A 56,322-nucleotide genomic window follows, 5' to 3' on the forward strand; every position below is an offset into this window, starting at 1 on the left:
GAATATCTGGGACACCAGAAGACCCTTTCTGCTCCCACCAATATAACAAAGGAAATTTTTGAAGCTTCCTGCCAGATCTTTGATGAAATGTGGGATAAGGTCCCCATACGCCACTTAGGCATTCACACCAGCCGGGTAACCAGCGAATCCAACCGTCAGCTAAACATATTTGATACAACGGATTATGAAAAGCTGGAACGGCTGGACAAAGCCATTGACGAGATCAGAAAACGTTTCGGCTCAGACAGCATCAAAAGAGCCAGTTTCGTACAAACCAGGTCTATTGACCACATGAGCGGAGGAATCAGCCGGGAGAAAAGAACCGTGAATTATAACAATGAAATCATTATGTAAGAGGTCAGATATATGGGTAAATTCGGGATCGGAACCAATGTAAAAAATATTGACAGCGGTGCAGTTCGGGGAAAGCTGTATCACATCGCCTGCAAAGCATGGTTTACTTCTACCTGCAGCCCTATCCCCTTAAGCTTTAAATTCGAAGGTGAGGACGGAATGATACAGACAGTCTCTTCTTTAAATATCAAGTGTACCGAAGATAAAAATTATTCCGGCATCCCGTCAAAGGAATACGATTGCGAAGCCGTAATCGGGGGCATCTTATGCAGATTTAAACTGATTTTTTATATGGAAGCCTGCAAATGGGTCATGGTGATTTAGCCCCTGTAGGAAAACAGCCCCTTGAACCTGAAATCTTTCCAGGTCCAGAGGGCTGTTCTTTTAAATACTATACTTTTAACTCCGGTAGTCCCGCAATGGATGTGAGCAGGGACATAATACCGGCAAGGGCGGCTGTGGAGCCCACCAGAGCCCAGTCAACACCTGACATCAACGCGGTTGTTCCAATAGCGGCTACGGCTGTCTGAGCCATTGTCTTAATCGCCCGGATTCCCGCAGCCCTGATCCATTTCTTCCAATATTCCTTGTCCATTTACTTGTCCTCCTTCTCTCTCTATATTTTATGCTCTAATATAAAATATGCCATAGATCAGTCGACTAGCACCTAGGAATGATTAAAATGTCTGATTATTTATGCTCTTTCCATTGACATTCTGTAAAAGCAATTTCAGTAAAGACGGCTTTAAAGGTGGAATGCTCCGGACTGCATGCGTAGATACCAAGCTGGATCTCATTATCACCTTCAAACAGATGGGCGATGCGCATCTGCTTATAATTCACTCCATCGTAGGAATTCTCAATGCAAAAATCCTGTTTTCTCCTGCTCAGCCGGTAATACATATACTTCTGAGATGCAGGAATATCTGTGGTTGCCCAATCGGAATATCCCAGATTTGTAACAACGCTTCCCAATCGCTGAAATGTTTCATTTTCATATTCAATGGAAGCCTTAATCCAGTTCTCGCTGTTTTGATATACAATGACACCACATTGGTCAAACCGATACTGACTGTCAAATTCAGTTCTCACTAAAAATGAAAAATACTGCTCATTGGTTTTTATCAATAAACCAGGTGCATTATCATTTTGAAAACCATAATACGTTCTTTGCCAGAAATCAGTTCCTGGCTCCGTATCAATTACAATTTCAGTCTCCTTAATTGTGTAGTTCTTTGGCTCGTTAATCCAAAAAAGAGCTTCTTTTTCAAATTTCAAATCCATATGTACGCCCCCCCTAAAATCGTAGTTTCTTTATTCACACAGATTTTATTATATTATTAAACTATATCTTCTAAAGCTCCAGGGATAATTCCATTCCAGGCCCCCGTTTCTCATTCGGCCGGGTGGAAAATCCCAGTTTTTGATAGAACGCCTCTTTTCCTTTGGCTGCAAAGAGTCCCAGGGTCAGATGTGTTTCTGGAATTCCGTGCTCTTTTGCATAAGCAATCAATCGTTCCATAATGGCTTTTCCAATGCCTTTTCCCTGATATGAGGGAAGAATGACAAGATCCTGGACATAACAGATACATACTCCATCGCCTACAAGTCGTCCCATACCAATCACCTGGCCTTCATCCATCACTGCAATTGTAAGCAGAGAGTTTTTCAATGCCTCTTCTCCCTGTTTCTCAGACAGTTTTCCCCAGCCAGCTGATACCCTTAGTCTGTTAAAATCTTTTTCCGTCAGAGTATTTTCCTTTATTTCGTATGTCATCGTCAGCTCCTTTATAAATTCTTTCTCATTTTATCACAAGTTAATATCATCCCATTTTCCTCAATATCAAAAGTTTCTAATTTATGAAAGCCATGAGAAAGATAAAATTTGATTGCCCGGCTATTGGATGATAAAACTTCCAGAATACAATATTTACACCCCATCATGATCATCTCTCTTTCAATCTTTTCAAAAAACCAGTGGCCAATGCCAAGACCAATGTATTGGGGCAGCAAGTAAAACGCATGCCATTGTGCAAAGCGATCATTTCCATCATAAGCAGTGCCAAACACAGTACTTCCAATAATTAATCCAGCGGATTCTGCAATAAGACAGGTGTCACCCGCCTTCACACTCTCCTGCAAAATCGGCACCCAGTGATCCGTTTTTAATGAAGATAGATAGTTTTCATCCATAAGCCCCCTGTAAGCGGAAACATAACTAACTGCAATCTGCGCGCTGACCTTTTCTATATCCTCCAAAGCAGGCATCCGGTATTTTATGTCCATTTTCTCCCTCCAAAAATGCAATTATTCCCTAGACCTTTTCTCTAACATTTGTTTAAGAATCATTATAACAACATTTCCGTCAATTTGTAATACAGCCTGTACCCACAAGAAAGATAGAGATTCATAGCCGGACTGTTGCTTTCCAGCATAAACAAAGTGGCTGCAAGTCCAATGAGTCTGCCATTGTCAAATTCATTTTCTCTCAATCAGCCATTCTTTCGCCTTTTCCAAGTCATCCATGCAGGTCATGGCAAATCTGGTATCAGTCTGTCTTTTTTTCACATAGCTCTTCATTTTTGATGTTAATCCCACAAATACCACTTTACGGAGTGGCTTCTCTAAATCAGCCAGGCTCCCAACAATCATATCTAATAGTTCGTTGTCAACCTCTGACTCATCTAATATAACAACAATAAAAGAGCTGGTAGATGGCCTTCCGATTACCAATAAATCCTGATGAAACTTTTGCTTTAACAGCTCCTTTTCGCCATAGAGCGCATCCAGATGCTCACACCAAATTTCTCCGCCACGATAAAAAAGAGAGAATGATTTCTTCTTTAAACCAAGTTCGTATTTTTCCATTGATTCATCTCCTGACTCTCTTTTTCTACTGGTCTCTTTTCTTTCTCCAGCTCTGCAGTTCAATAATATTGCCTTCCGGATCTCTTGCATAAACAAGAACTGCTTCCACACCGTCAGGATAATCTGCTGTAATTACCTCTCCCAGAGTTCCTCCCCCTGCGCGGATAATTTCGGACAAGGTCATTTCCACATCATCCACTTCAAATGCAAGATGGCCAAACCCGGGACGATTGATTTCTGGAGCCACAGACTCCTTGAGTGTATCATAAGAAAATATCTCAAGGGTAGGGTGGTCATCCCCATAACCAGGTAACAGCAGATGTTCTCCCTTGATATGGGAATCCTTCAAATTAGTGAGCCGGTCCACCCAATCCCCTTTTAAGTCTCTTTTCTCGTCAATGCTCCGGCAATGGAGAACTTCTTTATAAAATGCAATCAGTTTGTCCGTGTCTTTTGCTATTAAATTAGTATGTACATATCGAAACATATTCCGTTCCTTTCACTATGGTATTTAAGTCTCTCGTAACCGAAACATGGAGAACTCATTTAATGATGGCTTATGCCCCCCATCAAAGGAAAACTCGTCAAGTCCGCTCTGGCTGAAAAACCCTATTTCAAGTTTTCCCTCAAAATACTCTCCGTCTATTTCCTGTGATAAATGCCAGGCTATCTGTCTGGAAAAGCTATCCGGACCAACGCCCTTGCCGCCTATCGACAAATTCCCCTTTAGATTCGGATTTTCCTTAGCGACTAATACGGCAAGCTGGTACGCAGTAATAAAGCATCGTTCCCCATTATACTTTCCACTGCTGGAATTCCTTTCATTTTCCAGCAACGCCTTAACAATTGGTCGGATTTGAGTCCAATCTGACATAGTTTGACTCCTCTTCTATATTAAATTTTTGTTTATAGCCTTCATTGAGTGAGGTACTGAGATGATATTTTATATAATCAAGGAAATTTCGGACTTATTGAACAAGTTGAAGAGAGGTTGTTCCAAAGATATCTGGAATACAATCGTCATTTTGTGGGCATTTGTTATTAAATGGTTGTCTTAGGACCATTTTATCAACAAATATAGCAACTATCAATATTATATTTTAAATATATGATACTATGATAGATTCATCATTAATTCTTCGTTCCACCAAAGAGCGATAATTATATTAAAAAAGCGCCGGGCCGAAGCCAAGCGCTTAGTTATACAGTACTAACACTGTCCTTTTTTGTCAATGGAGCAGGAAAAAGCAGGAACTTCTGTGTCTTCCGTTTCATCAGGCAAATCTATATACTCACCAATATCAAATGTCTTTTCTCCATTATCCAGTATAAAAAATGGAATTCCAATCCTTCCAGAATCCTTGATTTCCTGAAAAATGGCATCATGATCGCGGTAAGCTAAAAATTCTTTCAAAGTAGCCGTGTCGCCTATGATATTCTTATATTCTAAATCAATATGATTAAGCGCAGTTAAACTCTTCTTGGCTTTCACGCAATCAGGACAAATCTCTGCTCCGTACATGGTTATCTTCATAGTTACCTCACATTCTGCATGTAGTAATATGCCAGTCTTTGTTAATGTTACCAATTTCATTATAAGCTTACTTATTTATTACGTCAATGTACTATATCAAATGTTTAATGATATTACATTGACTCTTTGCTTATTATGGCCGCTTCCGCTTATTATCATTAACTTTACATATTTTTAACTGCGCTTGATGACTCAAAAGAATCAATCATAGAATCCATCATATAGAGACTATGCATTTTTTCGGGCATATCATCTGGCAGGCACCACAATCCACACATTCAGTTTCATTAACTTTTCTTTTTCTTCCTGTCTCCTGGTAAATACAGTCAACAAGACAAACTCTCTGGCATTGTCCGCAGCCGATACATTGCTCACCATCAATTCTTCTGGACATGAAATACTCCCCAATTATATGGTTTGCTTACAGGACTCAACGGTAACTTCCAGTACCCTTGTTAAGAATGGGAACTTTTTGTACATCAAATCATAGTTCTCCCCTTCTTTTAAGAATCTGGCTGTTCCCTCTAAGACAAATCCAGTTCCCATGTGACGATATCCCATTACTTCTTTACTTCCAAGAGTAAGTGTAACCTTAGAATTCAGCTTAGTGTTCTCTTCTGTTTTAATCATTGCAGCAGCCGGTATTAAAACCTTATTGGAATCTACCAATTCTAAATAAGAATTCCATGTATTCGCCACGTGAGCTTCGTTATTTGCGCAGCTTACAATTGAAACTACACCTTCATGTTTTACTACCTCTAATAATTTTTCTGGAAACATCTGTTATATCCTCCTTTTATAGACTCATATTATCGTCGATATATATTATCTTTAATTATAATAATTCTATTACAGGAAAATGTCAACTCTTTTAATTAAAAAATATAAACCTTGAATTCACGGGACTCTTCCATTATGATATTACTAATACTTGTAAGGAGAATGAAAGAATGAAATTTTCAGTCGGAGTTGAATATGCATTGCATTGTTTGCTTTATATGATAAATGTGGATAAAGATAAATCGGTAGGTATCAGAGATTTGGCGACCTTTCAGGGAATATCCGAAAGTTATTTATCAAAGGTCTATGCGAGATTAAGCAAAAACGGCCTAATCAAATCGGTACCAGGCGTAAAAGGCGGCTATGCCTTGGCCCGGGATCCAAAAGAGATTTCTTTCTGGGATGTGGTTGAGGCTGTAGAAGGAAATGAGTCATTCTTTCAATGTGCAGAAATCAGACAGAACAGTATACTTGTAGATAAAAATAATCTCCCGGATTCATACACCAAATGTCCTTGCCTGATCAAAGTCGTAATGAATGAAGCGGAAAACGAAATGAAAAAATACCTGGAGCAAAAAACGTTGGCATGGCTGCATGAAGAGGTTTATTCAAATATTTTAACGAAAGAAGCAAAAGAAGCTACTAATTTGTGGTTCAATAAAGAATAGCTCCAAATCGGGTATCGCCAACCTGCAAAAAATGCGCCAGCCCAAAGACTGGCGCATTTACATATTCTTTTTACCAATGCCGTATTACCATATAATAAGTGAATAAAAATAAACTTTAATTACTACATAATTAATACCTTAATCTATAATTTTTTCAAATAGTAAGCTATCAGTCCAACCTTCTGCAGTCATAATATACTGAGTAAACTTACCCACAAATTGAAAACCATTTTTAATCAAAACTATCTGAGAACCTATATTTTGAGGAGAAGTTCCTGCCTCAATTCTATGCAAATTGTGTACCTTTTTGGCATTACTAATAATTATTTTTGCAGCTGCAGTTGCATATCCTTTTCCTTGATGTTTTTCACCAATACGATATCCTAACTCAGCTTTATTTAAAGGCCCTTTTATAACATCCGTAAGATTTATTCTGCCAACAACTTCAGCCCGTTCATTCGTTATTAAATACATAAAATGAACACCCAATTCTTGTTCTTTAACTAAATCTTTTACAATCTCTTCAAACGATACGTAATTGTAATAAGCTTCACTACGGGATAAACCAATAGCTTCAAAGTAAAGACGATTTTCTACCTCGAAATCAAATAATTTATTTGCATCATCTAAAGATAATAGTTTAACTGAAATATTTTCCAATGGGTACCTCCAATAATCTTTTCAATATTGCTCTATTGACCACAAGTAACATTATAATCCACCAGCTTTTATATATCGCAAATAAAGCGAGTAGATGGTGTTAACTAGAATAAAATAATATTAAACATTTTCCCTTACAGTATGTATATCAATTTTTATCTACTCTATTATATAATATAGTAAACCCTAATAACTATCAATATTAAGTTTTTATATATTCTAGTAGATAGAATCTCAGTTTTATAGATTTGCCACAATAAAAAACTAACATCATAAACTGATAGTTATTATAATTTTTACATATTCAATTTAATAGACTTCGCATTATGGTCATAATAAGAAAATCATTACATTAAATATTATAGAGGTCTAAATCATATTCCATTCTTTTAGCTGTCGTAATCGCAATTTCTTTTCCAACAAGTCTATGAAGAAGATAAAAAGACATATCGATTCCAGCTGAAATACCGCCAGATGTGATTATATTATTTTCATCAACATATTTAACTCCTCGCTGAACCTTTATTTCTTTGTACTCACTTTCTAGTCTATCTATATCCATCCAGTGTGTGGTTGCTCTTTTCCCATCTAATAATCCAGCCTCAGCCAATAAAAATGATCCTGTACACACTGATGCGAGAATATCACATTCCCCCGCTCTGGTCTTAATCCATTTTATAAGGATTTCATTATGAATTTCTATTTCCTCTGCTCCATACCCACCGGGTACAATTAAAATATCAAAATGAGGGCTATTATTAAAATCAAAATCGGGCTGAACTTTCAGACCATTTCGCGCGCTGATTAAATCTGTTGTTTGGGCAACGGTCTTTACTGTAAAAGGCTTCTGTTGATAATTTGCATATGAAGCAATTGAAAAAACTTCAAATGGACCGGCAAAATCCAGAACTTCAACTTCATTAAAAAGAAGTATACCAACGTTCCAATGCTTTTTCATATTTATTCCTCCAATCTCAATAGCTAGTAGTTTTCATTTGATTTATTGGATTCGCATTATGCTCATAATCTATCGTTCCATAGCTCATATGACGGGTGATACAATTCAGTTGGTTCATAATAATTATCTCCAATATATTGAAACCCCAACTTTGACAAAAGCATTTTCGATCCTTCATTTTGTGGATGGTGTCCCGCATACAACTTAACTGCTTTTAAAGTATCAAAACTGTAGTCAATGACGGCTCTCGCTGCTTCGGAAGCATATCCCATTCCCCAGAATTTCTTGCGCAGATGAAATCCAATTTCATAGCAACGTGGCTCAGAATCGAAAGGCCGAATACCGCAGCAACCAATCAGTTCATCTGTTGAAAGCTCGAAAATAGGCCAGTATTGTATCTGAAACAGTTTATCATTATTAATTTCTGTTTCCAAGCGGTGAAGGATATCTTGGTTTGAAAATATACCGGTAGCACAAATAAATCTTGTAACTTCTTTATCTCCCCATAACAGAGTCGCCAAATTCAAATCGGAATCATCCCATTTTGAGAAAGCAATCCGTTTTGTTTTCATAAATACTTCTCTCATTTTAAATGCCCCTTTATATAAATAATCTTAATGAGTAGAATACCAGAATACTTACTAAGTATCAATATTAAGTTTTCAAGGTACTGTAGTCCGTTAATTTCTGACCATATCACAAGAGCTGATGCATATCTCCGCTATCAGTGCTTATAAAATTCCACCATTTTCCATTCACATATTCTTCACAGGTCGTACAAAGTTTATTTACAACTTCTACAAACTTTTTTCATATCTCTCCTCTATACTTAAAACATAAACAAGAGCAACCCCAAAACTTGTTTGAACAAAAAACTTTTTTTCATAACTCGCCGGTGAAACCCACATTTCACCGGCTCCTCCCTTTTTATGGGGCATTTCTTACTACTTCCTCCATTTCCCATCCTTCCAAAATCAATAGTACTTACAGCTTTTACGCCTCTCAGACCGAAAAAGGGGTAAAATATAGGGAAATGACCGTTGCAAAGATACTCGTTCTATTATAGAATAGGAGACGTGCCTAAAGCATACGCAAATCTGGAGGATATATTACATGAAGAAAAACGCAATCGTAGGACAGTCCGGCGGCCCTACCGCTGTGATCAATGCAAGTCTTTACGGGATAATTAAAGAAGGAATGGCTCACGATGAAATCGACAGAGTTTACGGCATGATTAACGGCATTGAAGGCTTTATGTCCGGGAATTATATGGATTTATCAAATGACTTGACCGCAGAGGAACTAGAGCTGCTTAAATTAACACCTGCTGCTTATTTGGGCTCATGCCGCTATAAGCTTCCGGATGATCTCTCTTCTCCATTTTATCCGGCTCTGTTTGAAAAGTTCCGGGTTATGGACATCGGATATTTCTTTTATATCGGCGGAAATGATTCCATGGATACGGTGAGCAAACTTTCCCGCTATGCAGCCCATCACCAAAGCGACATCCGCTTTATCGGAATCCCAAAAACCATTGATAACGACCTGGTTCTCACAGACCACACTCCTGGATACGGCAGTGCGGCCAAATATGTGGCAGATACCGTTCGTGAAATTGTTTTGGACGCTTCCGTTTACCAGCAGAAGTCCGTTACCATCATAGAACTGATGGGGCGCCATGCTGGATGGCTTACTGCAGCCAGTGCCATGGCAAGAAAGTTTGAAGGTGACAACCCTGTACTTATCTACCTCCCTGAATCAGATTTTGATTTTGAACAGTTTACATCTGACGTAGATTCTGCTCTACAAAAGAAAAATTCAATTATTATCTGTGTATCAGAAGGGCTCTCCGATTCCAACGGCAAATTCATTTGTGAATACGCAGATGAAGCCCGTTTGGATACCTTCGGCCACAAAATGCTCACAGGAAGCGGTAAGATGCTGGAAAACTATGTTAGGGACCGTTTTGGGGTAAAGGTACGTTCCATAGAGCTGAATGTCAGCCAAAGATGCAGCGGAATGCTGGCTTCTGCTGTTGATATAGAAGAATCTGTTGAGGCAGGTGTCAAAGGAGTAAAAACTGCATTAGACGGCATAACAGGAATGATGATCGCTTTTAAGCGCACTGCTGATTCCCCTTATACCATGGAATGCGTTACCGTAGACGTAAACGAAGTATGTAACAAGGAAAAACTATTTCCAAATGAATGGATTAGTAAAAATGGTACTGATGTTACAGACGATTTTTTAACCTATGCACTCCCTCTTATTCAGGGTGAGCCTGAGAGAAAGATGGAAGGCGGCCGTCCGGTCTATCTATATAGAAAATAAAATAGTAACGTATTTAAAAAAGGATAGCTTTCGGGCTATCCTTTTTTCGGTTTCACTCCCAGCGGGAAATAAAACAATTTTTGTTTATTTGTAATATATTATTGCATTTTTTTACAACATGTCTCATATATTTTATATAAGACCAATTCTATATTAAAAAGCACTTATGGGAGAAAGTGAACGATGAACGAAGAATATTTTTTAGACCGCATTCCCTGCGGCTTACTGAAGCTAAAAGCCCAGGAGCCTTTTTCAATTTTCTATTGTAACCAGACGGTCAGGGACTGGTTCTGTCTGCACGCATGTTTAAAAGATCTTGTCTGCGAAGCGGATTACGAAGCAATTGTAAAAGAAATACAAAGCCACCTTAAAACTACGATTAATCGGTTTGTTTTGGAATTCAGAGCCAGAAATACAGAGACATGCATCTGGCTTTCCATGGATGCCAATTACATCTCAGAGGATGGATTTTTATACTGTTGTGTTACCGACATAACAGACATTAAAAAGTCCCAGGAGCGGCTGCGGCTCAGAGAAGAACAATATCGCCTTGCAACTCAGCATTCCAGTTGTCTTGTCAGCATCTACGATATTTCTTCCAGAAGCATTTCTCCCACCCCGGAATTTTCCAGGAATTTTCCATTCCCTTATACCCAGTCTCTATCTCCTGAATCTCTTATTGAAAATGACATCGTACATAAAGAAAGCATTGAGGATTTTCTACAGTTCTTTCAAACGATGGAAGACGGAGCTGCGGAAGGAAAATGCATTGTACGCTTAAAAACAGGAGGGGATTACCGCTGGTTCTCCACCCGCTATTCACTTGTGTATGGGGAATCAAAGTCTCCTATTCGCAGCATTATATCCTATCAGGATATCACGGATGAATATGAGAAAGAACTGGCCTATCAACGATGGATGGAATACATGGAGGAGCAGAAAAGAAACTGTATCGGCTACTATGAATACAATATAAAGTTTGACCTGTTTGAGGAAATTATCGGAGAGTTGAAATGCAATATGCCGGATTACGCCTCCAATACGTTTTCTGAGATCATGGGATACGTAGCGGAACATTTTATTTACGAAGAGGACAAGGAAGCGTATCTGAAATTTTTCAACAAAGACCAGCTGCTTCATCATTATTATAGAGGGAACCGCTCTCTCCAAATGGAGCACCGGAGAGTAAAGCCAGACGGCAGAATCTTCTGGGCCAATGCCACTGTACAGATCGTCTGTGATCCTTATAATGATTCCATTAAGGCATTTATCCTGATCAAGGATATTGATGACTCCAAACGGGAAGCCATCTCCTTGCAGGAACTTTCAGAGCTTGATTCCCTTACAGGGCTGTTAAATCGGGCAACTGCCATAAGGTCCATACGCCATATACTGAAAAGCTGCCCTACTCATCATATTCTCATTATGCTGGATATAGACCGTTTCAAGCAATTAAATGACAGCTATGGGCATCAGTTTGGTGATAAGGCCCTTCATAGAGCGGCTTCCAGATTAAAGTCCGCGTTAAGACGAGAGGATATATTCGGACGCATGGGTGGAGATGAATTCATTATATTGTTAAAGGATGTATCATACAGCATTGACTTATATACGAAACTGGAAAATCTCTGTAATTTAATAACAAGTGCCTTGGAACCGGAAATTCATATATCGGGAAGCCTTGGAACTGCCGCATTTCCAGAGGATGGAACCTGTTTCGAAGAATTGTATGAAAAAGCGGATATCGCTCTATATCACGCAAAAAAACACGGCCGCAATCAATATACGGTTTATGAACCTGGTATGAATATGAAAGAGTGCTGAAAACAGTAGTTTTCAGCACTCTTATGTTTTGGAGCATTTCATGCAGAAGAAGGGACTTGAACCCTCAAGGTATTGCTACCACACGGACCTGAACCGTGCGCGTCTGCCAATTCCGCCACTTCTGCTCATCAATTGTATAAATTGGATAACCAATTCGTACAATTATATTACTATACTTCCAGCAATTAATCAAGCACTTTTTTATATTTTTAAATGCTCTCTTATGCGGATAAAAAAAGAACCCTTTGTTAAGGATTCTTTTTATTAATGCGGGAGATGGGACTTGAACCCACACGATCATACAACCACAAGATCCTTAGTCTTGCCTGTCTGCCAATTCCAGCACTCCCGCACGTCATTTTATAAAACCAAACAGCCATGACATTCTGTAAGGTTTCATGCAGAAGAAGGGACTTGAACCCTCAAGGTATTGCTACCACACGGACCTGAACCGTGCGCGTCTGCCAATTCCGCCACTTCTGCATTTCGTTGTTATCTCTCGCAACAACAATAGCTATTATAGTATACAAGCACTATTATGTCAATATCTTTTTTCCAATTTTTTTCAAATTGTTTTTTGTATATATTTTTCAAAAAACATTGACAATAATCAAAAAGGATGATAAGATTACTTTCGTTGCGCGGGAGTGCTGGAATTGGCAGACAGGCAAGACTAAGGATCTTGTGGTTGTATGATCGTGTGGGTTCAAGTCCCATCTCCCGCATTTTTATTTTTTTATTGACATATCTCTATTTTGAGGTATAATAATAAAGTATTCCTCGATAGCTCAGTCGGTAGAGCAAACGGCTGTTAACCGTTGGGTCGTAGGTTCAAGTCCTACTCGGGGAGTTTTAAATCACACCTTTGGTGTGATTTTTTATTTTATAAAAGAGCTGCTGTAAAAGAAACTTTGGTGTCGACGACACCATTATTTCTTGTTACAGCAGCTCTTTATAATTTATGACGATTGGCATATTTTCTATTAATATTGAATAATATTAAACGTACATACCTAACAAGGTAGTACTTAGGTGTTTGCGAGCACCCGTATTATTGGGCGGAAGGTCTCTATCTCCTGTAGATCTTCCGCTTCTTTTCATATTAGCATCCACAATCATCATCATTATCATCATTATTATTATCCCATCTGCATCCGCAATGGCGAAAACCATCCCAATAGCCTCTCCAGTAAGCTCTTCTTCTCTCTTCCTCGCAATCATCATTTGATCCATTGCAATCATTGTTCCAGTTGTTACCGCAACGACGATTCCAATTGTTGTTACAAGAACCCCAAAAACAGCCCATACAGTACACCTCTTTTCTAATATTTATACCTTATTGTATGAGAAGTACAGACAAGATGTGAGCCCACACCTTCCAGGCTCTAAATTACAAGGAAATGAATTCTATTTTTCATTAACTGCTTTCATCCTTCTTCATATATTATTAATATAAATAACAAAAAAGGATGTAATAATATGCCTCCATTCCCCCCTAATAATAATTTCGGCGGTCCCATGCCAATGGGCCCACCTCCTTCCAGACCACCACAGAAACCGGCGCAGATGCGCTCAGGAACCAGAATGGTAGATGCAGGTTCTATTCGTTACTGTATTGGTCGTTTTACCTATATCTGGATGCGCAATGGTCAGGAATTCTGGTTCTTCCCCATTCAAGTTTGGCGTAACAGTGTTTCTGGCTTCCGTTGGGACAGAAGATTTGGCTGGTCATATGCCGGAATTTCCTTAAACCGGATTGATATGTTTACCTGCTCCCGTTAAGAAAGAAGCAAAGGTCCATAAAGGATTATTTGGCAACTCTTGCTCTTCTCTGCAACTAACATTCCTTTTCAGGTAAATGTTAATTCCAGGGAGGAGCATTTTGCTTGATATTAATCCTATCTTTCACAGTAAAAAATGGTTCAATGTCCTGGCATTAAGACTGCATACTGGCTCCTCCGTCTACATGAAGAACCTGACCTGTCACATAAGAAGAATCATTGCTTGCCAGATAAACATAGGTTGGGGCAAGCTCCACTGGCTGCCCGGCTCTTCTCATTGGGGTATTAGATCCAAAGGTAGGGATACGATCTGCCGGCTGGCTCGCTGGCTGAAGAGGCGTCCAGATCGGACCAGGTGCAACTGCATTTACCCGAATTCCTTTTGATACCAGGGAACGGGCCATAGACCGGGTAAAGCTGACAATCGCTCCTTTCGTGCTGGAATAATCAATCATCTGATCATTTCCCGTGTAGGCCAGGACAGAAGCTGTGCTGATTATGGTACTACCCTTTGTAAGATAAGGCACGGCAAACTTCGTCATCATAAAGATTCCAAAGAAGTTTACTTCAAATGTAAATAGCATCTGTTCTATAGGTATATTCTCAATACCATTTTGGGGAAACTGGACTCCCGCATTATTAACCAGAATATCCAGACCTCCCAAAGCGGAAACAGTTTTTTCTATGGAGCTCCTGCAAAACGATTCATCCCTGATATCTCCTGATATCAAAAGACATTTTCGGCCTTGAGCTTCGATATAGGCTTTTGTTATTTGTGCATCTTCGTGTTCATCATAATAAACAATACAAACATCAGCTCCTTCTTTTGCAAATGCAATGGATACCGCTCTTCCTATTCCACTGTCCCCGCCAGTAACTAAAGCCACTTTGTCCATAAGCTTTCCTGTGCCAATATAATTCGGATCATCAAATACCGGGGGAGGATCCATAAGAGTTTCTAATCCCGGCTGCGCCGGCTGGTGCTGGGGAGGAAACTGAATGGGGACTTGCTGACAAACTTCCTCATAACCTAAATATGGATAGAATTCAGACAAAACTTCTCTCCTATCTAACTAATTTCTTTTATTATTTATATATTGATAAATCCATTGTGCGGTTACTGTTTTTCAAAAAAGTTTATCTGTATTATAATCATGGACTTAATTTTCTTTTTTCCAAACTTTAAAATAATTCTTTAGTGTTTAATTAAATTTTCGCAAATACCCTTTGACAAATCCCTTTGGATAAATTATAATGAAACAAATAAATAATGATACGTTGCCGCCGGGCAACAAAATGAACATTCAATTATCATGTCGTTAGGCCATAGAAGACATGAGATTTGGGTGTTTTTTTCATTTAAAGGAGGATATTAAAATGGCATGGATCTTTTTGTTTATTGCAGGAATTGTTGAGGTTGTATGGGCTACATTATTAAAGCTATCCGACGGTTTTAGTAAACCTATATTTACCGTTGGCACCATCGCAGGAATGATAATCAGTTTTTACTTTCTATCTCAGGCGACTAAAGTACTTCCCTTGGGTACTGCTTATGCAATCTGGACAGGAATCGGGGCCATTGGCGCAACCATTGTAGGAGTACTCATATTCAATGAGTCAATGACATTGGCGCGAGGCTGTTTCGTTATCATGTTAATTGTAGGTATTATAGGTCTTAAATTTACATCGGCACATTAGCTCTCAAAGATGCTCTGTTTTATATACAATAGAATACGGTGTTTAAGTTGATTCTCATAATATGAAATATTAAAGAATTATAGATTCTAAAAAAGACGATTGCCAAATTTCTGGCGTCGTCTTTTTAATTTACTCATTTAATAAAATAAATCTATAATTAAAATGATACATTTATTAATTTATATTACCACGAACTATTACATATCAATAAACCAATGCCTAAATCAATGACGATCTCATTTATCGAATATTTTTAAGATAACTTAACTAAATTTTTAACCAGAATCAAATCAGTCTGCTCCTCTTCTCCCATAAAAAAGGCATGAGAGCCAATTGGACAAAAGCCCATTCTTTCATAGAAAGCCAGTGCATCATGATTTTCTTCCCAGACTCCAAGCCAAACTTCCTTCTTATATTGAACTTTTGCAATCTCTATGGCTTTTTGAATTAATTGTTCTCCAAGTTTCTTTCTTTGATATTTTTTTCTGATATAAATCCGTTCAATTTCCAAAGTTTCATTACCCATCTTTTCTGTCTGAGAGTCCCCTGTATTTACTTTTAAGTATCCAGCCATTTCATTATTATAAAAAATGAAGTAAAATTCTGTACTTTTATCTTCAAGCTCTTTTATAAGTTTTTGTTTAGAAAATGCCTTTTCTATATATTCTTTTATGCTTTCCGGTGAATTTTGAGATTCAAACGTGTCTACGAATGTTTCAATACCTATTTCTCTCAGTTCCTCTGCATTCTCATAGTTGGCTTTTTTAATATATACTTTCATAACTTCTAATTACTCCTATTTAACTATTAATAGATTCTCTTTTTTCCGTTTTTAACATTCTTCCAATCTACTTCAATATTCTTTCTGGCTCTGTGTAATAGCTGATAAAAAATTTCTTTTTCTTCATCTGAAAATCCGGTCAAAACTACCTGATTTGAATGAGTGTTCTCCCTAATAATAAATGGATAAACATTAGAACCTTTAATCGTTGAATAGAGCTTTTTAATTTTTTTATTATCCTTATCACTTTGCTTTTCAATGAATTCATTCATCTCAAGCTTTTGAATAGCTCGCGCAGCAGTAGCACGGTCAACCTTAATTAAATCAATCAATTTTTCCTGAATAATGCCTGGGTTCTCACAAATTCTTACAAGATATAGATATTGACCTTTTGTCAGTTCAAGTTCCTTAAATTCTATATTACTTATAGAGTCCAAAGCTCTGGATATCATACCTATTTCCCTTAAAACTTCTACCATTACCTCATCTCCTATTTTTTTACTTTCTTATCATTATAAAGTATTTTTGTTGCAAATGCAATAATTATCTTCTTCCATTTTATACTAAACTTGCAATAGCTTATGCTCATAGATATTTCTATATTTTGCTATGCATTAAAAGATTTTAAAATTGTCTGCATAATTACGAGTTACAAAATCAAAATTTATGTTGTAGATTACTAATTTATTATGGTACTATGAAAATGTAAAATAATTTAACATATCTACATATTTAATGTAACTAATGGCAGATACTATTACCATAAAAATTTATGAAACACTGAATTTGAATTTCAAAACAGATAAAAAGAATTGCTTATTATATTCATATAGAAAGGCGGTTGATTCCTATGTGCGGAAGATATTATATCGAAATAGATAACGCGGAATTTCGCTCCATTATAGCCGAGGTGGAGAGAAATACAGCAATTAAGACAGGGGAAATCTATCCTACTAATGTAGCTCCTGTTTTATCACCAACCGGAGTCATGACGGCCATGCGCTGGGGATTTCCAAAATTTGATGGTAAGGGTGAAATTATAAATGCCCGAAGCGAAACCGCTGCTGAGAAGAGTATGTTTCGAAATCCAATGATGGAAGGTCGTTGCCTGATCCCTGCCAGCTGGTATTTTGAATGGGAGAAACGTGGTACGAAAAAAATAAAATATGCGTTGATGAATCCCAATAAGAAGCCAGTATGGATGGCTGGTCTATCTAAAATCGACTATAAGACAGGTCTTCCCTCTTATGTGGTATTAACCCGCCCTGCCTGGTCTGGAATTTCTTTTATACACGATAGGATGCCGGTTATATTGCCGGAAGAACGCCATGACGAATGGCTGAATGGCCACGATCCGGTAGGCACTATGAATCGGGCTGTGAATGAGGTTAGTTATGAGATGGTATAATTGCGACATGCAATACGCCTTTAATAATAGGTTTAAAATTAGACAAAAACAATAATACAACTCGTTAAGACAAAGAAACTACCAGCTATCAGTATAATGCTGGTAGTTCTTTTTGCATGCAACATTTTACTTCATGCAGAATGCTTTTGAAGAAACGAACAAAGTTCCTGTAAGATAGTAGTTCGCGTGTATATTACGCGTATATTGCTCGTATACTGCGCGTATATTACAAACTTAAATCTACTCATTTGCTCCATCTAAGGGTAACAAAAAACCCCGCAAACACGAAGTCTTTGGGGTCGTTCTATCTTTATATATAATTAAGCCACTTTAGATTTTGCAAGTTCTGCTAATTTAGCAAAGCCAGCTGCATCGTTAACAGCCATGTCAGCCAGAACTTTTCTGTTCAAGTCAACACCAGCTAACTTTAATCCGTGCATAAATACGCTGTAGGATACTCCATTGATACGAGCTGCTGCATTGATACGAGCAATCCATAACTGTCTGAACTGTCTCTTTCTCTGTTTTCTGCCTGCGTAGGAGCTTGTTAATGCTCTCATTACGGACTGCTTTGCTACTCTATACTGTTTGGAACGAGCGCCTCTGTAGCCTTTAGCCATCTTTAACACTCTATTATGTTTTTTCTTAGCGTTCATACCGCCTTTAATTCTTGCCATCGGTTTTTCCTCCTTCTTAACTTAAAATCTTATAAATATGGTAAAATCTTTTTCATTACTTTTGCGTTAGTTGCATCTGTAACAATATCTTTTCTAAGGTTTCTTTTTCTCTTAGTTGATTTCTTAGTTAAGATGTGGGATTTGTAAGCTTTATTTCTTACAAGCTTTCCTGTTCCTGTAACTTTGAAGCGTTTTGCTGCTGCTTTGCTTGTTTTTAATTTAGGCATTGTATTTTCCTCCTTGATAATGTTCTTTTAGCGTTTTGCGGTTAAAAACATAACCATGCTTCTTCCTTCCACCTTTGACGGCTTGTCAATGGTCGCTATATCAGCCAGCTTTTCTGCAAAATCATCCAGAATGTATTTAGACTTAGACATATGCGCCATCTCACGACCTCTGAAACGTAAGGTTACCTTAACTTTATCTCCTTTTTCCAGGAACTTTCTTGCGGCTCCCATCTTCGTGTTCAAATCATTCGTGTCGATGTTAGGAGATAAACGAACTTCTTTTATTTCGATTACCTTCTGCTTCTTTTTAGCTTCTTTTTCTTTTCTTGCCAGCTCGTAACGATATTTACCGTAGTCAATAATCTTACAAACCGGTGGTTTCGCAGTCGGAGCAATTTTTACCAAGTCAAGCTCTGCTTCCTTTGCAAGCTGCATCGCGTCTTTGGTAGCCATAATCCCTAACTTTTCTCCGTTTTCACCAATCAACAGAATCTCTTTATCCCGGATCTGTTCATTAATCATTAAATCGCTAATTGTCGTGCACCTCCATCATATAGTGTGTGTATTGGTCGGAATCCACATTGCTCGCCCATAGGCATAAAAAAAAGTAGATAGACAAACGCTATCCACCACCAAAGTCTCTACACAGTACACCTATGTATCAAAGGCTATGAACCAGGGACACTTACTCGTGCCGTGGTGAGGCGGATACCTACTTTCCTGTCTGTTGTTTCCACAACTTATATTATGATACAATAAAACAATCTTTTTGTCAATCTATTTTTTTCAGTTACCATTTCTCAGGAAAATTCCACTTGTATTCTTCTATATATAACGTTACAATTTATGGTAATGCACATGAGATGTGCATTATAATATGAATGAAAAGGAGTTATATTATGTGGTTTATTTTTGCAATCCTTTCTTCTATCTTTGCCGCACTCACTTCCATTCTGGCAAAGCTTGGGATCGAAAATGTCAATTCCAATCTGGCCACTGCGATTAGAACCTTCGTGGTATTAATCATGGCCTGGGGCATTGCTTTTCTCACCGGAGGCATGAGCGGAATTTCTGAAATAAGTAAAAAAAGCTGGATATTCCTTATATTATCCGGACTTGCAACTGGAGCATCCTGGATCTGCTATTACAAGGCGCTTCAGATTGGTGAGGCCACGAAAGTGGTTCCGGTGGATAAATTCAGCATTGTTCTCACCATGCTTTTGGCATTTGTTATTCTTCACGAGCAGATTACTGTATATAAGCTGATCGGTATCCTGCTCATCACAGCGGGAACCTTTGTTATGCTAATATAAAAAGATGCGCCAGGCCAATACCTGCGCATCTTTTCATTTTCGTTTAACGTGTTTTAAATGTGGCACACTCGGTATGCTCTGCCTGACTTGCACCATCGCCTGCAATGCCGATATGCTCTGCAGAACAGTGGCGGCCTTCGTTGTAAACACAGTTTACAGCTTCGCAGTCCACTTCCAGACGGCTTTCCGGTGTTTTAAACAGGTTGCGGAAAGAACCATCTTTATTTTCGTCAAAGCTGCCGCAGCAGGTATCGTAGGTATCCTTTGCCTGATTTCCTTCTACAATAATAGCAGATTTGCAACAGAAATTATCAGAGTTATGGAGACAACTTGTTACATTGCAGTCTAATTTCGTCATAGCACATTACCTCCTGGCATTCTTATTGAGATTATATTTCAGGAAGTAGTATGCACCATGGGGAAGGATAATATTCTCACGAATATCGTCCTTCCCCATGTGATTTTTTAAACAACTTAATTATTTCGCTTCTTCTGTTACATTTACTTTTTTAATTTCCTTTGTACGGATTTCGCGACTGATGTCATCTATGAAATCGGCAAGCGGACGCTGGCCCTCGTCACCATTAAACCGGCTGCGAACAGAAACCACTGCCTCTTCTTCTTCCTTCTGGCCTACCACCAGCATATAAGGAAGCTTTGATAAACGGGCCTCACGAATCTTATAACCGATCTTTTCCGCACGCTCATCAACTGTTGCCAGAATGCCGTTATCCTTTAACTGAGCAACCACCTTTTGTGCATACTCATGATATTTCTCAGAGATAGGAAGTACACGTACCTGCTCCGGACATAACCATGTTGGGAATGCAGCCTCATATTTTTCAATGAGCCATGCAAGAGTTCTCTCATAGCATCCAATAGAAGTTCTGTGAATGATAAACGGACGTTTCTTTGTTCCATCCTTATCCACAAAGCTCATATCAAAACGCTCTGCAAGGAACATATCAAGCTGAATGGTAATCATGGTATCTTCCTTACCGTACACGTTCTTAGCCTGGATATCAAGCTTTGGACCATAGAATGCAGCTTCTCCTACTGCTTCTGTATACTCAATTCCGATATGATCCAGAATCTTACGCATCATATCCTGAACTTCATCCCACATTTCAGTATTACCAAGATAATGGTCTGCTTTTTCCGGATCCCATTTTGACATCCGGTAAGTTACATCTCCTTCAAGTCCAAGAGTTGTCAGACAGTATTTTGCCAGATCCACACAGCCTTTGAACTCTTCTTCTATCTGATCCGGACGCACAATCAAATGGCCTTCTGAGATTGTAAACTGACGAACACGAGTCAGACCATGCATCTCACCGGAATCCTCATTACGGAACAGAGTGGAAGTCTCGCCATATCTGCAAGGCAGATCACGATAGGATTTCTGGCTCTGCTTGTATACATAATACTGGAATGGACATGTCATAGGGCGAAGTGCGAATACTTCATCATCCTTCTCCTCGTCACCTAATACGAACATGCCTTCCTTATAGTGATCCCAGTGGTCAGAAATGATATATAAATCTTTTTTTGCCATGAGAGGTGTTTTTGTCCTCATGTAGCCGCGTTTCTCTTCTTCATCTTCAATCCATCTTTGTAATGTCTGGATGATCTTAGCACCCTTAGGCATTAAGAGCGGAAGGCCCTGACCGATTACATCCACTGTGGAGAACAGTTCCAGATCTCTTCCCAGCTTATTGTGATCGCGATTTTTGATATTCGCTAAATACTCCAGGTATTCATTTAACTCTTCTTTCTTTGAGAATGCAGTTCCGTATACACGTGTCAGCATGGCATTCTTTTCGCTGCCTCTCCAGTAAGCGCCTGAGGAAGATGTAAGCTTAAAGGCCTTGATTGGTTTTGTGCTCATCAGGTGAGGGCCCGCACACAAATCTGTAAAATCACCCTGGCGGTAGAAGGATATCTCCTCGCCTTCGGGAAGGTCCTTTATCAGCTCCACCTTATATGGCTCGCCTTTTTCTTCCATGAACTTGATTGCTTCTTCTCTGGGAAGAGTATAGCGTTCAATCTTTTCCCCTTCTTTAATGATCTTCTTCATCTCAGATTCTATCTTATCAAGATCTTCTCTTGAAAAAGAAGGAATATCAAAATCGTAGTAAAAACCATTCTCTATGGATGGCCCAATGGCAAGCTTTGCCTCCGGATAAAGTCTCTTTACTGCCTGAGCCAATATGTGACTTGCGGTATGACGGTAAGCAGAAAGACCTGCCGGGTCGTTTACGGTTAAAATGTTTAAGTTACAGTCGGTTGTCACTACAGTTCTTAAATCTACAACCTCTCCATCTATTTCGCCTGCACAGGCGTTTCTAGCCAGACCTTCGCTGATATCAGACGCGATTTCGATCACTGACATTTCATGTTCATATTCTTTGATTGATCCATCTTTTAATGTAATCTTCATTTGCCCTACACTCCTTTGCTTTAATAAAATTTCTAATAAATAAAAAAGTCCCTTTCCATACGTTTCCATACAGAAAGGGACGATTTAATCAAAATAAATCGCGGTTCCACCCTAAATTGAGCGGACAAAAATGTCCAAACCACTTCATTTGATGATAACGGAATCACCGTTCCCGATTAAGGGACGCTCCAAGATGGTTTTCTCATAGCATTCCGGTAAAGCACTTTCACCTTATGTGCTTCTCTCTGGACGTTCCTGCAATGATACTGTTCTTATCCACGCGTTTTCTATATAGCTTTCTATGTTTTGATTATAGCACGGTTAAGCATTTTGTCAAGCTACATGAAAAAATTTCTTATAACAGAACAATTAGAGCAATTGTGATTGCGATGATACTGACTACAATAGACAAGGAATTAATGGCGCTGGCCGTTCCCACATCACCCTTTAATGCTCCGGTAAAAGCAGGGGCTACCGATGATACAGGACCAAGGCTCACAATGGCTAGAGCCCGGCGGATCTCAATATCAAATGGTGCTATTAAGTAAAATGCCACCGACACTAAAATAGCAAAAAGATACCTGGCTCCAAGTATTTTGATAATCTGTGCCATCTTCTCTTTTTCCATTCGTATTTCAAATCCAATACCAAGCATCAAAAGAGCCAGAAATGCATTGGCTCCTCCTGCCGTATCAGCCAGACTGATAATCACAGCTGGGAGCTTAATATTTAATATGCTTAAAACCGTCATCATGACATAAGTATCAAACGGCGCCGAGGAAAACAGTTTTTTTGCCATATTGCGTATAGAAGGTTTTCCGTCTTCGCCGATTACCATACCAGCCATAGAGTAGGTAAGTCCGGTACACATAACAGAGTTTCCTGCATCGAAAAGACTTGTGACCGCAAACCCAACAGGACTTAGAAAGCTTTGTACAAATGGCATGGTAAAATTCCCCACATTATACCCTGACATATTGAGCATGGCAAAGGCTTTCTCTTCCTTACTCCTTCGCAAATTCATAATATAGCCTGCTGCAATGGTCATCAAATTACAAAGGATGCCTATGATACAGATAAACAGCAGTGATTTTTCCATTGTTATCTTACTGAAATTAGAGATAATGGCTGCCGGAAGGGTAATCTTTATTACGATTCTGGAAACCAGATAAAAATCCTTGGCTTCAAAAAATCCTGCTCTCTTAAGCAGATAGCCTATGATGATAATTGCTACAAATGCAACCGCTTTTGTTATTACTGCCGCCATACGCAACTTCCTCTATGCAAGTATTTCCCCAAAAGATTCCGGTGGTGCAATCGCCCCACCGGATAGTTTTCATGGATTTATTTTACTTCAACACTCCACCCCTCAGGACCGCTTAATATTCCAAGCTGAATCCCGGTAATGGTATCATAGAACTTTTGAGTGAGTTCCCCGATTTTACCTTCGCCGATTGGCATTCTGTCGTCTTCAAAGCGAAGCTCTCCGACAGGAGATATAACGGCTGCTGTACCCGTTCCAAAGCATTCTTCCAGGGTACCTTTTTTTGCAGCTTCAAGAATCTCATCCACGGATATCTGTCTTTCCTCAACCGGAATGCTCCACTCCTTGCAAAGAGATATTACGGAATCTCTGGTTACTCCAGGAAGGATGCTCCCATTTAACTCAGGAGTGATTACCACACCGTTTATTTTAAAGAATATGTTCATCGCCCCTACTTCTTCAATGTATTTGCGGTGAACGCCATCCAGCCAGAGAACCTGGGAATATCCTTCGTCATGAGCTTTTACCTGGGAAGCAAGAGATGCCACATAATTTCCGCCAGTCTTTGCCTCACCAATACCGCCCTTAACCGCTCTCACATATTCATCCTCGATCCAGATTTTAACAGGGTTTAAGCCACTGGCATAGTAAGCACCTACCGGAGATAAGATGATCATGAACTTGTAGGAATGAGATGGTCTTACCCCTAAAAATGGATCTGTGGCGATAACAAATGGTCTGATATAAAGAGAAGTACCTGGTTTTGTAGGAATCCAGTCCTGGTCTACATCTACCACTGCCTTTAAGGCCTCTAAGAATACGTCCTCCGGAATCTCTGGGATGCAAAGTCTGTTGTTGCTGCGGTTGGCACGTTCAATGTTCTTATCCGGACGGAACAATAACACTCTTCCATCTTCAGTCTTATAGGCCTTTAATCCCTCAAACATCTCCTGTCCGTAATGAAATACCATACAGGAAGGCTCCAGCTCCAGCTTATGATACGGCACGACTCTTGGATCATACCAGCCTTTTCCTTCTTCATAGTCCATCTCAAACATGTGGTCTGTAAAAATGGTACCAAATGTCAATGGGTTATCATTGCCTGGTTTCTCCTTCGGGCAAGTTGTTTTCTCGATTCTGATATTCTGCATGTTACTATCTTCCTTTCCCAATCCGGCATATCTGTCAGTTTTATAATTGTTTATCATTATGTTCCAAAAAATGCAGACTGTCAAGAATTTTCAAAACATATGCTCTACCGAAATGGAATCCAAAGTATAACCTTAAGTTATAGAAGTAAAATCATATCCTGGCATTAATCAACAGCTATTTCTTTCTCCATTAATTTTTCTTTTTCTTTTATTTTCCGGTTAAGCTCTCTCCAGACCGTAAGAAGCATGGTTATGAAGCAGGCTCCGCCTCCAATTACATTGGACACTGGTTCCGCCATAAAAACACCGGAAGTTCCGTTGGAAAAAATGATAGGCAGAAGGATAATCAATGGAGCTACAATAATCAGCTTTCTAAAAATGGAAAAGAACACGGCCTGTTTTGCCTTACCAAGTGCCACAAATATGGACTGGCCCGCAAACTGAAGCGACATAAAAAAGAAGCCGAAATAATAAATCCGCATGGCGGGAACGCCTGCACGAATGAGTTCAGGGTCCTGGTTGAATATTCGAATGAAAAATTCCGGGAAACCATGAACGACTCCCCACATGGCGGTGGTGTAAATAATAGGAACTACGGAAGTAAATACAATGGCTTTTTTGACTCTCCCGTATTCCTCTGCGCCGTAGTTATAGCCCATAACCGGCTGGCCACTGTTGGTAAGACCTCTGACCGGCATAGAGATTACTTCACGAACGGAATTGACAATGGTCATTACGCCTACATATAAGTCTCCACCGTACATCTGTAAAGATGCATTGTACATGACCTGTACCACACTGTTGGTAACATTCATGGTAAACCCGGACATGCCAAGGCCGACGATGCTCTTCACTCTGTGCTTCTTTAACCGGAAGCAGGAAAACTTCAGTTTTAATATAGCCTTTTTACCTGTGAGGAATCTAACGGTCCAGACTGCGGAAAGGAACTGGGCAATCACAGTCGCAAGTGCTGCTCCCCTGACTCCCATATCTAAGGTAAAGATGAAGATGGGATCTAAGATAATATTGACGATGGCTCCCATAAGAACCGTCATCATTCCGATGGTTCCAAACCCCTGGGAATTAATAAAGCTGTTTAGTCCAAGCCCTACCATTACAAATATGGTTCCCAAAAGATAAATTTCGGCAAACTGAGCTGCATAAGGATAGGTGGCGTCGCTGGCTCCAAACATATAAAGAAGAGGCTTTTTAAAAATCAGGCCAAGAACGGTGAGTACAACACCAAAGAACACCATGAGCACAAAGGAATTTCCCATAATTTTTTCCGCTTCCTCATCATTGCCTCTACCTCGTTCAATCGAACACAAGGGAGCACCTCCCATGCCGAACAGATTTGCAAAAGCCATTACGATAGAGGTAATAGGCAGGCAAAGCCCCAGGCCAGTGAGTGCCAGTGTTGCATTTTCAGGAATTCTTCCTATAAAAATTCTGTCAATGATACTGTAAAGAACATTAATAAGCTGGGCCAGTGTCATCGGAAGTGCCAGCTTTAAAATATTCCCCACTATGTTCCCTTTTGTAAAATCATTCTTGGTATCAGTCATTATCCATTGCCTTTCTTTATTCACGCAGCTTTATTTTTTGCCTCTATCATATCATCTGTTTATCTATTTTGCATGTATTTTTCCTTAATAAATATTTATAATTGGCAATAAATGCCAAAAAATCCCGATTGGCTTTCACGCCTTCACCGGGATTTTTTGTTATTTTGATGGGTGGCTGTGTCCGTTTTTACATCAGTGATTGATAGAGGCTTATAATATCCTCCAAGCTGGCTTCTCTTGGATTTCCGGGAGCACAGGCATCTGCTACTGCTGATTCTGCCAGAAAATCTACATCCTCTTCCTTTACAATTTCCTTTAAGTCAGCGGGAATTCCTACATCAGCAGAAAGCTTTCTTACTGCCTCAACTGCTGCATCACGGTACTCCTTAGCAGTCATATGTTCTGTATTCTCCACTCCCATTGCCCTTGCGATATCCCGGTATTTTTCTCCGGTCTCACTGGCATTAAAAGCCATAACCGTCGGCAGCAAGATGGCATTTCCTACACCGTGGGGAGTATCGTAAACAGCACCAAGTGCATGAGCCATGGAATGCACGATTCCAAGACCACAGTTGGAAAAGCCCATGCCAGTGATGTACTGGCCAAGTGCCATCCCCTCTCGGCCCTCAGGAGAATTGTCCACTGCTCCTCGTAAGCTCTTTGCAATAAGCTCAACAGCTTTTATATTAAACATATCTGTAATGGGATTGGCCCCTTTTGTGATGTAGCCCTCAATGGCATGAGTCAGGGCATCCATACCGGTGGCTGCTGTCAGTCCCTTTGGCATGGTGGCCATCATATCAGGGTCGACCACTGCAACCACTGGAATATCATGAGGATCCACACAAACAAATTTACGCTTTTTCTCCACATCCGTAATGACATAGTTGATGGTAACTTCAGCTGCCGTGCCTGCTGTGGTTGGCACCGCAATGATAGGCACACTGGGATTTTTCGTAGGTGCGACCCCTTCTAAGCTTCTTACATCAGAGAATTCAGGATTGGCAATTATGATTCCAATGGCTTTTGAGGTATCCATGGAGGAACCTCCGCCAATGGCAATGATATAATCAGCCCCTGATTTTTTAAAGGCCTCCACTCCATTTATTACATTCTCAATGGTGGGATTTGGCTTGATGTCAGAAAATATTTCATAATCCAGACCGTTGTCTTCCAGTATCTTCGTAACCTTTGACGTAACCTGGAATTTGATTAAATCCGGATCGGAGGATACAAACGCCTTTTTAAATCCCCGTCTTTTTACCTCCCCTGGAATCTCCATAATTGCTCCGGCTCCGTGATAGGATGTCTCATTTAATACGATTCTGTTTACCATAATTATCTCTCCTTTTTCATTACTTTCCGTTTTCATAACACGGTTCTTTCTGTTATAACTTTAACAAAATGAGGAGAGAAAATAAAGTTACAAACCCTGACTTTTGTAACATATGTTACACTTCATCAGGATTGTAACTTTTTTTATGTATATTTTCCACATATCAAATCAGCCCTGCTTCTAAAAAAACGGCTGCCAAACCAGGAGGCATGGCCTCGGTAAGGCTCTCAGCCATCTCTTTCGGACTCTGCTTCATTCCGGATAATACCCACTTAACCGTCATATAGACCGACCCACGGCAGTACATCTCTAGTTGAAACTGGATGTCTTCAGAAAGGGGCTCTCTTTTCTTTCTTACCACCAGCTCCGTATAAAAGCCCATAATCAGTTCAAAATCATGTTCCTTTAAGGAGTTATAATCATCAGAGCGAAACGCCTCTGTAAAAAAAACCTTTTCTTTTTTTATAAATTCAAATTTTTCCCGAAGACTTTCGCAAACCGTTTTTTCCACTCCAATCTGAGCAAAGGATTGCAACACCAGCTTATCAAAATACCAGTTGATCAAATCATACTTGTCCTTAAAATTCCGATAGAAGGTCTGCCTTGTCATCCCGCAGCCATCTACAATATTCTGGACTGTGATTTTATCCACATGTCTGGTCTTCATACATTCCTTTACGGAATCTGCCAAACGATATTTGGTTTTCTCACTTTTATTAAGATTCTCCGCCATAGCCCGCTCCCGTCCTCTAACTGTTATGTTTTATTTTACCATAAAGAGGGCGGTTTGTGAACAAAAAAGGAGACATATTGACGGCCAAAATCCCTTTAAGCCGCTTCCCCTTTTTCTTCTATGAACATGATAAGAAATGCTGTAATCAACAGACCACAGGAAAACCATATGGTTTTTTCAGCAAAAAATGGAGTGAGATAACAGCCTGCCGCCGCTCCTATGGCAAAGAATAAAATAATCACATAATAGCGGATGCTTTTTTCCAGGCTATCTCTATCCTTTGTATGGCGGTAATGGAACAGCATCTCGGTGGCACTCCTTAAATTACCGATGCACATGGTGCTTGCATAGGCATTTCCTTTGATCTTACGAAATGTCTCCACCTGCATGGCACAGACAAAGGAAATCATTACATTGGCAGCTGTATCCATGGAATGAGGGAAAAAGCCTACTAAAAACAGCAGGAATATTTCAAACAATACAACAATCTGCCGCCAGTGCAGAAGCTTATATTCCTTAAAAATCTTCCGTATTGCTTCCGATACATAGATTCCAGCCACAAAAGCAAGAACTGGAAGAAGATATCGAAATGCCGTGTTCCAGTCTCCTTCCATCACATGATATCCTAAAATTACAATATTACCGGTCTGCGCATTGGCAAAGACCTTATCTCTGAAATAATAGGTGTAAGCATCCTGAAAGCCGCCGGAAAGCGTAAGAAGCAATGCGGTGGGAACGGATTCTGACACCTGTCCCCTGACCCAGTCTTTTATCATTAGTATCACCAGCCTTTCAGAAGTTTAATATACCACAATTCCTATTTAATAGGAACTTGGATTTCTAAAATGACAAATTTCCTGTAGTTTTAGGCAAATATAGCATTTTATTCGTATCTTTTGTTTTTTATATGCTATATGCTTATTCATACATAAGATTAGATTGCACAAAAGGAGAAAAATCATGTCACCCAAAGCACACTTATCCGCCAAGGATGAGAAATTCCGTAATTTTGCATTAAACGATAATATGTGGAAAGTCGTCCTGTACGTGGGTGCCCCTCTGGCCTTATACCAGAGCTTAAATCAGCTGTTTAAAATCTTTGACGCCATGATGGCAGCCCATATCAGCGCCAATTCTGTCTCAGCGGTCGCATATTTATCTCAGATCAACTTGACCCTTTCCGCTTTGGGAGGCGGCCTTGCCATTGGCTCCAGCTTAAAGATCAGCGAAGCTTACGGGGCCGGTGACTTTGAACTGGTAAAGAAACGAGTCAGCAGCCTCTTTGCCATGTGCGGCATTTTAGGCGCAGCCATTCTTCTCTTTCTGATTCCGGCTGCTCCCCAGTTTTTAAAGCTGGCAAAGACTCCTGAAAGCTTTATATCAGAAGGAACTCAGTATTTTCGCCTGGAGCTTATTGGAATGGTCATCAGCTTTTTCAACAATGTCTATATTGCCATTGAAAGGGCCAGGGGAAATTCCAAACGAATCCTGCATTTAAACATGGGTGTTATAGCAATCAAACTGTCCATGACAGCATTGTTTGTATACGTTCTCCACGGGGGAATCAATATGATTTCTACTGCGACCATCATATCCCAATGCTTTCTTTTGGCAGCCGCCATGGTGAATCTCAATCAGAAGGATAATGCCTTTGGCTTTTCCTTCCACAGTATCAGCTTAAAGCGTGCGGTCACTAGACCTATGATTGTCCTATCCATTCCGGTAATCATTGAAAAAATGGCCTTTTCCTTTGGTAAGGTAATCATCAATTCCATGAGCACCATATACAGTGCTCTAACCGTAGGCGCCCTGGGTATCTCCAACAACATCGGCGGCATTACTACCATGCCTCAGATGGGATTTCAGGAGGGTGGCTCTGCTATTATCAGCCAGAGCATGGGTGCCGGAAAACCAAAACGGGCAATCAAGGCTTTTGGCTGCATTCTGCTCATCAATATCATGCTGGGTGCTGTACTCATGTCTCTTTCCCTGTTGTTTTTAAAACAGATCAGCGGCTTGTTTGCTGGAGATAATGTGGAATTTGGCAACATGATTTCTTCGATTTACCGGTATGAGGCTTACGGGGCCATTCCTCTTGGTATCAATTCCTCCGTACTCGCCCTTTTATATGGCTTTGGAAAGACAAAAATAACACTCACCATTAATTTCTGCAGGGTATTTATTTTCCGGGTCCCAGTCCTTTTTATGTTACAGAACTTTACAGACCTTGGAAGTGTCAGTCTGGGATTTGTTATGGCTTTCAGCAATACAGCCACAGGACTGATGGCACTTATCATCGGAATCATTGAAATACGAAGGATCTGCAGGCAGTATAACGTAACCTTCTCCCGCTTTTCTCTCACCGGAAAGACCTTAATGGATAATTAGACTTTTTCTTATAAAAACAGGACGTGCTGCCCTGGCCAAATGGCCGTGGCAGCACGTCCTGTCATTTAATCCCACATTACGATGCTCCTTGCTAAAAGAGACTCTGGTACCTTAATGATTCTTTGGTTTGAGGAACCTTTGAACCGAAGCTTTAAGTCTTTGTTCTCCATCTGGAATTTCCCATCTACCATAACATCAAAGCAGGCTAAAAGTCTGCTTGTCTCTGGCAGGCGCTCTAACATATCACCTGTAATATCCCGTTCAAAATCATATCCGGTGTAACACCAGATAGACTTTTGTGGATAGCGCTCCTTAACCCGTTCCACAAGGGGAATCAGAGATTTCTGATTATTGGGGTGCATAGGCTCTCCCCCAAGCAGGGTGAGTCCAGAGATATAATCATGATTTAGGTAGTTCAATATGGTTTCTATTGTCTCTTCCGTAAATTCCTCTCCATACTGGAAATCCCAGGCCTCAGAGTTAAAGCACCCTTCACAGTAATGGGTACAGCCGCTTACAAACAGGGACACTCTCACTCCAGGCCCGTTAGCCACATCCGTAGGCTTTATGGTGGCGTATTTCATGATGGGCCTCCTACAGATGAAGAACTCTTGATTTAATCTCTTTGGTTTTACCGGTATTCCAGAAATTCTCTCCAAGATAGCCGCAGGTCCTTCTGGTAACATTCATACGGTTTTTGTCCTTGTTATGACATTGAGGGCATTCCCATTCCATATCATCGTTAATGATGATTTCTCCGTCAAATCCGCACTCCTGACAGTAATCAGACTTGGTATTGAATTCCGCATACTGGATATTGTCATAGATGAACTTAACCACTTCCTCCATAGCTTCCAGATTATGGCTCATGTTAGGCACTTCCACATAAGAGATGGAACCACCGGAGGATATCTTCTGGAACTGGCTTTCAAAGGTAAACTTTGTAAAGGCATCAATATTCTCTCTGACATCTACGTGATAAGAATTGGTATAGTAGCCTTTATCCGTAACATCCGGAATGATTCCAAACCGCTCCCGGTCAATTTTAGCAAAACGGTAGCAGAGAGATTCTGCTGGTGTTCCGTAAAGACCAAAGCCAAGTCCGGTCTCTTCCTTCCAACGGTCCACAGTCTCACGCAAATGATTCATAACACGAAGGGCAAAATCTTCTCCCTCTTTTGTGGTATGGCTCTGATCCTTCATCAATCTGGTCGTCTCATAAAGGCCGATATATCCAAGGGAAATGGTGGAGTAGCCGTCTTTTAAGAGGCGGTCGATGGTCTCTCCTTTTTTAAGCCTTGCAATGGCACCGTACTGCCAGTGAATGGGACTTACGTCTGAGAGGGTTCCTTCCAATGATTTATGTCTGTACATAAGCGCTTCATAAGCCAGAGATAATCGGTCCTCTAATAGCTTCCAGAACATCTCCTCGTCACCCTTAGCCAGTATACCAAGCTGAGGCAAATTAAGACTTACCACACCCTGATTGAATCGTCCTTCAAATTTATAATTGCCGTTTTCATCCTTCCATGGGGATAAAAAGCTTCTGCATCCCATACAGCTGAATACATTTCCTTCATAATATTCTCTCATCTTCTTTGCAGAGATATAATCCGGATACATACGCTTGGAAGAACATCTTACCGCAAGCTTTGTAATGTGATCGTATCTGCCGCCTTTTAAGCAGTTATTTTCATCAAGAACATAGATGAGCTTTGGGAAAGCCGGGGTCACATAGACTCCTGCCTCATTCTTAATTCCTTCAAGCCTTTGACGCAGGACCTCTTCTACGATCAATGCATTTTCTTCGATGTACTCATCCTGTTCATCCAGGCATAAAAACAGCGTAACAAATGGCGCCTGTCCATTGGTTGTCATTAAGGTGTTGATCTGATACTGAATGGTCTGTACGCCGGATCTTAACTCATCTCTCAGGCGGATAGCAGCCATCTTCTCTACGATCTCCTTTGAAACAGAATCACCAAATTCTTCTTTGATCTGTTTGCGGAATTTATCATTGCTTTTTCTTAAATATTTTCCAAGATGACGGATGTCTACGGACTGACCACCGTACTGGTTGCTGGCAACTGCGGCAATGATCTGAGTCATGACTGTACATGCAACCTGAAAGCTCTTAGGGCTTTCAATCATCTTTTCGTTCATTACGGTCCCGTTATCCAGCATGTCACCAATGTTGATCAGACAGCAGTTAAAGATGGGCTGTACGAAATAATCCGCATCATGAAAATGAATGGCTCCCTGCTCGTGAGCAAGAGAAATCCTCTCAGGAAGCAGCATCCTCTTCGTTAAGTCCCTGGATACTTCGCCTGCTATGTAGTCTCTCTGAGTCGATGCCAGAATGGTATTCTTATTGGAATTTTCTTCTGCAAGCTCTTTATTCTCATTCTTGATCAGCTTTAAGATAGACTCATCCGTGGTATTGGCCTTTCTAAGCAGCGCTCTTTGGTAACGGTATATGATATACTTCTTGGAAAGGGTGTATTTGTTTCTTTTTACAAGGATGCTTTCGATCATATCCTGAATGGTCTCAACATTGACTACATCCTCTGCATGGTCTTCCACAAAATCCAAAATGGAATCGATCATCTCATCGCTAGCCTGCTCAGAGGGCTCTACTTCTGCATTTGCCTTTTGGATTGCCTTTATGATTTTCGCCCTATCATATTCCGCCATTCTGCCATCACGCTTTTGAACCTTAATCATTCCTGTCACCTTTACCTCTTCTATATTTTGTATACACAATTTCTCAAGCACAACATCTAGTGCTTTTTTATTATACACCACAAGAGAAAAAAGTAAAGAGGATTTTAAGTCTTTTAATCAACAAAATTAGTCCAAATTTTTTCTTCTTGTACGGGAAGGCTGATTCCTGCTGCTTTTCCAGCCTCAATGGATTTTAATAACCACGCCATATTTTTTCCAAGGTCTCTCATGACCTGGAGTCCTTCCTTATCCTGCTCCACATCCTCAGGAGTTCTTCCGTGTACCATGTTCCAATAACGGGATGAAACCACAGGCATCTGGGATATGGTAAAATATTTATTCAGCGCATCAAAGGTAGCCGTAGTGCCGGCCCTGCGGGCGGACACAACCGCTGCCGCCGGCTTAAAAGCAAATTTTCTTCCTGCAAAAAAAAGACGGTCCAGCAGGGAAAATAAGGAACCATTGGCAGAAGCATAATAAACTGGTGATCCAACAATCAGCCCATCGATTTCTTCCACTTTGTCCAGGATTTCATTTACCAGGTCATCCCCGAAGATGCATCGGCCCGTCTGGGCACATTTTCCGCATGCGATGCAGCCGTGAATGGCTTTTGTTCCGATATGAAGGATCTCTGTTTTAACTCCCTCTTTGTTCAAAGATTCTGACACCTCCATCAGTGCCCGGTTTGTACAGCCTGCTTTGTGTGGACTTCCATTAATCAGCAATACGTTCATGACTCTCCATCCTTTCATTCTGTTAATAGACCAAGTAAATCATCCCTGCTTAAATTGCTCAGGGAAATGGTACCCTCTGTAATAATCTGTTCTGCAAGATCCTTTTTCGATTCCTGCAGCTTTAATATATTTTCCTCAATCGTACCTTTCGTAATCAGCTTGAATACTGACACCTGTTTTTCCTGTCCCATTCGGTGTGCACGGTCTGTGGCCTGATTCTGGGCCGCTACGTTCCACCAGGGATCAAAGTGTATTACCATATCTGCCGCTGTCAGATTAAGCCCTGTTCCGCCTGCTTTTAAGGAAATCAAGAATAAAGGCACCTCATCATCTTTAAAGGAGCTGACCATTCGGATTCGCTCCTCCTTAGGCGTTGCCCCGGTAAGAATATAATAAGGGATTCCCTCGTTTTTAAGCCTCTGGCTTATGACCTCAAGCATGGATGTGAACTGAGAGAACAGAAGGATCTTATGGCCCCCTTCCACTCCATTTCTCACAAGGTCAATACAGGTTTCAAGCTTCGCAGACTCTCCGCTGTAATCGCCATAACAAAGATGAGGATCGCAGCAGATCTGTCTTAGTCTTGTAAGCTGGGCAAGAATCTGTATATTGTCTCTTCCCTGTCTGCCCTCCATACTTTCCAGCTCTTTTTTAAGCTGATATGCATTGGCGGTGTAGATCTCCTTTTGTTTTTTGTCAAAGGCGGAATAGACTACCGTTTCCAGCTTATCCGGCAGCTCCTTTAGTACATCCTTTTTTAATCTTCGTAGGATAAATGGCCCAATGAGGCGATGAAGGTTTATCAGTGCCTGCCCATCCTGATCCCTGACAATAGGGAGCTCATACTCTTTCTTAAACCTCTGATAGCTGAATAAGAAGCCTGGCATAAGATAATCAAAAATACTCCAAAGCTCTGACAGCCTGTTTTCGATTGGTGTTCCTGTCAGGGCAAACCGGCTGCGGGCCTCAATGCCTTTTACAGCCTTAGCACTCTGAGTGGAAGCATTCTTAATATACTGGGCCTCATCAATGATCTGAAAGCGAAAGGATTTGTCTTCATAAAGAACGGCATCCCTTTTTAACAGATCATAAGAGGTAATGAGCACATCATATTCATGGGAACGGGCTAACAGCTCTTCTCTTTCAGCCGCCGTTCCTGTCACAGTTAAAACCTTAAGACCTGGTCCAAATGTGTGTATTTCATTTTCCCAGTTGTATACCAGAGAGGCCGGACAAACAATAAGGGAACGGGCGGACCCTTCCTTCTCTTTTTCATCCAGAAGCAGTGCTATGACCTGAATGGTCTTACCAAGGCCCATATCATCTGCAAGAATGCCACCAAACCCATAATGATCCAGGGTCTTTAGCCAACGGTATCCCGTCTTTTGGTATCCTCGCAAAATATGGTCCAGGCTTTTCGGTATTTCAAAGTCACTGTCTTCCACTGACTTCATCCCCCGGACCACAGCTTTATAAAGCTGATCCCGGTAAAGAGTGATACCGCTGCCCTCTTTTAAAATGCCATCCAGATAAAGGGCTCTGTAGGCAGGCAGACGAAACGTTCTGCTCTCAAGCTCTGAAACAGAAACAGACATATCCTGGATCAGTCTTGCGACAGAAAGAAGACCATTGTCATCCAGATTGATAAATTCTCCGCTCTTTAGACGATAGTACTTCTTCTTTCTACTATATTCAGCAAGAAGCTTGTTTAGCTCTGAACCTGACAGCCCTTCCGTGTCAACGTTAAGCTCCAGCCAGTTTCCTATACTCTTAATCCCTACCGATATCTTAGGAGGAGGAAGTATCTTTAACTTTTTAAAGGGCTCCGAAAAATAGACCTCTCCAAAAGCCATAAATTCCGGGATTCCCACTGTCAAAAGGCTGTAAACTGCCTCCTCGTCGTTTCGTATGGCAGGAAGGGAGGATTCATACTCCTTGTATTTAAAATATTTGGTGATCAGCTGGCTGATTCTGAATTCTCCCGGAACATCTCTGCATACCGTGCGTGGAAGACGTTCATCTTCCACCGGCTGAAAGGAATAATCTCCATAGGAAAGAGTGGGCTTTAGAATCAGGCTGTTTGGTCCATCGGAATCAAAATCAAAACGCGCCTTAAGCTCTTCCGGCTTAAAGGTCTCCAGATTTATATTTCCGGAATCAATGGTACAGTATGCCGCGATTCTCTTTAAGACCCGCTCATAAAATAGTGGCATATCTTTATTATTTACCTCAATCTCATAGGCAGAGCCAAACCCCTCGGTCATCTGCTTAAAGAAGATGAGGAGCGCCTCACTGCATTCCTGGTCACAGCAGTACAGATTTTTGGTATCTGCAAAATACAAATACCGCTCCCCTTCTAACACCATCAAATCCTTGGGAATGGAAACAAGCACCCCTTCCCTGCCTCTCCTTCGGACGGTCACCGTAAGCTCCGGAGACTTATCCGTCACCGCCACCTGGCGGCTATGGCCTTTATGATCCTCAATTTCTAAGAGGTTTCCCTTCATCAGTCCAAAAAAGCGGTCCATGCTGGTACGGCTTAAGGTGAGAAAACGCATCAAAGGACTTGTGGTAAAGGCTGCCTTCTGAAACTGTTCATGATGCTCTAAGTAGGTATTCACTACCTCCATAACAAATTCAAGGAGCGGCTGGCTTTCTTTTTGAAATGCCTGAACGCTATGATGAAAGGATAAGTTTTTTCCATATTCCACATAAGTACCGTTGGCTACCGCCCGTACAAACGCTGAGAGGTCCTTTAGTACATACAAACGGTCCTTACCCAGCTTGAATTCAAGCTTTAGCTCTCTGCGGCCAGCCATCATTGCAACAAAAAGCTTTACCTGCTCTCCCTCTCCTTCGCTCATAATGCGGGCAACCTCCCGGTTGGTGTATTCCCGAATCATCGCCCTTGCCTGTTGGGAGGTGGTTACAATCCTCCCCTGGTTTTCTGATTCCTGTTCCTTATACGCCTGGAATAAGGCCTGACAGTGAGAGCACATGCCCCGGTAGGAATTTCCCTGGGCACAGGAACAAGAGTAGTCAATTGCCTGACTACCCTTGATATGGAGACTTGCCTTATATTCTCTTCCCTGATCCTCTACAACTGCTTTGACGCCTGATTCACCCTTCCAGAAAGCGTTAGTCGTTATATGTGATACTTTCATAGCTCCTCACATCCGTTCGCTGTTTACATACGCTCTGGTGCTTCAATACCCAGAACATCGATGCATTCATTTAACACATCTTTGGTAAGACTGATTAAGCATATCCAGGATGCCTGACGCTCTTTGTTCTCTTCAGAAATAATCTTGGTTTCATGATAGAACCGGTTAAAAGCATTGGCTAATTCATAGATATACTGGCATATCTTGTGGGGAGCAAGCTCTGTAAAGCTTGTTTCCATGATTTCGTTATACCGGGAAAGCTGAAGCATTAAATCTTTTTCTGAGCCTGATACAGCAGGAAGGATCTTTGCTTCTCCCTCGTACTTTTCTTCCTGGCTCTGGTATTTAGCAAGAATGGATTTAATGCGGACGATGGTATAAAGAATGTATGGTCCGGTATTTCCTTCAAAGGATACGAAACGATCCATATCAAAAATATAATCCTTGGAAGCCTGGTTTGAAAGATCTCCATACTTTAAGGCAGCAAGTCCGATAATCTTTGATGTTTCTCTCGCTTCTTCCTCTGAAACTGTCCGATTTTCCGTTATCTTTTCATAGGCAGCCTGGCAGATATCTGAAATCAGATTCTCAAGACGCATAACGCCGCCGTCTCTTGTTTTAAAAGGCTTTCCATCCTTGCCATTCATCGTACCAAAAGGAAGGTGAGACATCTTTTTATCTTCTGAAACAAATCCAGCCTTTTTGGCTACGCGGAAGACCTGAACAAAATGCAGTTCCTGACGCTTATCGGTAATGTAAATATACCAGTCAGGCTTAATGTCTTTTTCTCTTTCAATAATGGTTCCAAGATCTGATGTGGAGTAAAGAGCTGCTCCGTCAGATTTTCTTACGATACATGGCGGCAGCTCCTTGGAATCTCCCTCTTCTGTGACATCAACAACAAGAGCGCCCTGACTTTCATATGCCAGCCCTTTTTCCACCAGCTCCTGAATCAAACCGGGAATGTAGGGTTCTGCATGGCTCTCCCCTTTCCACAAATCAAAGGAAACCTTAAGATTGCCGTAATTCTTCTTTAAATCAGTAACTGAAACAGCAATGATATGCTGCCAGATGGCGCGGTAAGGACGATAACCATTCTGAAGCTTTAACGTCGCATCATGGGCTCTTTTGCTGAATGCCTCGTCTGCCTTAGACTTTGCACTTGCAGCTGGATAGATTTCCTCCAGTTCGCTGATGGTAAATGGCGCTTCCGCTGGATATTCTCCGTCAAAAGAATCATCAAAATAAGAAAGCTCCGGCTTTCTGTCTCTTAATTCTTCAATGATGAGTCCCATCTGAAGGCCCCAGTCACCCAGATGAACGTCACCTATGACCTTATGGCCCAGTAAGCGTCCGTTTCTTTTAATGGCCTCGCCAATAATTGCAGAGCGCAGATGACCTACGTGAAGAGGCTTGGCCACATTGGCACCGCCGTAATCCACTACAATGGTCAAAGGATTTTCTGTCTTATCTAAGCCGCACTGGTCAGCCTTAGCCATGCCATTCATATATTCTGCCAGATAGCTGGAGTCAAGCTTTAAATTGATAAATCCCGGCATAACCGCTTCTACTGCAGCAAATACTCTGTTTCCAGCAAGCTTTGCCACCACTTCTGACGCTATATCAAAAGGTTTCTTTTTAAACGCCTTGGCCGCTGCCATCGCTCCGTTGCACTGGTATTCGCAAAGGTCCGGGCGGTTGGACAGCGTCACCTTTGCATAGGCTTCCTCGTATCCGCAATCTGCAAATGCAGCCTTCATCTCTGCCGTAATCAAATCAAGAATCTTATTCATTGGTTGCTAGTCTCCTTTATATCCAGAAATTTCTAAGCTAAATATTAATTATATTACAAACAAGGTTAAAAATCAAATTCTTTTCTAAGTACCAAGGGTTATAATAGCAAAAAAGACCGGGCATGCCGGTCCTTTTACATACGGATTAAACTCTGGACAGATATTCACCTGAACGTGTATCAATCTTAATTTTATCACCCTGCTCAACGAACAGAGGAACATACACAATTGCTCCAGTCTCAACGGTAGCTGGTTTTGTAGCGCCCTGTGCAGTATCACCCTTAAAGCCTGGCTCTGTTTCTGTGATAACTAACTCAACAAATAACGGAGGCTCTACGGAATATACCTTACCATTATAGGAACATACCTTAACCGTCTCATTCTCTTTTACGAACTTAAGTGCATCACCAATTACTTCATTGCTTAATGCAACCTGCTCGTAAGTACTTGTATCCATAAAATTATGAAGATCTCCATCAGCATACAGATACTGCATATCTACTCTGTCGATTCTTGCCTGTGGAAACTTTTCTGTCGGGCGGAATGTGCGTTCGTTGATGCCTCCGTTTACCACATCTCTAATTTTTGTTCTTACGAAAGCAGCACCCTTTCCAGGTTTTACGTGCTGGAACTCAATAATCTGATAAACAGTACCATCGATCTCCAATGTGATACCGTTTCTAAAATCACCCGCTGATATCATAAATGATATTCCTCCTTGAATTTCTCTTCTTAACCTTTTATATTCTATACTATAACAAACGCATTTTCAACCGTTTTTTTGCAAATATCTCCATTTTCTCCCCAGGAAGAGCTTATCTTCCCGTTAAAAAGTCCATGGCCAAAGCATATCCTTTCAGTCCAAGACCGACAACTTGTCCCGTACACACCGGTGCCGTTACGGACAAATGGCGGAATTCTTCTCTTTTATGGACATTGGATATATGAACTTCGATCTTTGGAATCTCCACAGATCCTAAGGCATCCCGCAGTGCATAACTATAATGTGTAAATGCACCAGGATTGATGATAATACCCTCTGTACCGTTATGATACGCCTCCTGAATCTTGTCAATGAGACCGCCTTCATAATTGCTTTGGTAGACTTCCAACTCATGGCCTTCCTTTTTTGCCTTCTCTTCCAGGGAAGCAACCAGGGAACTGTAATCTTCACTTCCATAGATCCCTTTTTCCCGAATCCCTAAAAAGTTAATATTAGGCCCGTTTAAAACAAGAATTTTCATAGATTTTCTTCTGCCTTTCCTCCTACCGGTCAAAATAATGGCAGACATTTGCGAATTCTCCATTTCTATTATGTCCGAAAAGCTGTCTTTTAGCCCGGAAGAAGACTTTTTTTCATTGGTTACATGACTTTCTTCTTATCTCTATGGTAGAAAAATAATACAATTGCTTCCAAATACCTCTTTAACACAATCTGGATTTCTTCCTTTGGATTGATGGGTCTTACCAGTATACTGTAAATGCCGGCCCTTTTTGCACCAAAAACATCTGTAAACAGCTGATCTCCCACAAAAATAGTAGTCTCAATATTGGTGCCCATAACCTTCATGGCCCTGTGATAGCCGGCAATGCCAGGCTTGTTTCCTTTAAAGATATAGTTGGTGCTTCCTGCTGCACGTGCAAAGGAAGCAACTCTTGGTTCTTTGTTATTGGAAAGGAGACATGATTTAAGCCCGATTTCATTTAAACGGGCAAAAAGCTTTTTTGCCCTTTCATCTGCTGGTGCACCATGAGGGACCAGAGTATTGTCAATATCAAAAATCACACCACGGATTCCGCTTTTATATAAGCGCTCATAAGGTATGTCGTATGCGGATACCACATCTTCGTCCGGATAAAATGTATTAAACATAATTCTCCTACTTCTTTAACAATTTTCCTATTTCTTCTATAAACGTATTCACATCTTTAAATTCCCGATATACAGAAGCAAATCGTACATAAGCCACCTCATCGATTTCCTGCAGCTTCTTCATCACAAGCTCACCGATGACGGTGCTCTCCACTTCTTTTTCTTCCCGGTTAAAAACCTGAAGCTCCACTTCATCGACCATGGAATCAATCTGTTGGGATGACACAGGCCTCTTATGGCAGGAATGCAAAATCCCTGACTCTATCTTCGAACGGTCATAGACCTCTCTGGAACGATCCTTCTTAATTACCATGAGAGGCATGGTCTCAAGCTTCTCATAGGTTGTAAAGCGCTTCCCGCATTTCTCGCACTGTCTGCGCCGCCTGATGGAACTGTTGTCATCCGCTGGTCTTGAATCAATGACCTTAGTATCTGCCTCGTTGCAAAATGGACATTTCACGCCTCTATCCTCCTATCTTACGGACTGTATTATATTATGTATATCATAACTTACATTCCGTAGATTGACAAGCCTATCTTCCATTATATCCCGCATTTTTCCGTTGCTTTATCAAGATCCACATTTACAAGGATAATATCCGGCCCTACCTGTCTGATATCGCAGAAGGGAATGATATACTCTTTTTCTCTTACCAAAAAACCGCAAAAGCAGCCTGGGCCGGGGACAATGATTGCCAGGAGACACCCCGTATCCATATCAAAATCCACATCGCCCACATACCCCAGTCGTCTGCAGTCACAGATATTTATCACTTCTTTTGCCTTAAGATCACAAATGCGCATAGATACACCTCCTACAATGCTTAGTGTATTCTATGCGCACAAAAACCAGGTGACACGGTTTACAAATGATTTTAATAATTCTGCATGGATTCGTAAGAATGATCCACCTGACTTGCAGGTACGCTCTCTGTTCTTTCTGTCTTAATGTCAAGATAAAACTCGGTTAATGTACATTGTATATAAGGCATGATCCATAACAATCCAATTCCCATGGAACCATATCCAAGCAACAACATTCCGGTAAAGCTTAACATGATATAGAAAAAGCGTCCTTTGTTCCCCTTCATAAGCTCTACACTTTCCCGTAAGCATTGAAGCACTCCTTTATCCGGTGATTCAATCAGGATAAATAAGCACTGGGAAAAATAAATTGTGACCACGATGCTGCCGACAATAAGTGCAATATACATAAGGACTAAAAGTACCAGCATGACCGGAATAAAATCTGTAATGATTGAAACAACAAATACGACCATGAAGGGTATACCTATGATTATCCCAATAAGAAATAACAAAAGATTAATACCTATAAATTTCAAAGGTTTATTTTTCAAAGCAAAGACCAAATCAGATATGCCATATTTCTGGTCCGTGGTTATATTAAGAAACATCTTTATGTAACCCGGCATTAACAGAGCCATAACTGCTGTATATATGATACCGAAAAGGATGGTGAAAATCTGAAATAATATATATCCTATTCCAGAGTCTAATCCATCGTAAAAAAGCCTTTCACTCGTCACACCAAATATAATAGCGAAAATAATAAATACAGTAATAAGAACAGATAAAACAGCTCCAATAATCAGGCCAGCTCCCACACTTATAGGGTATTTGCCTTTTAATTTTCTTCTAGCCCGTAATTTAAGCTCCGCAGATGTGGTCTTCATTAAAATACACCTCCTCTGTCAATATATCCTTCAGTAACTAAAATTAAGTATACCATAAGTAATAAGGACATCAGGATAAAGGAAATGATGGAAGTAATCAGACCTGCCTTGGCATATCCTTCCATTCTGTCTTCTGTCCTGGATAACAACGCAAACAAGATACCAAGGCTTGCAAATATGAAGCCGCCGTAAATACAGCAGCATGTGACAAGACTCAATATTCCCATAACCAACGAGGCAAGAGCCATGGTGCTTTGAGAAGGTCTTACTTGCTGAGGGGAGACATTTTGTGTATTCCAGATGGGTTCTTCTGTCTTTAAGGTATCAGGATATGTATCTTCCCTTTGTTCCACTGATGGTTCATTGTTGTAATCATTTTGGTTCTCTTGATCCATATAGTATCAACTCCCTTTTGTAATATTATATAGATTATACAATAATTAAAGGAATCTGTAAATTCAATTATTTGCATACTATATACAAAAAACGCCATGAACCAGATAGCTGCCGATTCATGGCGTCTCGTTTCTTTTAATATTTACTCTTAGAATGAAGGAACAACTGCTCCATCATACTTATCATTGATGAATTTCTTCACATCTTCACTTGTAAGTGCTTCTACAAGCGCTTTTGTCTTTTCGTTGCTCTCATCACCGGAACGAACTGCTACGATATTGCTGTAACGGGTTGCTGCCACTGATTTTGCATCTTCTACTGCTAAGGCATCGGATACCTTTAAACCAGCTTCAATCGCATAGTTTCCGTTAATAACTGCAACATCAACATCTCCAAGAGAACGTGGAAGCTGAGCTGCTTCTACTTCAATGATCTTAAAGTTCTTTTCATTTTTAACAATATCATTCTTAGTTGCTTCCAGTTCTACGCCTTCCTTAAGCTCAATGAGGCCATTGTCTGCCAGAAGAAGAAGTGCTCTTGCTTCATTAGAAACATCGTTAGGAACCGCAATCTGTGCTCCTTCTTTCAGCTCATCCAGGGATTTTGTTTTTCCTGCATAAATTCCGAAAGGCTCATAATGAATGGATGCTGCGCTGACAAGAGTGGTTTTATTCTCTTCGTTGAACTGATCTAAATAAGGCTGATGCTGAAAATAGTTGGCATCCAGATCACCAGAGTCCAGTGCCAGGTTTGGCTGTACGTAATCGGTATACTCTTTTACTACCAGCTCATAACCTTTTTCTTTTAAAATATCTTTTGCTGCGTTTAAAATCTCTGCGTGTGGAGCTGGAGTTGCACCAACAACAATTTTTTCTAAATCGCCAGCTGCCTTTGTTTCATCGCCTGCTTTTGTTGTCTCTGCGGAAGCTGCTTCTGTCTTAGACTCTGCTGCTGTTGTTGTAGCAGTAGTTCCCTTGCCTGAGGAGCATGCAGTTAATGCACCTGCTAAAAGTACGGATGCGGTAAGAACATAAAGTGATTTTTTCATAATTTCTTCCTCCTTAAATTTTATATGGTAACGCCTGTGGCGGTTACTTACTTAATTCTTTTGTCACTGACTCTGGAAAGCTTCATACCAGCTTCCTGAATAATCTGTACGATGATAACAAGGATTGCAACGGTTGCAAACATCATTGCTGTCTGATAACGGTAATAGCCGTATTTGATTGCAATATCTCCTAAACCACCACCGCCTACAAAGCCTGACATGGCGGAATAACCGAGAATCGTTGTTATGGATAAAGCCGCTCCCACTAACAGAGAAGGTTTGGCTTCCGGTAAAAGCACCTTCCATATAATCTGTAATGGTGAGGCACCCATGGATTTTGCAGCTTCAATGACACCTGCATCTACTTCCTTAAAGGAAGATTCCACGACTCTTGCAACGTATGGAGCTGAGGCGATGACAAGGGGCGGAATGACCGCACTTGCACCCAGAGTGGTTCCTACTACCATCTTTGTAATAGGAAGAACCATGATCAGTAAAATAATAAATGGTACGGAACGAAGAAGGTTTATAATAAGACCCAGGATTCTCTGAAACCAGGGAATTGGAAAAATTCCGTCTTTATCCGTTACAATAAGTATGATTCCCAAAGGAATTCCGATTAAATATGCAAAAAAGGATGAGGTAAAGGTCATGTATAGTGTTTCCCAAATTCCTAATTTAAGCATGCTTACGGTAGCCGCATCAAATATCATAGATCCTTCACCTCCTCATGAGTTATTTTGGCTGTTTTTAAGTAATTTAATATACGGTTCTGGTCTAATTCATCCTCCGGAAGCTGGATTACCATCTGACCCATGGCAGTTCCGTTAATATCCTTTGTTTCCGCATGTATGATATTCACAGGAACCTTGCAGGCAAGGATTAAATTAGAAAGAACAGGTTCAAAGGAGGATCTTCCGTCAAAAGTAATTCTGACTCTTTTGGACTCTCCAAACTGAATGGCACGTTCTGTAGCCTCTCCTAAGATCAGCTGTCGTCCAATTTTAGACTTTGGCTCGGAAAAGATATCCGCTACGCAGCCTGACTCCGCGATGTGGCTTTGGTCAATGATTGCCACACGGTCACATATAGCTTCAATGACTGACATCTCATGGGTGATAACAACTACCGTTACCCCAAGTGTTTTGTTGATCTCTTTTAAAAGGCCGAGAATGGACTTTGTGGTATTAGGATCAAGAGCACTGGTGGCTTCGTCGCAAAGAAGAATCTTTGGTTTCGTCGCTAAGGCTCTTGCAATGGCAACTCTCTGCTTCTGTCCACCGGAAAGCTGAGATGGGTATGCCTTAGACCGATCGCTTAAGCCGACCATCTCAAGAAGCTCCATGGCTCTGTCTACCGCTTCCTTCTTTGAGACTCCCGCTATTTCCAGGGGAAAGCAGACATTTTGAAGGACATTCCTCTGGGCCAGTAGGTTAAACTGCTGAAAGATCATGCCCATGGACTGTCTTGCCAGACGCTGCTCTCTTGGCCGCATGGCTGTAAGACTTTTGTTTTCAAAAAGCACAGTACCTGATGTGGGTACTTCTAAGTAGTTAATACAGCGGACTAAGGTACTCTTTCCGGCTCCGCTCAAACCGATTATTCCAAAAATCTCCCCCCGTCCTATGGAGAGATTAATATCATCCAATGCCTTAATAGGGCCGTTTGAAGTATGAAATTCTTTTCCGAGCCCTACCAGCTCAATAATTGGTTCTGCTGACTGCATGTGTGTATTTCCTTTCTTTTAGATACAAAAAGGCCGCAAGTCCTGCACAGACTTGCGACCTGATAATCTCCGCGTTAGCTGCTTCTTGCGAATTCAATCACAATCCATACAAATGAAAATCATTATCGGTTTTTTACGCACTCTGACATACAACACATCATCATACACATGTCGTTCTTCCGATCCATATTCATCTGCATAGCTTCTGAATGATTCATGGCAGCTACTCCTTCCCTGATTCCTATAGTAAAAGTAGGAATTACTTCTGAGGCGTATTTTACGCTTTCTTTTGGTATTTGTCAATACTATTTTTGAAATATTGGCAAAAGTACCTTATATTAGGAGCAAAGATCTACAATTACCTGTGCGAATATTTTGGCGCTTACTACAAGCTCCTCCACAACGGCAAATTCATCTGCTCCGTGCATACGGTTGTCTGTTTCCGGCATGGAAGCACCGAATGCCACTCCATTTTTCAGATCATGGACATAAGTACCGCCGCCCATGGAGATGCATTCCCCTTTTCTGCCGGTGTAAGTTTCGTAAATCTGTAACAGTGTTTTTACAAACTCTGAGTTTCCGTCCACATGGTGAGGAGGTCTCATGGAGTCATTATGAAGAGTAAAGCCCTTATCTTCCATATTCTTCTTTACTACCTGAAGAACATTTTCTTCGTTGGAACAGATGGGGCAACGGCTGTCAAAGGTTCCTTCCAGTCCGGTGTCTGTTACTTTTAATAAGCTGAATGCCAGAGTTAAATCACCAGAGATTTCATCTCCCATAGCGATTCCAAGTGATTTTCCACTGGTATCTCCATGAGGAATCAAATCATGAAGCCTGCGAAGCATGGTAACCTGCGGGCATTCTGCAAGGGGAAGCTTTAACAGGTAATAGAGAAGTCCGGTCAAAGCGTTGTTACCCTCTTCTGGAGTAGATGCATGAGCGCCTTCCCCGATAGCGGTTATGATACCCTGGTCTCCTATCATCTCTATCTCATAACGAATTCCTGTCGTTACCTGAGTTTCATCCGCAACTTTCTTTAACAGTGCTTCTTCCACTCCAGCAACAGTAGCAGATACCTTACCGGGAACCACATTGACTTTAAGTCCTGCTTCCAGCTTTACGATCTTAGGAAGTTGACCTGATGCCTCCCATTCTGCCGTAAAGTGACCAGCCAGACCGCCTTTTTCTGTATTCACCACTGGGAAAGCCCCATCTGGTGAAAATGTCATAGGCGCTTCTTTTTCCACAGAATAATAGTGGGCAATATCGGAGCTTCCGCATTCTTCGTCTGTACCAAGAATCAAACGTACATTTTTACTGAGAGGAATGTTTAAATCCTTTACCGCTCTAAGGGCATAAAGTGCAGCTACTGCAGGTCCCTTATCATCAGAGGAACCACGGCCAAAAAGCTTTCCATTCTTGACGATGGGATTAAATGGCTCTGTTTCCTTCCAGCCTTCTCCGGCCGGAACTACATCAAGATGAGCCAGGATATCAAGCTGAGTCTCTTTGTCGTTTATATCCACAGTCCCAACATAATTGTCGTAGTTATTAATGGAAAAGCCGTAAGATTCTGCTATGGTCAAAGCTTCTGTCAGGGCTTCAAATGCTCCCGGGCCAAAGGGCATTCCTTCTTTATAAGGCATCTTTTCGCTGTTGATCCGGCACAGGGTGCAGATATCGTCAAGCATTTCCTGCTTATGGGCCTCTATATATTCTTCGATTTCCTTCTTATACATAAAAACACCCCTTTTCTTATTTCATCATTGCTGCCAGAACTTCATTTACTACCTTGCCGTCAGCCTTTCCTTTTACCTTTGGCATCAGGACTTTCATGATCTTACCCTTATCCGCTGGTGACGGAGTTTCAATGCTAAGCTCAGCAAGAACAGAAAGAACGATCTCTTTGATCTGATCTTCTCCCATATCCTCTGGAGCAAATTCTTTAAATATGGAGATACGAATGGCAGCTTCTTCTCTGATGTCATCTCTGTCAGCAGGTGCCAGCTCATAGGTTTCCTGGGTCTGCTTGATTTCCTTTTTCACAACTGCATTTGCCTCTTCTTCTGTGATAGGGGAATGATCCTTTTTATCAATCTCAAAATTTTTCAGTGCTGATAAAAGCATGGATAAAGAATCTTTTCTCGCCTTATCTTTTGCCTTCATCGCCTCAACCATGGCTGCTCTTACTTCATCAATCTTACTCATCGTACTTCCTCCTTAAAAATTTATTAATTATGGCCAAACTCAGAAAGCTTAAGTTCTGGGTTACGTTCCAGTACCATTCCAATACTCCAGCTGTTTACAAATAGAAGCAGTGGATTGTCTTTTAAATCCTTGATCCGTTTCATATCGGATGTGCCCTGTATCTTAGCCACATCGATTTCATTTTTATTCTCGATCCAACGGATATATTCATAGGGAAGCTTCTCAAGCCTTACTTCCACGTTGTATTCATTTTCCAGACGGTAGGTTAGCACCTCGAACTGCAGTTCTCCTACTACACCTACAATGATCTCTTCCATACCTGTGTTAAACTCCTGGAAGATCTGAATGGCACCTTCCTGAGCGATCTGGTTTACACCTTTGATGAACTGTTTTCGTTTCATGGTATCCATCTGGCGCACTCTGGCAAAATGCTCCGGGGCAAAGGTAGGGATTCCTTCGTATTCAAACTTTTGACCGGATTTGCAAAGAGTATCTCCAATGGAGAAAATACCGGGGTCAAAGACACCGATAATATCGCCTGCATACGCCTCTTCCACGATTTTTCTGTCCTGGGCCATCATCTGCTGTGGCTGGGACAGACGAAGTTTTTTATTGCCCTGGACATGATTCACTTCCATACCGGCATCAAATTTGCCGGAAACGATTCTCATAAAAGCAATACGGTCCCGGTGGGCTTTGTTCATATTGGCCTGAATCTTGAAAACAAAAGCGGAGAAATCCTCTTCAAAGGGATCTACAACTCCAGTAGTCGTAAGCCTTGGAAGAGGAGAAGTTGTCATCTGAAGGAAATGCTGTAAAAATGTCTCAACACCAAAGTTTGTAAGAGCGGAACCAAAGAATACCGGAGATAAATCACCTCTGCTTACCCGATCCATATCAAGCTCGTCACTGGCACCGTCTAACAGTTCGATTTCATCCATGAGCTGACGGTGGAAGGATTCACCAATCAAAGCATCCACTCGCTCATCTCCTAAGGTGACCTCTGTGGATTCCACTTCTTTCTGTCCATTCATGGTTGCCTTAAAAGTAGTGATGGTTTCTTTGTAACGGTCATAAACGCCTTTAAAATCTCTTCCACATCCAATGGGCCAGTTGACCGGACAGGTACGGATACCAAGTACGTTTTCAATTTCGTCCATAAGCTCAAAGGGATCTCTTGCTTCCCGGTCCATCTTGTTTACAAAGGTAAAAATAGGGATATGTCTCATGACACAAACCTTAAATAGCTTTATAGTCTGTGCCTCAACACCCTTGGAACCGTCAATGACCATGACCGCAGAGTCAGCCGCCATTAGAGTACGGTAGGTATCCTCTGAGAAATCCTGGTGGCCAGGCGTGTCCAGAATGTTGATGCAGAATCCGTCGTAATTAAACTGCAGCACGGAAGAGGTGACGGAAATACCTCTCTCTTTTTCGATCTCCATCCAGTCAGAGACTGCATGTTTTGCGCCCTTTCTTCCTTTCACGGTACCAGCAAGATTAATCGCACCTCCATAGAGCAAAAACTTCTCTGTCAGTGTGGTCTTACCAGCATCCGGGTGGGAAATAATGGCAAATGTTCTTCTCTTTTTTATTTCTTCCGCTATATTCACAAAAATAGTTCCTCCAATTATACGTCTAAGTCTTGTCTATTGTAGTATGATTCCAGTCATAAGTCAAGATTCACTCTTATAGAAGAAACCTTATTTTAACGGCAGAATATCTCATCCAGAACGCGGTGGGCCACCTCTTCCTTGGTCATCATCTCTAACTCCTGGTCACCATCCCTGGTGATCAGGGTCACGATATTCGTATCGGTGCCAAATCCAGCTCCTGCCATTTTTAAATTATTGGCTACAATCATATCAATGTTTTTCTTTTCAAGCTTTTTCCTGGAATTCTCCAGCATATTCTGAGTTTCCATGGAAAAACCACAGAGGAACTGGCCTTCCCTTCGGTGCTGTCCGAGCCACAATAGGATGTCATCCGTCCGTTCCAGTTCAACAGCCATATCTCCATCTGTCTTTTTCGTCTTTTCCGTTCCTACCGTTTTTGGCCGGTAATCTGCTACCGCTGCTGCCTTTATGATGGCATCCTGCACCATATGGCAGTCTTTTACGGCATCAAACATATCTTTTGCACTTTCCACTTCAATCACCTTTGCAAAGGGTGGTTTTTTCGTCTCTGTTTTACCAGTGACCAAAGTCACCTCAGCACCTCTTAAATATGCTGCCTTAGCTACCGCATAGCCCATCTTACCAGAGGAATGGTTGGAGATAAACCGAACCGGATCAATGGCCTCAATGGTAGGTCCTGCGGTAACCAGAATCTTCTTTCCGGATAAATCTTTGTTACAGGCAACTTCCTTTTCAATATAGTCATAAAGCACCTCCGGTTCCGGCATCTTTCCGGCTCCCGTATCTCCGCAGGCTAAGTAGCCTACCGCTGGATTAATAATTTCCATGCCGTAGGAAGCACAGAGCTTTAGGTTGTCCTGTAGGATGGGATTTTCAAACATGTTGGTGTTCATGGCTGGTGCAATAATTTTTTTACACTTACATGCAAGGAGTGTGGTGGTAAGCATATCATCGGCCATACCATGAGCAATTTTTGAAATCACATTGGCACTGGCAGGTGCCACCATGACTACATCCGCAAGCTTTGCCAGGGACACGTGCTCCACACTATACTGAAAATTCCGGTCAAAGGTATCTACCAGGCATTTGTTGCCTGTTAAAGTTTCAAAGGTTATGGGGTTTATAAAATTCGTTGCATTCTGGGACATCATGACGTGAACGTTGCAGCCCTGTTTCATCAGCATACTGGCAAGTGATGCAATTTTATAGGCTGCGATGCTTCCTGTTACTCCCAGTATGATATTTTTTCCTTTTAGCATAAGCGCCTCCCGTTGTGTTTCGACTTAAAATGTGATACTCTACAGTATAGCATAAGAAAAAAAAGTTGGAAAGGAGTTCCCTCTATGATTTTAGCCATTGATTTGGGAAACAGCAATATCGTCATAGGAGGTATCGACAATACCAGAACTTACTTTGTAGAACGTGTCACTACCAATCATGGAAAAACTGAGTTAGAATATGCAGTTAATATAAAAGATATTATGGAAATTCACAACTACTCTCTTTCTGAGATAGAAGGTGCCATTGTTTCCTCCGTCGTGCCGCCTCTTACTGAAGTGGTGATTACTGCAGTCAAAAAGATAACCGGAAAAACACCGCTCTTAGTTGGTCCTGGAATGAAGACCGGGCTTAATATAAAAATGGACAATCCAAAAACCGTAGGCAGTGATTTAATCGTTGATGCAGTTGCTGCACTAAAAGATTACCCATCTCCTATTATTATTATCGATATGGGCACTGCAACCACCATGTCAGTCATTGACCAGGCAGGCAATTATACCGGCGGCATTATTTTTCCAGGACTTCGGGTCTCTCTGGATTCCTTAAGCAGCCGGGCTGCCCAGCTTCCATACATCGGCCTGAATAACCCTACCAAGATTATCGGTAAGAACACCATTGACTGTATGAGAAATGGGATTCTTTACGGCAATGCTGCCATGATCGATGGAGTCATTGATCGTATGGAGGAAGAATTAAAAGCATCTGCCAGTATCGTTGCCACCGGCGGCCTTGCAGCTGCAGTGGTTCCTTTATGCCGTCATGAAATTCATTATGATGACGCACTTTTATTAAAAGGATTATTGATCCTTTATGAAAAAAATAATCAGGAAACGCTATGACCAAAAACTGGAAATAAAAATTAATCCGGCAGTCGTATAAAAGCCCTCGAATGAGTACATCATTTCTTTAGAGAATAAAGATGATGCGGAGGGAAAGATATGTCTGGATATAAAGTAGAAATTTGCGGCGTCAATACTTCCAAACTGCCTCTTCTCACCAACGAGGAGAAGGAAGTTCTGTTCAAGCGTATACTTGAGGGGGATAAAAAAGCCCGGGAAGATTACATCAAAGGAAACTTAAGACTGGTTCTCAGTGTCATACAGCGATTTTCCGGCAGCAGCGAAAATGTGGACGATTTGTTCCAGATTGGCTGCATCGGCCTGATTAAAGCCATCGACAATTTTGATATTACTCAGAATGTCCGGTTTTCCACTTATGCCGTTCCCATGATTCTTGGGGAAGTGCGGCGTTATCTTCGAGATAATAACTCGATCCGTGTCAGCCGTTCTCTGCGTGATACCGCTTATAAAGCAATTTATGCAAAAGAAAACTTGATGAAAAGAAACTTAAAGGAACCCACCCTTATGGAAATCGCAGAGGAAATCGGTGTCAGCAAGGAAGATATCACCTATGCTCTCGATGCCATCCAAAGCCCTGTGAGCCTTTATGAACCTGTTTATTCTGACGGTGGGGACCCTCTTTTCGTCATGGATCAGATCAGCGATAAGAAGAATCTGGAAGAGAACTGGGTTGAGGATATCTCCTTAAACGAGGCAATGAGACGACTTCCGGAAAGAGAACGCCACATCATTGATATGAGATTTTTCGAAGGCAAGACTCAGACGGAAGTGGCAGAAGAAATTCATATCAGCCAGGCCCAGGTCAGCCGTCTGGAAAAGAATGCACTGAAAACCATGAAAAATTACCTTTCTTGATTCCTCCATAGCATAAGCCCACCTTTGAGACAAAGGCAGGCTTATCCTACATAGTATTAATATCCAGTCACTGACTTGGGTATGGTAAATTCTACGACCCCCATATATCCTGGTGCAACTTCATATTCATCAAAAACGATGACAATCTCGCCTTTCTCATTAAAGTAATAGCTTTCTTCTCCTTTTAATCCCTTAAAATCTTCGGCTGGCTCTTCTGAGTTATAATAATAGACTTTTGAATCATCGGCTGCCATTTGCTCTACCATCTGGCTTTTGATATTATCACTGATATGATCTAAAATCTTGTTATCTCCGCGAAATAAATGATTTAAGGAAACCACTTCTCCAGTCCCTTTGTCAATGGTAAAGATTTTTACGTATTCTGCTCCACTTGCCATAATAACCGTGGTGTTAATTCTCAGGCTTAGATATTTGCTGTTATCCGTTACTACCTCATATCCGGAAGTCACAGAATAATGACCATTTCCCGCAATATCCTGGGTGACCTGGGTTTCATATTCTTTAATCAACTGATTCGCATAGTCTTCTATGGAACGGTTTACCCCGGTATTATCTTTTTCATTGATAGAAACCTTGGGTATATCAATTTGGGCTTCGTAATTATTCTGGCTGTCCGAAAAGGTGCGGAAGGTTACAACTTTGGCTATGGCTGAGATGACAGGGATATTTTCCATTGCGTTGGCGGTAACAGGGCTGGCGTTAGCCATAATAGCAATAATAGAAACTGCGGCGGCGGCGGATAGAGCTGATCTTTTTGTTATTTTCATCATAATCGTATTCCTCTTTTCTTTTTTTCCTTTTTGTATTCCTTCCAAAACAGCTTTACGTGCCTGATCTGGTACAGGAATTTGATGATAGCTGTCTTTTAGATTCAATAATGTATCTTTATCCTTATGTTCCATTGTAACGGCTCCTCTCTTAAACCATTTCCGGTTCCAGTATTCCCTTAAGCTTCTTTAGGGCACGATATAGCCGGCTCTTTACCGTACTTATGTTCATATCAAGTGCCTCTGAGATTTCTTCCAGTTTCCAGTCCTCTAAGTATTTTAAGATGACCAGTGCACGGTCCTTATCCTCCAGCACATCTAAAATTTCAAGTGGATCCTCTTCTTTGTACTGGTCTTCATGAACGATTTCTATGTCCTCAAAGCTTACTGTTTCCCGTTTCCTTTTTCTTAAGGTGTCAATGGCCGTATTGATGACAATCCGATAGATCCAGGTAGATAAATAATCCCTTTCTTTTAGTTTGTCTAAATCCTTAATCACCCGGCAGGCACTCTCCTGAACAATATCCAGGGCATCCTGTTCATTCTTTGCATAGCTGTATGCAAGCCGGTAATACTTATCATAATTGTCAATAAGCATTCTCTCTGCTTCGTCTTCCATCTTTTGTTTCATTTTTCCCTCCTATATAAGGTTCTATCTATTAGACGATATTCTCATAAAAAAGTTTCAATCCACACAAAAATAGGAAAGACTCCTATGAGCCTTTCCCACTATATTATATCATTATTCAAAACGAACAATCTCTTTTTTCAGTCGTTTCATGATTTTTTTCTCCAGCCTGGAGATATAAGACTGGGAAATGCCAAGGAGATCTGCGACCTCTTTCTGGGTCATCTCTTCCCCTTCATCGTCCGTCAGACCAAAGCGGAGTTCTACAATCTTACGCTCCCTTGGACTGAGACGGCTGATGGCAGTATTTAAGAGATTACGCTCTACCTCTGTTTCCAGATCCTTATAAATTACATCCTCTTCTGTTCCCAGGATATCTGATAAGAGCAGCTCATTGCCGTCCCAATCCACATTCAGAGGCTCATCTATGGACACTTCCATCTTTGTTTTATTATTCCGGCGCAGATACATTAGTATTTCATTTTCAATACATCGGGATGCATAAGTTGCAAGTTTAATATTCTTTAACGGATTAAAGGTATTAATCGCCTTAATGAGTCCAATGGTCCCTATGGAAATCAGATCCTCCACACCGACGCTGGTGTTATCAAACTTCTTCGCTATGTATACAACAAGCCGGAGATTGTGCTCGATCAATTCAGATTTTGCCCTCTGGTCATCGTCTCCGCCAAGGAGCCCAATAACTTGTGCCTCCTTTTCATTGTCTAGCGGCGGAGGCAGGATATCTGCTCCTCCGATGTAATGGATCTCCCCCTGAGACGGCATCATAAGCGTCCTGAACGTTGGAATTGCCTTGAACTGGAAACGATTTGGTACAGAAACTTTTATAATCATGTCGATACTCTCTCCTTTACATCAAACATTTACTCTTCGTGCAGCAGCATCTGATATTCACCGTTAACGGATAATGTCTTTTTACAGACAGCTATCAAAGGCTTTTCAATTACTTTTACTTCATCTCCCTGACGTACCTCCATCTCGTCTAAAAAAATCCCGGGCATTACTCCACTGCTTTTCCCCACACTTCCAAAGGGGATATAAATAACCTCTGATACGGTCTCGCAGATCTCCCGTACAGCCTCATAAGTCACAACATGGACAGGCCTGCGGCTTACTGGTTCATAGAGTCGGTTACCCGTGTCAAGAAGAGCCATCACCTTTTTTTCCTTTCCCCGATAACGCATGGTGACTTCAAAAAAATTGCTCTTACCTTTCCATATGGCGGGAATCCTCCAAAGAAAATACCGAATGCCAAAATAAGCGCCTGCTGCAAGAAAAATTAACCGGTAAAGAGGCATGGCAGCTCTGCCATTTCCTCTAAGAATCTGTTCTATATAATAACCGGCCTTCGTATGTTGATATAGGGCATACATAATACCGGCTGTCAATGCCGTTGCCAGGTAAAGCGCTGCCACTGCCTTAACTATTTCCTTTGGTTTTTTTATACAAAAGGCTGTCATCACCATCAGAGTGCTTATCACAAGATAGGTGATTCCCATTAAAAGCCATGGGGGCAACAAGGAAAATGCGGCGGCAAATACAGCCCAGGAAGCTCCTAACCCTGCCCCAAGAATCATTCTCCACCAGATCAAACGATATTTGAGACCTCGTCTCACGATGGATAATACAAGCAAATCCATGGTAAAATTAATAAAGAACAACACGTCTATGTACAGGTTTATTTCCGTTGCTGCATTCACCTCCTGCCCTGTACGAACATTATAGCCAGTATACCTTTCAGAATTTGTCAAAACCAAGGGAATAATTCCACTTTTTCATCGTCTTTTTCCATCCCGCTACGGCATTTGCTGACATATTTTTACACCAAAAACTTGTCTTAGAAGTCAATCCAGTGCTTCTGTGCTCTCCCCTCCACTCCCACTTTCCCACCACAAAAAAACAGCCGGACACGGCCCTATGGCCATGTTCGACTGTTTTTACCAAACTATTTTTAATTGTCGATTATTTTATAACGGTTTAAGAAAGCTGATCAAGTCTTTCCTTAACCTGTAGAAGCATCTGGGTATATTTTTGAAGCTTTGCCTTTTCTTCTTCGATCTTTTCTTCCGGCGCCTTGCTTACGAACCTTTCGTTGTTCAGCATTCCGTTTACACGGGCAAGCTCTTTCTCCAAACGTTCTTCCTCTTTCT

65 protein-coding genes, 5 tRNA genes and 1 other annotated feature (2 of these 71 only partly in view) are annotated in these 56,322 nt (G+C 41.1%); of the genes, 14 read left to right on the plus strand and 56 right to left on the minus strand.

Going from position 1 to position 56,322, the window contains the following annotated elements:
• A protein-coding gene (locus T546_RS0105490) for a Y-family DNA polymerase (RefSeq protein ID WP_026890761.1) crosses the window boundary here: on the plus strand, positions 1-354 show its final stretch. It extends 909 nt beyond the left edge of the window; the window shows 354 of its 1,263 coding nt (coding positions 910-1,263); the start codon falls outside the window, past its left edge; the stop codon is at positions 352-354.
• Positions 355-366: 12 nt separating this feature from the next.
• On the plus strand, positions 367-678 hold the full coding sequence (locus tag T546_RS0105495) for a hypothetical protein (protein WP_026890762.1): 312 nt from the start codon (positions 367-369) through the stop codon (positions 676-678).
• A 67-nt stretch (positions 679-745) separates the two neighbouring features.
• Here the strand turns inward: T546_RS0105495 and T546_RS0105500 are convergent, their stop codons facing one another.
• The 10 genes from T546_RS0105500 to T546_RS0105545 all read right to left on the minus strand — a co-directional run bounded on the left by T546_RS0105500 (position 746) and on the right by T546_RS0105545 (position 5,536).
• Positions 746-949, minus strand: coding sequence for a holin (locus T546_RS0105500; RefSeq protein ID WP_026890763.1), 204 nt, complete (start codon positions 947-949; stop codon positions 746-748).
• Positions 950-1,044: 95 nt separating this feature from the next.
• Positions 1,045-1,638: a DUF1349 domain-containing protein gene (locus T546_RS0105505; protein ID WP_026890764.1), complete on the minus strand. Its 594-nt coding sequence runs from the start codon at positions 1,636-1,638 to the stop codon at positions 1,045-1,047.
• 70 nt (positions 1,639-1,708) lie between these two features.
• On the minus strand, positions 1,709-2,131 hold the full coding sequence (locus tag T546_RS0105510) for a GNAT family N-acetyltransferase (protein WP_026890765.1): 423 nt from the start codon (positions 2,129-2,131) through the stop codon (positions 1,709-1,711).
• Positions 2,132-2,142: 11 nt separating this feature from the next.
• On the minus strand, positions 2,143-2,640 hold the full coding sequence (locus tag T546_RS0105515) for a GNAT family N-acetyltransferase (RefSeq protein ID WP_026890766.1): 498 nt from the start codon (positions 2,638-2,640) through the stop codon (positions 2,143-2,145).
• A gap of 192 nt (positions 2,641-2,832) precedes the next feature.
• Positions 2,833-3,222: a hypothetical protein gene (locus T546_RS22880; RefSeq protein ID WP_051629622.1), complete on the minus strand. Its 390-nt coding sequence runs from the start codon at positions 3,220-3,222 to the stop codon at positions 2,833-2,835.
• Between the two features lie 25 nt (positions 3,223-3,247).
• On the minus strand, positions 3,248-3,709 hold the full coding sequence (locus T546_RS0105525; protein WP_026890767.1) for a VOC family protein: 462 nt from the start codon (positions 3,707-3,709) through the stop codon (positions 3,248-3,250).
• Between the two features lie 24 nt (positions 3,710-3,733).
• A complete protein-coding gene (locus tag T546_RS0105530; RefSeq protein WP_026890768.1) occupies positions 3,734-4,096 on the minus strand; it encodes a hypothetical protein in 363 nt (120 codons plus the stop codon).
• A 336-nt stretch (positions 4,097-4,432) separates the two neighbouring features.
• The gene (locus tag T546_RS0105535) at positions 4,433-4,756 is read right to left on the minus strand and encodes a glutaredoxin (RefSeq protein ID WP_026890769.1); all 324 of its coding nucleotides are present in this window, start codon (positions 4,754-4,756) and stop codon (positions 4,433-4,435) included.
• A gap of 217 nt (positions 4,757-4,973) precedes the next feature.
• On the minus strand, positions 4,974-5,150 hold the full coding sequence (locus T546_RS24970; protein WP_084326180.1) for an indolepyruvate ferredoxin oxidoreductase subunit alpha: 177 nt from the start codon (positions 5,148-5,150) through the stop codon (positions 4,974-4,976).
• Positions 5,151-5,164: 14 nt separating this feature from the next.
• On the minus strand, positions 5,165-5,536 hold the full coding sequence (locus T546_RS0105545) for a pyridoxamine 5'-phosphate oxidase family protein (protein ID WP_026890770.1): 372 nt from the start codon (positions 5,534-5,536) through the stop codon (positions 5,165-5,167).
• Between the two features lie 170 nt (positions 5,537-5,706).
• On the opposite strand from T546_RS0105545, the gene T546_RS0105550 reads away from it, so the two are divergent.
• Positions 5,707-6,204 (plus strand): Rrf2 family transcriptional regulator, encoded by a 498-nt coding sequence (locus T546_RS0105550; protein WP_026890771.1) that lies wholly within the window; start codon positions 5,707-5,709, stop codon positions 6,202-6,204.
• Positions 6,205-6,342: 138 nt separating this feature from the next.
• Here the strand turns inward: T546_RS0105550 and T546_RS0105555 are convergent, their stop codons facing one another.
• The 4 genes from T546_RS0105555 to T546_RS25250 form a co-directional block, all read right to left on the minus strand.
• Complete coding sequence (locus T546_RS0105555; protein ID WP_026890772.1) at positions 6,343-6,864, minus strand: GNAT family N-acetyltransferase; 522 nt, start codon at positions 6,862-6,864, stop codon at positions 6,343-6,345.
• A gap of 352 nt (positions 6,865-7,216) precedes the next feature.
• The gene (locus T546_RS0105560; RefSeq protein ID WP_026890773.1) at positions 7,217-7,822 is read right to left on the minus strand and encodes a DJ-1/PfpI family protein; all 606 of its coding nucleotides are present in this window, start codon (positions 7,820-7,822) and stop codon (positions 7,217-7,219) included.
• 62 nt (positions 7,823-7,884) lie between these two features.
• Positions 7,885-8,409 carry a GNAT family N-acetyltransferase gene (locus tag T546_RS0105565; RefSeq protein WP_026890774.1) on the minus strand — a complete coding sequence of 175 codons (525 nt, stop codon included), beginning with the start codon at positions 8,407-8,409 and terminating at the stop codon, positions 7,885-7,887.
• Positions 8,410-8,619: 210 nt separating this feature from the next.
• A complete protein-coding gene (locus T546_RS25250) occupies positions 8,620-8,760 on the minus strand; it encodes a hypothetical protein (protein ID WP_156951295.1) in 141 nt (46 codons plus the stop codon).
• A gap of 175 nt (positions 8,761-8,935) precedes the next feature.
• On the opposite strand from T546_RS25250, the gene T546_RS0105575 reads away from it, so the two are divergent.
• Entirely contained in the window at positions 8,936-10,153 is a 1,218-nt protein-coding gene (locus T546_RS0105575; protein ID WP_026890775.1) for a 6-phosphofructokinase, read from the plus strand.
• Positions 10,154-10,336: 183 nt separating this feature from the next.
• Positions 10,337-11,977 (plus strand): sensor domain-containing diguanylate cyclase, encoded by a 1,641-nt coding sequence (locus T546_RS0105580; protein WP_026890776.1) that lies wholly within the window; start codon positions 10,337-10,339, stop codon positions 11,975-11,977.
• A gap of 41 nt (positions 11,978-12,018) precedes the next feature.
• Here the strand turns inward: T546_RS0105580 and T546_RS0105585 are convergent.
• The 3 genes from T546_RS0105585 to T546_RS0105595 all read right to left on the minus strand — a co-directional run bounded on the left by T546_RS0105585 (position 12,019) and on the right by T546_RS0105595 (position 12,460).
• Positions 12,019-12,102: transfer RNA gene (locus tag T546_RS0105585), tRNA-Leu, on the minus strand.
• 143 nt (positions 12,103-12,245) lie between these two features.
• Positions 12,246-12,329, minus strand: a tRNA-Leu gene (locus tag T546_RS0105590).
• A 47-nt stretch (positions 12,330-12,376) separates the two neighbouring features.
• Positions 12,377-12,460, minus strand: a tRNA-Leu gene (locus tag T546_RS0105595).
• Positions 12,461-12,618: 158 nt separating this feature from the next.
• On the opposite strand from T546_RS0105595, the gene T546_RS0105600 reads away from it, so the two are divergent.
• Together T546_RS0105600 and T546_RS0105605 are read left to right on the plus strand one after the other, a co-directional pair.
• A tRNA-Leu gene (locus T546_RS0105600) sits at positions 12,619-12,702 on the plus strand.
• Between the two features lie 52 nt (positions 12,703-12,754).
• Positions 12,755-12,827, plus strand: a tRNA-Asn gene (locus T546_RS0105605).
• Positions 12,828-12,976: 149 nt separating this feature from the next.
• Here the strand turns inward: T546_RS0105605 and T546_RS0105610 are convergent.
• Positions 12,977-13,219, minus strand: coding sequence for a hypothetical protein (locus T546_RS0105610; RefSeq protein WP_166429799.1), 243 nt, complete (start codon positions 13,217-13,219; stop codon positions 12,977-12,979).
• A 237-nt stretch (positions 13,220-13,456) separates the two neighbouring features.
• On the opposite strand from T546_RS0105610, the gene T546_RS0105615 reads away from it, so the two are divergent.
• Complete coding sequence (locus tag T546_RS0105615) at positions 13,457-13,759, plus strand: hypothetical protein (RefSeq protein WP_051629624.1); 303 nt, start codon at positions 13,457-13,459, stop codon at positions 13,757-13,759.
• Positions 13,760-13,913: 154 nt separating this feature from the next.
• Here the strand turns inward: T546_RS0105615 and T546_RS0105620 are convergent, their stop codons facing one another.
• Positions 13,914-14,813: an SDR family oxidoreductase gene (locus T546_RS0105620; protein ID WP_026890779.1), complete on the minus strand. Its 900-nt coding sequence runs from the start codon at positions 14,811-14,813 to the stop codon at positions 13,914-13,916.
• A gap of 322 nt (positions 14,814-15,135) precedes the next feature.
• On the opposite strand from T546_RS0105620, the gene T546_RS0105625 reads away from it, so the two are divergent.
• Positions 15,136-15,456, plus strand: a complete 321-nt coding sequence (locus T546_RS0105625) for a DMT family transporter (protein ID WP_026890780.1) — start codon at positions 15,136-15,138, stop codon at positions 15,454-15,456.
• Between the two features lie 253 nt (positions 15,457-15,709).
• Here the strand turns inward: T546_RS0105625 and T546_RS0105630 are convergent, their stop codons facing one another.
• Positions 15,710-16,237 (minus strand): GNAT family N-acetyltransferase, encoded by a 528-nt coding sequence (locus T546_RS0105630; protein ID WP_026890781.1) that lies wholly within the window; start codon positions 16,235-16,237, stop codon positions 15,710-15,712.
• A 26-nt stretch (positions 16,238-16,263) separates the two neighbouring features.
• Entirely contained in the window at positions 16,264-16,716 is a 453-nt protein-coding gene (locus T546_RS0105635; protein ID WP_024836179.1) for a MarR family winged helix-turn-helix transcriptional regulator, read from the minus strand.
• Between the two features lie 371 nt (positions 16,717-17,087).
• Between T546_RS0105635 and T546_RS0105640 the strand changes: the two genes are divergently transcribed.
• Entirely contained in the window at positions 17,088-17,645 is a 558-nt protein-coding gene (locus tag T546_RS0105640) for an SOS response-associated peptidase (protein ID WP_024836180.1), read from the plus strand.
• A gap of 320 nt (positions 17,646-17,965) precedes the next feature.
• Here T546_RS0105640 and rplT read toward each other — a convergent pair whose 3' ends face one another.
• Genes rplT through infC form a run of 3 tightly spaced genes read right to left on the minus strand, consistent with a single transcriptional unit; the run spans position 17,966 to position 19,071 of the window.
• Positions 17,966-18,322, minus strand: coding sequence for a 50S ribosomal protein L20 (gene rplT / locus T546_RS0105645; RefSeq protein WP_024836181.1), 357 nt, complete (start codon positions 18,320-18,322; stop codon positions 17,966-17,968).
• A 29-nt stretch (positions 18,323-18,351) separates the two neighbouring features.
• Positions 18,352-18,549 carry a 50S ribosomal protein L35 gene (rpmI, locus tag T546_RS0105650; protein WP_024836182.1) on the minus strand — a complete coding sequence of 66 codons (198 nt, stop codon included), beginning with the start codon at positions 18,547-18,549 and terminating at the stop codon, positions 18,352-18,354.
• Positions 18,550-18,576: 27 nt separating this feature from the next.
• On the minus strand, positions 18,577-19,071 hold the full coding sequence (gene infC, locus T546_RS0105655) for a translation initiation factor IF-3 (RefSeq protein ID WP_024836183.1): 495 nt from the start codon (positions 19,069-19,071) through the stop codon (positions 18,577-18,579).
• 359 nt (positions 19,072-19,430) lie between these two features.
• Between infC and T546_RS0105660 the strand changes: the two genes are divergently transcribed.
• Positions 19,431-19,862: an EamA family transporter gene (locus tag T546_RS0105660; RefSeq protein WP_278246285.1), complete on the plus strand. Its 432-nt coding sequence runs from the start codon at positions 19,431-19,433 to the stop codon at positions 19,860-19,862.
• A gap of 43 nt (positions 19,863-19,905) precedes the next feature.
• Here the strand turns inward: T546_RS0105660 and T546_RS0105665 are convergent, their stop codons facing one another.
• The 8 genes from T546_RS0105665 to T546_RS0105700 all read right to left on the minus strand — a co-directional run bounded on the left by T546_RS0105665 (position 19,906) and on the right by T546_RS0105700 (position 29,127).
• A complete protein-coding gene (locus T546_RS0105665; RefSeq protein ID WP_024836185.1) occupies positions 19,906-20,220 on the minus strand; it encodes a DUF1540 domain-containing protein in 315 nt (104 codons plus the stop codon).
• 120 nt (positions 20,221-20,340) lie between these two features.
• Positions 20,341-22,302, minus strand: coding sequence for a threonine--tRNA ligase (gene thrS, locus T546_RS0105670; protein WP_026890783.1), 1,962 nt, complete (start codon positions 22,300-22,302; stop codon positions 20,341-20,343).
• Between the two features lie 72 nt (positions 22,303-22,374).
• Positions 22,375-22,590: a binding site (T-box leader), on the minus strand.
• A 67-nt stretch (positions 22,591-22,657) separates the two neighbouring features.
• A complete protein-coding gene (locus T546_RS0105675; protein ID WP_024836187.1) occupies positions 22,658-23,569 on the minus strand; it encodes an AEC family transporter in 912 nt (303 codons plus the stop codon).
• Positions 23,570-23,646: 77 nt separating this feature from the next.
• Entirely contained in the window at positions 23,647-24,717 is a 1,071-nt protein-coding gene (locus tag T546_RS0105680; protein WP_026890784.1) for a branched-chain amino acid aminotransferase, read from the minus strand.
• A 164-nt stretch (positions 24,718-24,881) separates the two neighbouring features.
• On the minus strand, positions 24,882-26,282 hold the full coding sequence (locus T546_RS0105685; RefSeq protein WP_026890785.1) for an MATE family efflux transporter: 1,401 nt from the start codon (positions 26,280-26,282) through the stop codon (positions 24,882-24,884).
• A gap of 187 nt (positions 26,283-26,469) precedes the next feature.
• A complete protein-coding gene (fucO, locus tag T546_RS0105690) occupies positions 26,470-27,618 on the minus strand; it encodes a lactaldehyde reductase (RefSeq protein WP_026890786.1) in 1,149 nt (382 codons plus the stop codon).
• 163 nt (positions 27,619-27,781) lie between these two features.
• Positions 27,782-28,351 carry a TetR/AcrR family transcriptional regulator C-terminal domain-containing protein gene (locus tag T546_RS0105695; protein ID WP_026890787.1) on the minus strand — a complete coding sequence of 190 codons (570 nt, stop codon included), beginning with the start codon at positions 28,349-28,351 and terminating at the stop codon, positions 27,782-27,784.
• Positions 28,352-28,446: 95 nt separating this feature from the next.
• Positions 28,447-29,127, minus strand: a complete 681-nt coding sequence (locus T546_RS0105700; RefSeq protein WP_026890788.1) for a YoaK family protein — start codon at positions 29,125-29,127, stop codon at positions 28,447-28,449.
• A gap of 184 nt (positions 29,128-29,311) precedes the next feature.
• On the opposite strand from T546_RS0105700, the gene T546_RS0105705 reads away from it, so the two are divergent.
• Positions 29,312-30,739: an MATE family efflux transporter gene (locus T546_RS0105705; protein WP_034598006.1), complete on the plus strand. Its 1,428-nt coding sequence runs from the start codon at positions 29,312-29,314 to the stop codon at positions 30,737-30,739.
• Between the two features lie 65 nt (positions 30,740-30,804).
• Here the strand turns inward: T546_RS0105705 and nrdG are convergent, their stop codons facing one another.
• The 19 genes from nrdG to coaBC form a co-directional block, all read right to left on the minus strand.
• Positions 30,805-31,323: an anaerobic ribonucleoside-triphosphate reductase activating protein gene (nrdG, locus tag T546_RS0105710; protein ID WP_026890790.1), complete on the minus strand. Its 519-nt coding sequence runs from the start codon at positions 31,321-31,323 to the stop codon at positions 30,805-30,807.
• A 10-nt stretch (positions 31,324-31,333) separates the two neighbouring features.
• Positions 31,334-33,463 carry an anaerobic ribonucleoside-triphosphate reductase gene (gene nrdD, locus T546_RS0105715; RefSeq protein ID WP_034598160.1) on the minus strand — a complete coding sequence of 710 codons (2,130 nt, stop codon included), beginning with the start codon at positions 33,461-33,463 and terminating at the stop codon, positions 31,334-31,336.
• A 113-nt stretch (positions 33,464-33,576) separates the two neighbouring features.
• Positions 33,577-34,197 (minus strand): flavodoxin family protein, encoded by a 621-nt coding sequence (locus T546_RS0105720; protein WP_026890792.1) that lies wholly within the window; start codon positions 34,195-34,197, stop codon positions 33,577-33,579.
• Positions 34,198-34,211: 14 nt separating this feature from the next.
• Positions 34,212-37,361, minus strand: coding sequence for a DEAD/DEAH box helicase (locus T546_RS0105725; RefSeq protein WP_026890793.1), 3,150 nt, complete (start codon positions 37,359-37,361; stop codon positions 34,212-34,214).
• A 23-nt stretch (positions 37,362-37,384) separates the two neighbouring features.
• Positions 37,385-39,154 (minus strand): arginine--tRNA ligase, encoded by a 1,770-nt coding sequence (gene argS, locus T546_RS0105730; RefSeq protein WP_026890794.1) that lies wholly within the window; start codon positions 39,152-39,154, stop codon positions 37,385-37,387.
• 145 nt (positions 39,155-39,299) lie between these two features.
• A complete protein-coding gene (gene efp, locus T546_RS0105735; RefSeq protein WP_026890795.1) occupies positions 39,300-39,857 on the minus strand; it encodes an elongation factor P in 558 nt (185 codons plus the stop codon).
• A 112-nt stretch (positions 39,858-39,969) separates the two neighbouring features.
• Positions 39,970-40,398: a type II 3-dehydroquinate dehydratase gene (gene aroQ, locus T546_RS0105740; protein WP_026890796.1), complete on the minus strand. Its 429-nt coding sequence runs from the start codon at positions 40,396-40,398 to the stop codon at positions 39,970-39,972.
• Positions 40,399-40,517: 119 nt separating this feature from the next.
• Entirely contained in the window at positions 40,518-41,027 is a 510-nt protein-coding gene (locus tag T546_RS0105745; protein ID WP_026890797.1) for a YqeG family HAD IIIA-type phosphatase, read from the minus strand.
• A 7-nt stretch (positions 41,028-41,034) separates the two neighbouring features.
• On the minus strand, positions 41,035-41,487 hold the full coding sequence (gene nrdR, locus T546_RS0105750; RefSeq protein WP_026890798.1) for a transcriptional regulator NrdR: 453 nt from the start codon (positions 41,485-41,487) through the stop codon (positions 41,035-41,037).
• Between the two features lie 83 nt (positions 41,488-41,570).
• Positions 41,571-41,831, minus strand: a complete 261-nt coding sequence (locus T546_RS0105755) for a PRC-barrel domain-containing protein (protein ID WP_024836203.1) — start codon at positions 41,829-41,831, stop codon at positions 41,571-41,573.
• A 71-nt stretch (positions 41,832-41,902) separates the two neighbouring features.
• Positions 41,903-42,721, minus strand: a complete 819-nt coding sequence (locus T546_RS22885; RefSeq protein WP_051629626.1) for a DUF975 family protein — start codon at positions 42,719-42,721, stop codon at positions 41,903-41,905.
• Complete coding sequence (locus T546_RS22890; protein WP_051629628.1) at positions 42,721-43,116, minus strand: DUF4190 domain-containing protein; 396 nt, start codon at positions 43,114-43,116, stop codon at positions 42,721-42,723. Before T546_RS22890 ends, T546_RS22885 begins: the two co-directional genes overlap by 1 nt.
• A 149-nt stretch (positions 43,117-43,265) precedes the next feature.
• Complete coding sequence (locus T546_RS0105770; RefSeq protein ID WP_026890799.1) at positions 43,266-44,165, minus strand: MetQ/NlpA family ABC transporter substrate-binding protein; 900 nt, start codon at positions 44,163-44,165, stop codon at positions 43,266-43,268.
• Positions 44,166-44,212: 47 nt separating this feature from the next.
• Positions 44,213-44,878, minus strand: coding sequence for a methionine ABC transporter permease (locus T546_RS0105775; RefSeq protein ID WP_026890800.1), 666 nt, complete (start codon positions 44,876-44,878; stop codon positions 44,213-44,215).
• A complete protein-coding gene (locus T546_RS0105780) occupies positions 44,875-45,891 on the minus strand; it encodes a methionine ABC transporter ATP-binding protein (protein WP_026890801.1) in 1,017 nt (338 codons plus the stop codon). Before T546_RS0105780 ends, T546_RS0105775 begins: the two co-directional genes overlap by 4 nt.
• A gap of 338 nt (positions 45,892-46,229) precedes the next feature.
• Positions 46,230-47,633: a Sapep family Mn(2+)-dependent dipeptidase gene (locus T546_RS0105785; RefSeq protein ID WP_026890802.1), complete on the minus strand. Its 1,404-nt coding sequence runs from the start codon at positions 47,631-47,633 to the stop codon at positions 46,230-46,232.
• A gap of 16 nt (positions 47,634-47,649) precedes the next feature.
• On the minus strand, positions 47,650-48,102 hold the full coding sequence (locus T546_RS0105790; protein ID WP_026890803.1) for a GatB/YqeY domain-containing protein: 453 nt from the start codon (positions 48,100-48,102) through the stop codon (positions 47,650-47,652).
• Between the two features lie 23 nt (positions 48,103-48,125).
• Positions 48,126-49,715: a peptide chain release factor 3 gene (locus T546_RS0105795; protein ID WP_026890804.1), complete on the minus strand. Its 1,590-nt coding sequence runs from the start codon at positions 49,713-49,715 to the stop codon at positions 48,126-48,128.
• A gap of 95 nt (positions 49,716-49,810) precedes the next feature.
• Complete coding sequence (gene coaBC, locus T546_RS0105800) at positions 49,811-50,998, minus strand: bifunctional phosphopantothenoylcysteine decarboxylase/phosphopantothenate--cysteine ligase CoaBC (RefSeq protein ID WP_026890805.1); 1,188 nt, start codon at positions 50,996-50,998, stop codon at positions 49,811-49,813.
• Positions 50,999-51,082: 84 nt separating this feature from the next.
• On the opposite strand from coaBC, the gene T546_RS0105805 reads away from it, so the two are divergent.
• A complete protein-coding gene (locus T546_RS0105805) occupies positions 51,083-51,859 on the plus strand; it encodes a type III pantothenate kinase (protein WP_026890806.1) in 777 nt (258 codons plus the stop codon).
• Positions 51,860-51,958: 99 nt separating this feature from the next.
• Complete coding sequence (gene sigG / locus T546_RS0105810) at positions 51,959-52,735, plus strand: RNA polymerase sporulation sigma factor SigG (protein WP_024836213.1); 777 nt, start codon at positions 51,959-51,961, stop codon at positions 52,733-52,735.
• A gap of 56 nt (positions 52,736-52,791) precedes the next feature.
• Here the strand turns inward: sigG and T546_RS0105815 are convergent, their stop codons facing one another.
• From T546_RS0105815 to T546_RS0105835, 5 genes are all read right to left on the minus strand, one after another.
• A complete protein-coding gene (locus tag T546_RS0105815; RefSeq protein ID WP_026890807.1) occupies positions 52,792-53,658 on the minus strand; it encodes a DUF3298 and DUF4163 domain-containing protein in 867 nt (288 codons plus the stop codon).
• 16 nt (positions 53,659-53,674) lie between these two features.
• A complete protein-coding gene (locus T546_RS0105820; protein ID WP_026890808.1) occupies positions 53,675-54,154 on the minus strand; it encodes an RNA polymerase sigma factor in 480 nt (159 codons plus the stop codon).
• Positions 54,155-54,265: 111 nt separating this feature from the next.
• Positions 54,266-55,006: an RNA polymerase sporulation sigma factor SigE gene (gene sigE / locus T546_RS0105825; RefSeq protein WP_026890809.1), complete on the minus strand. Its 741-nt coding sequence runs from the start codon at positions 55,004-55,006 to the stop codon at positions 54,266-54,268.
• Positions 55,007-55,035: 29 nt separating this feature from the next.
• Positions 55,036-55,923 carry a sigma-E processing peptidase SpoIIGA gene (locus T546_RS0105830; RefSeq protein ID WP_242842189.1) on the minus strand — a complete coding sequence of 296 codons (888 nt, stop codon included), beginning with the start codon at positions 55,921-55,923 and terminating at the stop codon, positions 55,036-55,038.
• Between the two features lie 226 nt (positions 55,924-56,149).
• A protein-coding gene (locus tag T546_RS0105835; protein ID WP_026890811.1) for a valine--tRNA ligase crosses the window boundary here: on the minus strand, positions 56,150-56,322 show its end. 2,467 nt of this gene lie beyond the right edge of the window; the window shows 173 of its 2,640 coding nt (coding positions 2,468-2,640); its start codon lies beyond the right edge, outside the window; the stop codon is at positions 56,150-56,152.

Source organism: [Clostridium] aerotolerans DSM 5434 (genome assembly GCF_000687555.1).
Classification (GTDB): Bacteria; Bacillota; Clostridia; order Lachnospirales; family Lachnospiraceae; genus Lacrimispora; species Lacrimispora aerotolerans.

Excerpts from the sequence above, each read along its gene's own strand:
- T546_RS0105495 (WP_026890762.1), top strand. The coding sequence starts at position 367 with ATGGGTAAATTCGGGATCGGAACCAATGTAAAAAATATTGACAGCGGT.
- T546_RS0105500 (WP_026890763.1), bottom strand. The coding sequence starts at position 949 with ATGGACAAGGAATATTGGAAGAAATGGATCAGGGCTGCGGGAATCCGG.
- T546_RS0105505 (WP_026890764.1), bottom strand. The coding sequence starts at position 1,638 with ATGGATTTGAAATTTGAAAAAGAAGCTCTTTTTTGGATTAACGAGCCA.
- T546_RS0105510 (WP_026890765.1), bottom strand. The coding sequence starts at position 2,131 with ATGACATACGAAATAAAGGAAAATACTCTGACGGAAAAAGATTTTAAC.
- T546_RS0105515 (WP_026890766.1), bottom strand. The coding sequence starts at position 2,640 with ATGGACATAAAATACCGGATGCCTGCTTTGGAGGATATAGAAAAGGTC.
- T546_RS22880 (WP_051629622.1), bottom strand. The coding sequence starts at position 3,222 with ATGGAAAAATACGAACTTGGTTTAAAGAAGAAATCATTCTCTCTTTTT.
- T546_RS0105525 (WP_026890767.1), bottom strand. The coding sequence starts at position 3,709 with ATGTTTCGATATGTACATACTAATTTAATAGCAAAAGACACGGACAAA.
- T546_RS0105530 (WP_026890768.1), bottom strand. The coding sequence starts at position 4,096 with ATGTCAGATTGGACTCAAATCCGACCAATTGTTAAGGCGTTGCTGGAA.
- T546_RS0105535 (WP_026890769.1), bottom strand. The coding sequence starts at position 4,756 with ATGAAGATAACCATGTACGGAGCAGAGATTTGTCCTGATTGCGTGAAA.
- T546_RS24970 (WP_084326180.1), bottom strand. The coding sequence starts at position 5,150 with ATGTCCAGAAGAATTGATGGTGAGCAATGTATCGGCTGCGGACAATGC.
- T546_RS0105545 (WP_026890770.1), bottom strand. The coding sequence starts at position 5,536 with ATGTTTCCAGAAAAATTATTAGAGGTAGTAAAACATGAAGGTGTAGTT.
- T546_RS0105550 (WP_026890771.1), top strand. The coding sequence starts at position 5,707 with ATGAAATTTTCAGTCGGAGTTGAATATGCATTGCATTGTTTGCTTTAT.
- T546_RS0105560 (WP_026890773.1), bottom strand. The coding sequence starts at position 7,822 with ATGAAAAAGCATTGGAACGTTGGTATACTTCTTTTTAATGAAGTTGAA.
- T546_RS0105565 (WP_026890774.1), bottom strand. The coding sequence starts at position 8,409 with ATGAGAGAAGTATTTATGAAAACAAAACGGATTGCTTTCTCAAAATGG.
- T546_RS25250 (WP_156951295.1), bottom strand. The coding sequence starts at position 8,760 with ATGCCCCATAAAAAGGGAGGAGCCGGTGAAATGTGGGTTTCACCGGCG.
- T546_RS0105575 (WP_026890775.1), top strand. The coding sequence starts at position 8,936 with ATGAAGAAAAACGCAATCGTAGGACAGTCCGGCGGCCCTACCGCTGTG.
- T546_RS0105580 (WP_026890776.1), top strand. The coding sequence starts at position 10,337 with ATGAACGAAGAATATTTTTTAGACCGCATTCCCTGCGGCTTACTGAAG.
- T546_RS0105610 (WP_166429799.1), bottom strand. The coding sequence starts at position 13,219 with ATGATTGCAATGGATCAAATGATGATTGCGAGGAAGAGAGAAGAAGAG.
- T546_RS0105615 (WP_051629624.1), top strand. The coding sequence starts at position 13,457 with ATGCCTCCATTCCCCCCTAATAATAATTTCGGCGGTCCCATGCCAATG.
- T546_RS0105625 (WP_026890780.1), top strand. The coding sequence starts at position 15,136 with ATGGCATGGATCTTTTTGTTTATTGCAGGAATTGTTGAGGTTGTATGG.
- T546_RS0105630 (WP_026890781.1), bottom strand. The coding sequence starts at position 16,237 with ATGAAAGTATATATTAAAAAAGCCAACTATGAGAATGCAGAGGAACTG.
- T546_RS0105635 (WP_024836179.1), bottom strand. The coding sequence starts at position 16,716 with ATGGTAGAAGTTTTAAGGGAAATAGGTATGATATCCAGAGCTTTGGAC.
- T546_RS0105640 (WP_024836180.1), top strand. The coding sequence starts at position 17,088 with ATGTGCGGAAGATATTATATCGAAATAGATAACGCGGAATTTCGCTCC.
- rplT (WP_024836181.1), bottom strand. The coding sequence starts at position 18,322 with ATGGCAAGAATTAAAGGCGGTATGAACGCTAAGAAAAAACATAATAGA.
- rpmI (WP_024836182.1), bottom strand. The coding sequence starts at position 18,549 with ATGCCTAAATTAAAAACAAGCAAAGCAGCAGCAAAACGCTTCAAAGTT.
- infC (WP_024836183.1), bottom strand. The coding sequence starts at position 19,071 with ATGATTAATGAACAGATCCGGGATAAAGAGATTCTGTTGATTGGTGAA.
- T546_RS0105660 (WP_278246285.1), top strand. The coding sequence starts at position 19,431 with ATGAAAAGGAGTTATATTATGTGGTTTATTTTTGCAATCCTTTCTTCT.
- T546_RS0105665 (WP_024836185.1), bottom strand. The coding sequence starts at position 20,220 with ATGACGAAATTAGACTGCAATGTAACAAGTTGTCTCCATAACTCTGAT.
- thrS (WP_026890783.1), bottom strand. The coding sequence starts at position 22,302 with ATGAAGATTACATTAAAAGATGGATCAATCAAAGAATATGAACATGAA.
- T546_RS0105675 (WP_024836187.1), bottom strand. The coding sequence starts at position 23,569 with ATGGCGGCAGTAATAACAAAAGCGGTTGCATTTGTAGCAATTATCATC.
- T546_RS0105680 (WP_026890784.1), bottom strand. The coding sequence starts at position 24,717 with ATGCAGAATATCAGAATCGAGAAAACAACTTGCCCGAAGGAGAAACCA.
- T546_RS0105685 (WP_026890785.1), bottom strand. The coding sequence starts at position 26,282 with ATGACTGATACCAAGAATGATTTTACAAAAGGGAACATAGTGGGGAAT.
- fucO (WP_026890786.1), bottom strand. The coding sequence starts at position 27,618 with ATGGTAAACAGAATCGTATTAAATGAGACATCCTATCACGGAGCCGGA.
- T546_RS0105695 (WP_026890787.1), bottom strand. The coding sequence starts at position 28,351 with ATGGCGGAGAATCTTAATAAAAGTGAGAAAACCAAATATCGTTTGGCA.
- T546_RS0105700 (WP_026890788.1), bottom strand. The coding sequence starts at position 29,127 with ATGATAAAAGACTGGGTCAGGGGACAGGTGTCAGAATCCGTTCCCACC.
- T546_RS0105705 (WP_034598006.1), top strand. The coding sequence starts at position 29,312 with ATGTCACCCAAAGCACACTTATCCGCCAAGGATGAGAAATTCCGTAAT.
- nrdG (WP_026890790.1), bottom strand. The coding sequence starts at position 31,323 with ATGAAATACGCCACCATAAAGCCTACGGATGTGGCTAACGGGCCTGGA.
- nrdD (WP_034598160.1), bottom strand. The coding sequence starts at position 33,463 with ATGATTAAGGTTCAAAAGCGTGATGGCAGAATGGCGGAATATGATAGG.
- T546_RS0105720 (WP_026890792.1), bottom strand. The coding sequence starts at position 34,197 with ATGAACGTATTGCTGATTAATGGAAGTCCACACAAAGCAGGCTGTACA.
- T546_RS0105725 (WP_026890793.1), bottom strand. The coding sequence starts at position 37,361 with ATGAAAGTATCACATATAACGACTAACGCTTTCTGGAAGGGTGAATCA.
- argS (WP_026890794.1), bottom strand. The coding sequence starts at position 39,154 with ATGAATAAGATTCTTGATTTGATTACGGCAGAGATGAAGGCTGCATTT.
- efp (WP_026890795.1), bottom strand. The coding sequence starts at position 39,857 with ATGATATCAGCGGGTGATTTTAGAAACGGTATCACATTGGAGATCGAT.
- aroQ (WP_026890796.1), bottom strand. The coding sequence starts at position 40,398 with ATGAAAATTCTTGTTTTAAACGGGCCTAATATTAACTTTTTAGGGATT.
- T546_RS0105745 (WP_026890797.1), bottom strand. The coding sequence starts at position 41,027 with ATGTTTAATACATTTTATCCGGACGAAGATGTGGTATCCGCATACGAC.
- T546_RS0105755 (WP_024836203.1), bottom strand. The coding sequence starts at position 41,831 with ATGCGCATTTGTGATCTTAAGGCAAAAGAAGTGATAAATATCTGTGAC.
- T546_RS22885 (WP_051629626.1), bottom strand. The coding sequence starts at position 42,721 with ATGAAGACCACATCTGCGGAGCTTAAATTACGGGCTAGAAGAAAATTA.
- T546_RS22890 (WP_051629628.1), bottom strand. The coding sequence starts at position 43,116 with ATGGATCAAGAGAACCAAAATGATTACAACAATGAACCATCAGTGGAA.
- T546_RS0105770 (WP_026890799.1), bottom strand. The coding sequence starts at position 44,165 with ATGAAAAAATCACTTTATGTTCTTACCGCATCCGTACTTTTAGCAGGT.
- T546_RS0105775 (WP_026890800.1), bottom strand. The coding sequence starts at position 44,878 with ATGATATTTGATGCGGCTACCGTAAGCATGCTTAAATTAGGAATTTGG.
- T546_RS0105780 (WP_026890801.1), bottom strand. The coding sequence starts at position 45,891 with ATGCAGTCAGCAGAACCAATTATTGAGCTGGTAGGGCTCGGAAAAGAA.
- T546_RS0105785 (WP_026890802.1), bottom strand. The coding sequence starts at position 47,633 with ATGTATAAGAAGGAAATCGAAGAATATATAGAGGCCCATAAGCAGGAA.
- T546_RS0105790 (WP_026890803.1), bottom strand. The coding sequence starts at position 48,102 with ATGAGTAAGATTGATGAAGTAAGAGCAGCCATGGTTGAGGCGATGAAG.
- coaBC (WP_026890805.1), bottom strand. The coding sequence starts at position 50,998 with ATGCTAAAAGGAAAAAATATCATACTGGGAGTAACAGGAAGCATCGCA.
- T546_RS0105805 (WP_026890806.1), top strand. The coding sequence starts at position 51,083 with ATGATTTTAGCCATTGATTTGGGAAACAGCAATATCGTCATAGGAGGT.
- sigG (WP_024836213.1), top strand. The coding sequence starts at position 51,959 with ATGTCTGGATATAAAGTAGAAATTTGCGGCGTCAATACTTCCAAACTG.
- T546_RS0105815 (WP_026890807.1), bottom strand. The coding sequence starts at position 53,658 with ATGGAACATAAGGATAAAGATACATTATTGAATCTAAAAGACAGCTAT.
- T546_RS0105820 (WP_026890808.1), bottom strand. The coding sequence starts at position 54,154 with ATGAAACAAAAGATGGAAGACGAAGCAGAGAGAATGCTTATTGACAAT.
- sigE (WP_026890809.1), bottom strand. The coding sequence starts at position 55,006 with ATGATTATAAAAGTTTCTGTACCAAATCGTTTCCAGTTCAAGGCAATT.